We start from the raw sequence: 57,531 nt of genomic DNA, 5'->3' as shown, positions 1-57,531 counted from the left end.
GAGATCTTGCCAGCCCTAAAAGCGAAGATTCTGGCCAGGGACGGCAAACTCGTGATCCGTCCCGACTCCGGGGACCCCGCTACCATTCTGTGCGGTACCGGGTCCGAGAGTGAGTTCGAGGTCGAGGCAAAGGTCCGGACTCCGGAATCGGACCCCGCGTTTTTTGGTGTCGTCCAGCTGCTGTGGAACACCTTCGGCGGCACCATCAATGCCAAGGGCTTCCGAGTCTTGGACCCACACATCGGCACCATTTATGGGGATTCGATCACCCCAGATCGTGCCCTCGACATCTGCCAGCGTCTGGAAGCAGCAGGATTCGCCGCGGAGAACGTGGTCTTCGGCGTGGGTTCGTACACCTACCAATACGTCACCCGAGATACCTTCTCCTCGGCGATCAAAGCCACCTGGGCACTGATTGACGGAGTGGAGCACAACCTGCTCAAGGATCCGATTACCGATTCGGGAATGAAGAAATCAGCCACTGGACGTCTCGCGGTGACACGCGACAATTCCGGGGACCTGGTATTGATTGAACGAGCTACCGCCGAACAGGAAGCCGTATCACTGCTGGAACCGGTATGGGCGGATGGGAAGTTCCTGCGCATCCAGTCCTTCGACGACGTCCGCGGTGTGCTGGGCAACCTCGCCTGAACCGCTTAAAACATCGCAGAAAGGATTTGCACGGTGTTCCGTCAAGAGTCCGAAGGCGTCGTGCGGTCGAGAGCCATCGAGGAGCCGGCGAAGCAACAAGACTTCGGTAATATCGTCCTCATGCCCAACCAGCCTTTGGTGTCGATTGATGCCGTGCCCATGATCATGCATGAGGATTCGTTGCACGTGGTGCTTGGGGTGCGCGAGAATGATCCCTTTGCCGGCCAAGCTTCGCTGCCAGGCGTTCTGCTTAACGCCCACGAGCGGGTCAGCGAAGCGGTGTTGCGGGCGCTGTTATCCAAGGCAGGTGTCCAAGAAAGCCAGATCTTGAGCACCGTGGACGTTGGGGTATTTGACGACTTCGAGCGTGACGAGCGCGGCCCGACCCTATCGATCACCCGCATGGTGATTTTGGATGGCACCTCCGTGCTGGCGGATCCTCGGGTGCGCCTCGTACGACTGAACACCCTGCCGCAGCTGCCTTTTGACCATGCTTCGATCGTGGCTGTTGCGGCGGGTGTGCTGCTTGACGCCCTGTGGGTCAACATGGCGGCAACTCGCGCGCTGCTGGGACCATCCTTTAATACCGCGGCGGTGATCGCCCGCCAGAAGGAACTAGCCTTGGCCGCCGGCCGAGCCGTTCCCGAAAGTGCCAACGTCGGGCGGTCCCTGCAGGCGAACAATCTCCTGCAACGGGTCCCCGGCCCAACTCCAACCGGCGGCCGTGGCCGGCCGCCGGCACTCTGGGAGTGGGTCGGGGAGAAGCGCTTTTAGCTGAAGGTGTTACGGCTGGTGCCCAAAGACTCGATGCTGGTCTCCAGCACGTCCCCGGCCTTGAGCCAAGGGTGTCGTCCCGCCTCATTACGGCGGCCCAGCGCCACTCCGGCAGGGGTGCCGGTGAGAATAACGTCGCCCGGTCGCAGCTCATTAAACGTCGACAGGTATGCCACCAGCGCCGCGGGGGAGAAGACCAAGTCCGAGGTTGAATCCTGCTGAACGACCGCACCGTTGACCCGTGTAGTGATTTTCGCGTCCTGCGTGAAGTCCTCGGCGGTCACCAGCCACGGGCCTAGCGGTGACGCCGCATCCCAGCACTTGCCCTGGGTCCATTCAGGGGTCCTGCCTTGGAAGCCACGCATCGAGACGTCGTTGGATACGGCGTAACCGGCGATGTGCGCAGGGGCGTCTTCCTCGGAAATGCGCCGGCCGGTTTTGCCGATGATGACGGCGAGTTCGCCTTCCCAGTCGATGCGGTGATCTTCGGCCGGAATCTCGATCACATCGTTGGCTCCGGTAAGTGAGGAAGCGAACTTGGTGAAGACCGTAGGGAATTTCGGTTCCTGTTCCCCGACCTCGGCGATGTGATTGCGGTAGTTCAAGCCGATACAGAAGACCTTTGACGGGTTGGAGATCAGCGGGGCATAGTCGGCCAGCGCAAGGGATTGACCAGTGCGTGTGGCAGCGGCGTCCACGGCTGCGGTTTGCTCTGTGTGCTCGGCGTCGAGGAACGCACCAACGTCGGCAAACCCTTCAAGCTCGGTGAAGGTGTCCTCGGTGATCAAGACGGCGACCGTATTTTCTGGCGAGCCATTTCGGCGCAACGTAGCAAGTTTCATAGGCTTATCTCACCATATGCAGGGTTATGCTCTGGCACTTGTGTCAGATTTTGTCGTTCCTGGTGAGCGCCGCTGATCCGTCGTTTTCATGCGTCTGACTTGATGTTTTGGCATCCAAAGGTGGCAGTGAGTTCGCCAGTTAGTGCAGCGGAGCCCTTCATTCTCTACTGTCACTAGGATGAGCGGAGCCAAGGCAGAACGTTCGCACCACCTCATCGCGGGCTTTCTAGGCGGCGACGGGCTCTGTAGGTGATGAGGTGGTAGCTGAGGTGATGAACTTCTGTGCGGGGGTCGACTACTGCATGCGCCGCCCAACGTTCATCGGTCAGCGTCGAGCTGACGCTCAGGAATCCGTCAGAGAGACACAAGGATCTTCGTGGGAATCTTTCGTTTATCTCCGTGCTGACGTTCAAGGATTTTGAAAGTCATTCACAATTTAGCTGACAAATTCGACACGAGGCGAGTCCTCAATTATCTCAATATTGATGCAGATCTGGTGTCAATTGATGAACGGGGTGAGCGCCAAATAAGTGCCCTGAAGTGCCGCGCTGACGAAGTCGTATCGAGTGGCCCTCCCGCAGCCTCAGTAGCCTGGGTGGGTGAAATTACGGAGCCGATTTCACCGGGCAAACGGGCAGTGCCGCGCCGTCATTTGTGCGAGATGGAAGGTGGCGGGGGACTTGCCTCTCGAGGCGCGACGTTCGATCGCATTGGCGATTTCCCCTGAAGCGCCGACGGAGCGGAGCCTGCTAGTAAATATGGCGTGCTTCCGGCGGACGCGTTGACGCTCGAATCCACCTTTCGCAGGGTCCCGTATTCACGCGAATTTTGACATCTCCTAGTCAAAGTCGCTTTGCTGTTTTGGGGGTCGAGACAAAAAAATCGATGTGAGGATGACTACAAATTTCTGACCAAAAAATCTGTTTGTTGGGCAACTGTCCGAGTGTCACCTGAGGGTTCGCGAGCGGTAGTTTCACTCAAAGGTGATCGCATGCGCCCAAGGGCCCAATTTCCCAATGTTTCCGGTGATTTTTCGACATTTCACCAACCTAAAACTTGCCCTATAAATTTTGTTGAAGAATCAACAGTTTGCCCGCGGTTGCACCAATTGCAAACCAATCTCGAGGCGGCCCGATGAGTGCCCTCGGGTGGATATGAACCGCTCATTCCCGTATGTTTACACGGTATCTAAGGCTTTTTGGCCGACGAGAGCAGACTACGTAACCATAGTGAAGTAGGTTTTGATGTGTTTGAATTTGTTGGCGAAAGATTCCGCCAAATATTGTTTGCCTCTTGGCAACATTTCTCCCTCGTTGCGCAGTGTCTAATCCTCGCAACGATCATCGCCGTGGTTCTCGCCACGCTGGTGTACAAGAATAAATCGCTCTCCTCCCTGGCCAACGGCGTCTCTGCCATCGGCCTGACAGTTCCATCATTCGCCGCCATTGGTTTGCTGATCGCGCCCTTCGGATTCGGTGTCACCCCCGCAGTCATCGTGGTCACGTTCTTCGCCGCGTTACCCATCGTGCGTAACGCCATCGTTGGCTTGGCAGGTATTTCGCCCTCCATCGTTGAGTCTGCACGTGGCATCGGCATGAGCCGCTTTCGAACCCTGGTCACCATCGAACTTCCCATGGCATGGCCGGTCATCCTCTCCGGCATTCGGGTCTCGGCCCAGATGGTCATGGGTGTCGCGGCAGTTGCTGCCTACGCGCTGGGCCCCGGACTTGGCGGATTCATCTTCTCCGGCCTCTCCCGTTTGGGTGGAGCCAAGGCCTTTGACTCCGTGCTTGTCGGCGTCATTGGCGTGGTCATTTTGGCCTTCATTCTTGATCTCATTCTGATCGGCATTGGCCGACTAACCACTCCGCGAGGTATCCGTGTCTGAATCTTCCGACGCCATTACTGGCGCATCAATTTTGCTCGACCAGGTCACTAAGCAGTACCCGGGCCAGGCTAAGCCGGCCGTCGGTGGCCTGACGCTCGAGATCCCTGCAGGAAGCATTGTCATGTTCGTTGGCCCATCGGGCTGCGGAAAGACAACCACCCTGAAAATGATCAACCGACTGATCGAACCAAGCAGTGGCAAGATCGTGATTAACGGCGAAGACGTCACCAAGATGGACGGTGACACGCTGCGACGCCGGATCGGCTATGTCATTCAGGCCGGCGGACTCTTCCCCCATATGACGGTTGCCGCCAACATCGCCATCGTTCCGAAGATGCTCGGATGGAACAAGGAAAAGATTTCCGCTCGCGTGGATGAATTGCTTGAGCTGGTTTCCCTGGATCCGGCCATCTACCGCGACAGGTACCCGAAGGAACTTTCCGGTGGGCAGCAACAGCGCGTTGGTGTGGCCAGGGCTCTGGCCGCGGATCCGCCGGTACTGCTGATGGATGAGCCCTTCGGCGCGGTTGACCCCATCACGCGTCAGCGGCTCCAGGATGAACTCCTGAACATCCAGGCTGAGGTCCAGAAAACGATCGTGATGGTCACTCACGACTTCGACGAAGCCGTGAAGCTGGGCAACTGGATTGCCGTCTTTGATGAGGGTGCCCAGCTGGTCCAGTACGACTCACCCGAGCGCATCTTGGCCAACCCGGCCAACGAATTCGTGGAGAACTTCATTGGCTCCGGTGCCGGGCTGAAACAGCTCACCCTCACCCGCGTCAACGAGGTCGACCTGGTGGATGCCATCACGGCGCTGCCCGGTGAACTTGCTAGCGATGTGCTCTCCCGATTGCAGGGAAGTGGTCAACAGCAGGCGGTGGTGCTGGATTCCCGTCGCCGTCCGGTCCGTCGACTCAGCCGACGCCAGCTCTCCAGGTTGCAGATCATCGACGACACCGTAGATGACTCAATGCCACTGGTCAGTGACCAGTCCACGTTGAACGACGCATTGGACACCATGCTGGTCTCCAGTTCCGAGACAGCGGTGGTCACCGGTCGACGTGATGTCTTCCGTGGCTTGATCAACGTGCAAACCATCATGGAAGCCATTTCGCAGGCCAACTCCGCGGCCACGGCAGATAGCGACGCCCCGGTTGGCTTGAACTCCGGTGCCATCCCGGCCCTAGCAGTGGAGAACGCCATAGCGGCGGATTCCTCGGGTGAAGCGAACGGACAGGCCGAGCCGCAAAGCACCGGGGAATCACGATGAGTGTCCTGAGCGCCAATGTGGCGCAGGCCGAAGCTCCTGGAGTTCAGGTGGAGCATCCGTGGCGGGTGCTGGGCCTGCAGCTGCTCGGGATTCTGGCGGCTCTGGCCGTGCTAATGATCTGGGTGCTGAACGCCGATCTCAGCGAGACCGAACGCACCACCCTTGATCCGGCAACGCTGTGGGGCTACACGATCGAACACGTGAGCCTGACGATGATGGCGGCAGTGATCGTCCTGATCATCGCCATTCCGCTGGGAATCTTGCTCACCCGCCCGTCGCTGCGACGCTTGAGCACACCCGTCATGGCCATTGCCAACATTGGCCAGGCCGCGCCAGCCATCGGTCTGGTTGTGATCCTCGCCTTCTGGCTCGGCTTCGGCTATTGGGCAGCAGTCATCGCACTGGTGCTTTATGCCATCCTGCCGGTATTGACCAACACCATGGTGGGCCTGCGCCAAGTCGATGAACGACTGGTGGAAGCCGGGCGAGGGATGGGCATGAGCTCCATGGCCGTCCTGCTCAAGGTCGAACTCCCGTTAGCCGTGCCGGTGATGCTCTCCGGCATCCGCACCGCACTTGTGCTCCTTGTCGGTACGGCAACTTTGGCAACATTCATTAACGGTGGGGGCCTCGGCATCTTGATCAATACCGGGGTGAACCTGAACCTCACCGCCGTATTGGTGGCAGGTTCGCTACTGGTGGCGTTGCTGGCGCTGCTCATCGACTGGCTTGGCCGTGTTGTTGAACAGCTAGCCCGGCCGAAAGGACTCTAATATGAATCCACGAAAATGGATGAAACCAACCGCACTTCTGGCCATTGCCGGCGTTCTCTTGACCGGGTGTGGACTCTCTCCTGCCGCATCGTATCTGCCGCCGGCCGGGCCGGGCAGCATTACCCCGCTTCCGGATTTGCCCGATGATGCAAGAATGACCGTGACCAGCAAGGCGTTCACCGAACAGCTGGTGCTGGGCAAGATTGCAGCATTAGCCGGGCGCGCGGCCGGATTTAAGATGATTGACCTGACCAACGTGCCAGGTAGCCAGCCGGCCCGCGAACTGATTCAGTCCGGTCAGGCGAGCATGATGTGGGAGTACACCGGTACCGCGTGGATGACCTATCTCGGTCATGACGAGGGGATTGCGGACCAGCCTAAGCAGTGGCAGGCAGTGCACGACCAAGAGATAGGAAACGGCATCGTGTGGGGCGACCCAGCACCGATGAATAACACCTATGCCCTGGCCGTGCGCTCCGAAGGTATTAAAGAGCTCGGTGGAATCTCCAAGCTGTCTCAGCTCAAGGATTTGGATACCAAGGAACTGACCTTCTGTGTTGACTCCGAATTCAATTCGCGTTCCGATGGGTTGAATCCCTTGCTGGATCTTTATGGACTCAAGCGCGGCGACCCGTCTTCGGTGCCGGATTCAAACGTCGGGATTTATGACATCGGGGCGATCTACAGCGCCACCGACAAGGGCAACTGCAACTTCGGCGAGGTCTTCACCACCGATGGCCGTATCAAGGCACTGGACCTGACGGTGCTTGAAGACGACTTGGGTTACTTCCCTGCGTACAACGTGGCACCCGTTTTCTTCGGGGAGTTTGCCGACAAGTACCCCGGCATTGAAGAAGTTTTCGCGAAAATTTCTCCCAAGCTGACGGACGAAGCGTTGCGTGAAATGAACCTCGAGGTCGACGTCAATGGACGCGAACCAGCAGATGTTGCATTCGAATGGATGGTCAAGGAAGGCTTTATCTCCGAGCCATAACGGAGCAAAAGCTGCATACCAAAAAGTGCCTCGGGTTGGTTTCACATGAAACCGGCCCGAGGCACTTTTCGTATATCCAGCTCACTTAAAAGATCTGTCATCCGCGGATGCGGTAAACGACAGGTTGCATTGTGGGGGCGGAAGGATACAGCTCCGTCGTCCAACAACTGGACGCACCCTGAAAATCCTGATTAACGGGAGCCACTGGGCCTGTAGACGAGTAAAACTGGGTCCGCACGCCGTCAAGGTGAATGAAATCAACCACGTGTTCAAGCAAGGCTTTGGTCTGTGGCTGATTCACGACCGTGCTAGTTGAGAAGTCCTCGGGGCTCAGTAGTCGATGCGCGTGTCGAGAGCGGCCCAGAGAGCGAAGGGCTCGTTCTTGTTGAATGTGGCATCGGTGATGCGGTCGACCGGCATGAGTGTCTCACGCTCGGTCGCAGAGCCCTCGAAATAGGCGTAGAAGACAGCGTCATCGAATCCTGCAGCTGCCGCTTCGTGTCGGTCGGCGGCAAAAACGACGCGCGATACTCGGGCCCAAAGGGCAGAGGCAAGACACATCGGACATGGTTCGCAGCTGGTGTACAGGACCGCACCACTCAGATCGAACGTTCCAAGTGCGGTGCAGGCAGCGCGGATGGCCGTGACCTCGGCGTGGGCGGTCGGGTCGTTATTGGCCGTGACCCGGTTGACTCCCTCGAAGCGCGAGCCGTCGGCGGTGACAATTAGCGCACCGAAGGGACCACCGGCATTGCGGACGTTATTCGCGGCAATGGCCACGGCTTCGGCGAGATTTTCTGCTTCAACGCTGTGGTCCGTCATGGTGGTGACTTCCTTCTACTCTTCGGGCGAAGCGCGGATCGACGATGCCGGGGGCGTTCCTAGGCGATGCTCCGTAACGCACGAAACGGTCGGTGGAATAACTGTCGGTTCTGCTCTGTGACCCCGCCCCAGCGAGGCCCGCGACGGTAATCAACAACTTAGCAATTCAAACCCTCATACGCCACTACGGGGTCGGGGGTATGGCGCCAAGACTAAGCGCGGTTGTTGGCCCGGAGCATCGTAGAAAGCAATCGGATCAATGCCACCACATGCCACACGACGGCAAGGCAGACCAAGGTAACGAGCAATGCTGCCCCACCACGGGTAATGATGATCCACAGGAACGATTCGGCGCCGATCGGATCCTCCAAGACGGTGCTGGACCCCAGACCGGAGACGGCGGCCGTCACTGCCACAAGCGCCAGGACCAGGACCAGGAAGACGGTACGCAGCTTCTTGCTCGCGGGCGCGGTCTTCTTGTCGAGATGAGCAGAATTCTTCCGCCGTTTGAGGTACCACAAAACCAGAATGACCAGCCCGGCTAGCGTGCTGCCATGTTGCAGCAATCGGTAAACGGCTATCCCGGCAAACGGTTCACTCGCGAGCAATGGCACACGTTCAACGACCCAGCCGTTGGTGTGAGTCACCGAATCCCAAACCAGATGGGTCAGCAGCCCCACCATCAACGAATAGAACGTCCACAGCGCAACACGTGCACTCGTTGGGGGTCGTCCCTTGAACACCGGCTTCTGAGGCACCCATGATTCGGGTAAAGCCCAGCGAAGCGGTTTCACCACGAGCCACAAGATTGCGGCCAGAATCAATGACAGCGGCAGTCCAACGGAGAGGATTTGGGCGAAATCATGCGAGTTGGTTCCGTTGAGCACATTCGCGTACCAAGCAGTGCTCGTGGAAGACACCATGGCGAAGTACGGGAGATCCGGGGCCATGGCTCCGGCCACCAACGCGATTGGTACAAAGGGCTGACGCAGGAAGGGCAGGATGGCAGCCGGATGGGCAAGGGTGAAAGGCAAGTGAATCCTCGAAAAGTTGTTTCGGGTCCCACGGTGCAAACAATTTTGAGTGCGAATGGGCCAGTGTTAAGCCTAATCGTCGAGCAAGATAATCCATACGGAATTTGGTGTTGGCACCAACACGTTCCTTGCCGTCTGATAGAAATTTCCCACTCATAGTCAATCCATAGTCACTTCAAAGTGCACGCTTCGTTGACCCACAGGACCGCCCAAGTCAAAGCATAGAAACCTCCCATAGCTTGAAGTCGAACGCGGTAATAGACCGCACAGTGGAGGGAACACGCATGTTCATACGTTATTTGCGGCGCGAATTGTCGGGGCGGCGAAAGCAAACGGCGATCATCGCCGCGGCCATGGCATTGGCGATTGCCTTGGTTATCATCGTTAACGCATTATCGGCAGGAGTGCGCGACGCACAATCTTCGGCTCTTGAGTCTGTTTATGGCCTAGGCACCGACATCACCGTCACATCTACCCCGACGGCACCCACTGCGGGCAGAGCACCGGGTGGAGCCCGCTTTGAATTTGATGGGGATGCAGGTTCCACCGGGAACGACGGAACACAAGAGGTCAGCCAGTCGCTACTGAGTACCGCGCGTGGTTCGGCGACCTTCGATTCGGATGCGGTGAAAACCATCAGCTCTACCGAGGGCGTCGCGGCAGCCTCGGGTGTTCTGTCGCTGACCAACTCAACCTTCGACGGTGAACTTCCCCAACGAAGCGCCATGGGCGATAACGCCCAAGCGCCGGGGGCCTCCGGCGTCGCCCCGCCGGAAGGCGGTGGCATGGGCGGTGGCGGTCAGTTCGACGTTAATTCGTTCACCGTTATGGGAGTGGATTCCGCTGCAGATGCCATCGGTCCACTGACCACGGCAACACTGCAGGACGGCCGCCTGCTTACCGCCGATGATGCGGGTAAGAACAACGTTGTCCTTGATGCAGCCTATGCAACCACCGAGGAACTCAAACTGGCCGACAAGCTTGATATCGGAGGCACCAAGTTCACCGTCGTCGGTATCGTTGCGGGATCCGGTGCGGATGCCGAGTCGGCGTCGAATACCTATATCCCACTGGATGTGGCACAAAAACTCTCGGATAGTGCGGATAAGATCAGCACCGTCTACGTGCAGGCTGCCTCCGCTTCGGCGATCGCTGCGGTGAAGTCAGATCTACAGACCGCATTACCGGATAACGCCGTGAACACTCAGGAAGATCTGGCCTCGACGGTTTCCGGTTCCCTGTCCACTGCCTCGGGCCTCGTTTCCTCGCTGGGTACCTGGCTGTCCATTGCCGTGTTGGCGGTCGCTTTCCTGTTGGCCATCTTGCTCACGCTCTCCGGTGTGTCTCGTCGAACCCGTGAATTCGGAACATTGAAGGCCATCGGGTGGCGCAATTCAAGCATCGTGCGACAGGTCGCTGGTGAATCAGTGGTCCAGTCGGTACTCGGCGGCATCTTGGGTGTCATTGTTGGCCTCGTCGGAATCGTGATCATCAATGTGTTCTCGCCAACGCTCACCGCAGCCGCGGCCACAACCGGTGCTGGCGGACCGGGCGGTATGGGTGGACCCGGTGGCATGCCGGGTGCTGCAACTGCCGTGACCAGTGCCGCCTCAAACGCTGTCAACGTTGTTTTGAACCTGCCCATTACCCCAACGGTGATCATTCTTGCCGTAGCCATTTCCATCGCAGGTGGCCTACTGGCCGGCGTTCTAGGTGGCTGGCGTGCTGCGCGTCTGCGCCCGGCCGAAGCCCTTCGCTCGGTTGCCTAGGAAAATAAGGAGAAAATGACAATGAGTGAACTGACACAGACCGATACCACCATCACCACGAGCCAGGACATCACGATGATGTTCCGACTTGAAGCGGTAAAAAAGAGCTACCTGCAAAAGGGCAGGACGGTGCATGCGCTCAACGGGGTAGATTTGGAAATACCCGCCGGCCAGCTGGTGGCCATCCAAGGTCCCACCGGTGGCGGTAAATCAACCATGTTGCAGATGCTTGGAGCCCTAGATCGGCCAACCTCCGGAACGGTGAGCGTCGGGGGAAAGGCTATCTCCACGCTGGGGGATGGGGCACTTGCGGATATCAGGGCCCACGATATTGGCTTCGTCTTTCAGCACTACAACCTCATTCCCACTCTCAGCGCCCAGGAGAACGTGGAAATGGGTTTGGCTCCTCTGAAGCTGCCTGCAGAGGAGCGTGCGATGCGCGCCGCGGCAGCGCTGGCATCGGTGGGATTGGTTGAACGGGCCACCCACCTTCCCGGTGAGCTATCCGGCGGCCAGCAACAGCGAGTGGCAATCGCTCGTGCTTTGGCTAAAAACCCGAAGGCGTTGTTGGCTGATGAGCCCACCGGCAACCTTGACGAGGCAACGCGCGATGAGATCATGGAACTTTTTGTGCAGTTGTGGCGTGAAGGGTTAACGATCGTGATGGTCACCCACGATTCTGCCGTTGCTGCTCGCGCTCAGCGTCGGCTCCGAATCAAGGATGGCAAAATCACCGAACAGGTCTAAGTTCTGCGGTCCGTGGTTGGATTTCCACGGGGGAGTACTCCGGCCACGGCCCGTCCTAGATTTGGCGGGACATGCCCTGCTCTCGGCAAGGGGGTTAGTGCAAGCGGGTAATGGTGGCCGCGGCACCGGTGTGGGCGGCGGCGAACAGATCGGCGGTATTGATGATCATTTCTTGCATCGCTGCTGCGGCGCGTGTCAGGGTCACGTCGTGGCGATGCGCAATGCTGATGGAACGGGTCAGCCGGGGTTCGGTAATCCTGACCGATCGAAGCCCCGGTCGATCGACCATGACCATGGCGGGAACCACCGCCACCCCGAGCCCGCGTTCAACACAGCGCAGGACCGCATCCATTTCGGCTCCCTCCAGAACCACGGTGGGGTTGAGTCGCGATGCCGAAAACGCCTGCATGGTGGTTGCCCGCAGGTCGTAGCTTTCGTGGAAGGTGATGAGCGGGAGCTTTGCTATGTCTCCGAGCGTCATGGACTCACGACCCGTGAGTAACTCGCTACGCGCCGAAGAGATGAGGACAAGTTCCTCGGTGAGCAGTGGAGTCCTTTGCAAAATGCTGGACGCGTTCTGTGGATCCTCCGAGGTAGTGATCAGGGCAATGTCCAGTGCACCTTCGGATAACTCTTCGAGCAGGCCATGTGACCCTTGTTCAGTCAGGTGTAGATCGATGCCAGGATAGGCGGCGTGGAATGAGGTCAGGACATCGGCGACCAAGCTGATGCATAGTGTCGGGGTTGCCCCGAGCCGCACCCTGCCTTTCCTCAAGCCAGCAAGTTCCTGCATCTCGTAGCGTACGGATTCCGCGTCGGCAAGCATGCGCCGAGCCAGCGGAAGTAGTGATTCGCCGGCGTCGGTGAGTGTGATGTTGCCCCGGACGCGGTGAAAAAGCTCCGCGCCAAGGTCGGATTCGAGCGTAGAAATCTGCCGACTCAACGAGGGCTGGGCCAGATGCAAAAGTGCGGCGGCTCGCGTGAAATGGCCGATTCGTGCAACTTCCACGAAGCTTCGGAGCTGTTCCAAATTCATATCGATAGCTTATATGCATCGACATGACTCGAAGGATTCATTGGACTAATCGTGGACGCCTTCTTAGCGTTGAAGACATGAGAAACCAACCCAAGAATGAGCAACAGATTTCCACTACGGTCCTGGTCATTGGCACCGGCGGATCGGGCCTTCGGGCGGCCATCGAGCTGGCAGAAATGGGGGTTGACGTTCTCGCTCTGGGCAAGCGTCCGCGCAATGACGCCCACACCTCGCTTGCTGCCGGAGGCATCAATGCGGCGCTGGGCACCATGGACAAGGACGACACCTGGCAGCAACACGCGGCCGACACCATCAAGGAAAGCTACTTCCTGGCCAACCCACACACCGTCGAAATTGTTGCCCGCGGTGCGGCACAGGGGATCGGCGATCTGGAACGCTACGGTATGGGTTTCGCCCGTGAGGACGACGGTCGGATCTCGCAGCGTTTCTTCGGTGCGCACACCTTCCGCCGCACCGCCTTTGCCGGTGACTACACCGGACTGGAAATCCAGCGCAGTCTCGTGAATCGGGCCGAAGAGCTGAAGATCCCGATCCTCGATTCGGTCTACGTCACACGTCTGCTGGTGAAAGACAACCAGATCTTTGGCGCCTATGGCTTCGATATCAACACCGGCAAGCGTTACCTCATCCATGCCGATTCGGTGATTCTTGCAGCCGGCGGCCACACCCGCATCTGGCGCCGCACCTCCTCGCGCAGGGATGAAAACACCGGTGATGCCTTCCGCCTGGCCGTTGACGCCGGAGCTCGTTTGCGGGATCCCGAACTAGTCCAGTTCCACCCCTCGGGCATCATTGAACCGGAGAATGCCGCAGGTACTCTGATCTCCGAAGCCGCCCGCGGAGAGGGCGGCATCCTACGCAACGCACTCGGGGAGCGCTTCATGGAACGCTACGATCCGATCCGTAAGGAACTCTCCACCCGAGACCGTGTGGCGTTGGCCGCCTATACCGAGATCCAGGAAGGTCGCGGCACCAAGAACGGTGGAATCTGGCTTGACGTTTCCCACCTGTCTCGCGAGGTCATCATGGAGCGACTGCCTCGGGTGTACCAAACCATGATGGAAACCCAGATGCTCGATATCACCGCCGAACCGATCGAGATTGCCCCCACCGCGCACTATTCGATGGGTGGGGTCTGGGTGCGTCCAGAGGACCACAGCACCGATGTCCAGGGCCTGTACGCGATCGGTGAGGCTTCAAGCGGATTGCACGGAGCTAACCGGTTGGGTGGAAACTCGCTGATCGAGCTGTTGGTCTTTGGCCGCATCGTGGCACGCGCCGCGGCGAAGTACTCCGCCGGATTGGATTCTCAGCAGCGTTCGGCCGAAGCCATTGCCGGCGCCCGGACAGAGATCGATGACCTACTGGTGGCCGACGGGCAGGAAAACGTCCGGGAGTTGCAGCGGGCCATCCGCAACATGATGACCGAACATGCGGGAGTGGTGCGCGATGAGGACGGACTGAAGGCGGGGCTGGCCAAGCTCACGCAGATTGAAGCGCGGATGGAAAATGTGGGGATCCACCCGGATATTGCCGGATACCAGGACCTCGCCCACGCCTTCGATCTATTGGGTTCCGCACTGGCCGCCCGTGCGACCCTCGAGGCTGCGCTGGAACGCAAGGAAACCCGTGGTTGCCACAACCGCAGTGACTACCCGCAAATGGATCCGGAACTGCAGGTGAACCTGGTGTGGTCCCCATCCGCAGGGATTGTTCGTGAGGTGATCCCGGAGATGTCCGCGGAGGTCGCCGAATTGATCAAGGACGTCTCGAGCGTCGGGAAGCTTGTTGAGTAGTCTTCGATCGCGTAGTTGAGCTGTGGCCCGCCAGATTCCCTGCCGGGCCACAGCTTTGGCTGAAAATTGCCGACGCGGCGGCGCTTCGCCGCTTCGAGTACCGGAAGCGTGCGTACTTCGGCTTTTCTGGACGAAGATAGGTCCGGAATGGGCCTCTAGCCCCGCTCCGCCGGATCTGCCACGGGCTTGACCCGGAATGCGATGACAGCGAATAGCACTGCGGCCAACACCGCGCCGAAGGCGAAAGCCATGAAGTTCGAGTTCACACCAAGCCCGGAGGCCAGCAGCAATCCTCCGACCTGAGGAGCGGCGACGGCACCGATGCGGCCCATACCCATTGCCCAGCCCAGCGCGGTGCCGCGCAAGCGCTCAGGGTAGTGGTTAGCCACGGCGGCAATCAGTAGTGCGGCGGTGCCATGTGTGCCCACACCGGCAAGGATCAGCATCGCGTAGACAACACCGACCGGCGGTGAAGTCATGATCACGGCCAGGCCAATACCTGCCACCAAAGCGGCGGCTGCTGCCGTGGGGGAAGCCCCGAATCGGTCTCCGGCCCAGGCCGTGACGACGGAGCCTGCCACGGCACCCAAATTCAGAGCCAGTGCAAAGGTGAGCGCGGATCCTAGGTCATAGCCGGCTTGTTCCATGAGGTTGGGCAGCCAGGTACCCAGGCCGTACCAGGCGAAAAGGATAGCCAGTGAGGCAACGGCAAAGAGTATCGAGGCGCCGGCGTAGGGGGCGCGTAGCAGCTGGCCGAAGCCCGAGCCGCGGCGTGCGCCGGGTCCGCTGCGGTGCTTGAAGGACAGCGTTTCGGGCAGGTAGCGGAACCCCAAGGGAACTACCACCACCAGAGCAATGATCGCTATGAGGAACATGGCTTCCCAGCCGAAGGCGGGGATAACCCAGATGCCGGTGACGGCGGCGATTGAACCACCAATCGGCACCCCCGACATCATCAAGGTGGCCATGGTTGAGCGCCAGCGGTCCGGCACCAGTTCGGCCACCATCGCGTTGGCGGAGGGAACCAGCCCGCCCAGACCGATGCCGGACAAGAGCCTGAGGGCACCGAAAACCAGGGGGTTGGGGGCGAAGGCGCACAGGACGGTGAGCGTGGAGAAGGTGATCGCACAGGCAAGGATGGTGCGGCGTCGTCCCAACATGTCCGACAAACGGCCGGCTCCGAGCGCACCAATCATCATGCCCACGAAGGCCAGCGAGCCGATGGTGCCCATCGTCGTAGGGGTCAGCCCCCAGTCATCGATCGCCAGCAGGGAAGACTGCACGGTGCCGTACACAATGAGGTCATAGCCATCAAAAACCACCAGCAGCCAACAGGTCACAATGGCCAGCACGGCCTTGCGGTTTGAGATGTTCCTGGGCTGCGACGAATTGCCGATGTTCTGTCCGGGAGAACCCGCAACGGCGTTCGATGTGGAAAAAGTCATAGGTACAAGTGTTGCCGGTCTCAGTGTGACTGAGCATATAATTCTGGTGTGCAGAAAGTTAGGGTTAGCCGGAAGACCCCTCAGTACCCCATTGAAGCGGTCGACAACGCCCTGCAACTGATCGAGCTGTTGCGTGACCACGGATCCGTCAGGCTTAAAGACGCGGCCGCCGAGCTCGGGGTCTCGCCCTCCACGGCCCATCGGCTGCTGGCCATGCTCATCTATCGCGGCTTTGCCGAACGCGCGAGGGGCCGCGGCTATGTTCCCGGTCCCGCGCTCGGGGCCGGACCGGCCGGCCACGGCAGGATCAGCGAGCTGCGTGCCCTGGCGCAGCCGTTGCTGGAGGAATTGGCGGCCACGATGCGAGAAACCGTGAACCTGATGGTACGTGTGGGCGGGGAAGTGCGTTTCCTGACCACCATCGAAGGTTCGAAGCCGGTACGCGTCGGGGACCGCCAAGGTGCGGTGCTACCCGCTCACCGGGCCTCTGCCGGAAAGGCCATGCTGGCCCGGCTGGATCCGATCGAGCTGGAAAGGCTCTACAGCGGGGAAGCGGCCACCGCGCGCAGACTTGACGAGCCGGAATATGCCGCGCTGGTGCGCGAACTCGGATTCGTTCGGGAACGCGGGTTCGCTGCCAACTTCGAAGGGACAGAAGAGGGGGTCAGCGCATTGGGGATGGCCATAACAAACGCCGACGGCGACGTGGTCTGTGGCATCAGTGTGGCCATCCCGCAATCCCGCTTCCGGGAGGTCTTCGACGCGGGCCTGCTCGGAGAGACGGCGCGCACCGCCAAACTGTTGGAAGAGCGGCTGAGCGAGGTGGCCGGCGGCGCCGGGTTGGACCGAGACAAGCAGTAATCGGCGCGGATCGGCCGGTGCTCCGGCACCCCTCCGCGATGGATTCCTACTTCGACCATGCCGGCTCGTGCCTTCTCGGCGCGACGGTTCCAATGGTCATTGCGATCTATCGCGACGGTGCCGGAGCCTGGGATTGACACGGCGGAGACGTCGGTGCGCAACCCCTAGGCGGCCAACCACACGCGGCCCGATACCGTCAGCCGGGACCCAACAGGTACTTTCAGATGGTCACAGCCCGTGCCCAGCCATCGAACAGTCCTGGCATATCGATGTCGTGCATTGTTGGAAGGGAGCCGGCGAAGAATGCCGGACCAACAATTGGTACCGCTCCGGGCGACCACTGAAGGGAACACTCATGGCAGCGAAAAAGATAATGGTGTTGAGTACCTCCGCCGCGGCTCTGGCTCTGGTCACCGGGCTGGGCCTGGCTGGAGTCGCCTCCGCGGCCGATTCGGCGGCTGGCACCACGCAGTCCACACCAACCGAACGCGGTGGGCACGGCGGCCACCGCGGCGGGGGTGGGGAAATGGTCTCCGGCCTGGCCGAGAAGCTGGGCGTCGATGAAAGCAAGCTCAGCGACGCACTGGACACGTTCAGGGAGGCCAACAAGCCGACCGAGCGCACCGAGGGCGCCGAGAACCCCGAACGTTCCGTGCTGGATGGGGCACTTGCCAAGTCCTTGGCGGATTCGTTGGGCATCGAGGAATCTAAGGTCACCACGGCGCTTGAGGAGCTCCGCGCGGCTGGCCAAACCGAACGGGCCGCCGCGCTGAAGTCGAAGCTGGATACGGCGGTCGACGAGGGGACCCTCACCCAAGCCGAGGCCGACGCGGTCACCAAGGCGATCGAGAAGGGAGTGATCGGCGGCCACTAGCCTGAGTTCCTGCCCTGACACAGCTACGATGTGGCCCCCGAACCTGTGGGGGTCACATCGTAGCGACTCGGGTATCCGTAGCTGCCGGGGCCACGGACGTTCCGGGGTTGCCCTCGAGCCCCACGCCGGCGCGGGCCCTCGAGGAACAGCTCCCGGTATCCGGAGTTTAGAGCCCCTTGACGATGATGACGTCCAGCTGACGCGGACCGTGCACACCCTCAACCCGTTCGAGCTCGATGTCGCTCGTGGCGCTCGGTCCGGAGATCCACGTCAGCGGGCAGGTGATGTCCATGCGCGCCATAGCCTCGGGCAGTAAGCGCACAATCGACGACACGGGAACCACACACACGTGGTGGTCGGGAACCAACGAAATCGCTCGACGGCCCTGGTCGCCGCTGCCGTCCAACACAATGGTGCCGGACTCGGCGATGGAAACGGCCGAGGAGGTCAACACGGCATCGGTGCCATCCAGCTCGGTCACGCTGAGCACGGCGCCCGGAGCATCGATACGGCGCCGCGCGTCATCAGCGGGCAGCCACGTTGTATCGATGCCGTGGGGCACCACGTAACTGGTGGCATCCTTCAAACGCTCGGCAATGGTCGCCGGAAGCTGTGGGACGTCCACCACGTCAACGTGGGCCTTGTAGTCCTCGAGCCGATCGACCAGCAGCTCAATGAGCTCGACCTCCGGCATATCCGAGGACATGCGGTACTCGCGGGGAACGGGGCCCGGTGCCGGGGCATCGCGCAGGGCAGAGGTGATGCGGGAGAGGATTTCTTCCTTGGCGCTCATCGTATTTACTTCTCCTGCTTATTGGTGGCGGCAACCGGCGTATGGTCCTTTTTCCACCAGTCGCGGAAGGACTGCGACGGGGGAGCGGGGATATCTCGGGACTGGGTCCACCCGGCGGCGATACCGGGCAGGGCCTTGATCTTCTTATCGCGTCCCGCAGCGAGCTTGCCCAACGGCAATCCCTTTTCCAACAGGCCCAGATGCTTGCCCGAAGAGAAGGCCCAGGACCCACCCTTCATCATCAGATCCATTTGTGAGGGAAGCTTCTTTTCCCCGCGCTTGGAGTCCACGTCTTCACCGCGCAGGTGTACGAGGATCTCGGGGATGTTGATCTTCACCGGGCAGGCGTCGTAGCAGGCGCCACACAGCGAGGAAGCGTAGGGCAGGGTGCTGTTTTCCTCGCTGGTAATGCCGGTGAGTAGCGGGGTGAGGATCGCGCCGATTGGGCCCGGGTAGGTGGACCCGTAGGCGTGGCCGCCGGTGCGCTCGTAGACCGGGCAAACGTTCATGCAGGCCGAACAGCGAATGCAATTCAGTGCCGTGCGCCCGTACTTGTCGGCCAACGCCGCGGTGCGACCGTTGTCCATCAGCACTAGGTGCACATTCTGTGGTCCGTCACCTTCGGTGACTCCCGTCCACAGCGAGGTGTAGGGGTTCATGCGCTCGCCGGTGGAGGAACGTGGCAGTAGCTGCATAAAGACCTCGAGGTCTTCCTTGCCCGGCAGCAGCTTCTCGATGCCCATCACGGTGATCAGGGTTTCAGGCAGCGTCAGGCACATCCGGCCATTGCCCTCGGACTCAACCACTGCCAGCGTGCCGGAATCGGCCAGGGCAAAGTTGGCGCCGGAGATAGCGACCTTGGCCGAGAGGAACTTGCGGCGCAGGTGTTCGCGGGCGGCCATGGCCAGCAGCCGAGGTTCATCGGTGAGGTTCGGGTCCACGTTGGGCATCTCGGCCAGGAAGATATCGCGGACCTCGGTGCGGTTCTTATGGATCGCCGGGACCAAGATGTGGCTGGGCTTATCGTGACCCAACTGGACGATCAGTTCGGCCAGGTCGGTCTCGAAGGCCGAGATGCCTTGTTCCTCGAGGTACTCGTTGAGCCCGATTTCTTGGGTGGCCATGGACTTAACCTTGACGACCTCGGTGGTGTTTTGTTCCTTGATCAGCCCGGCGACGATGCTGTTTGCCTCATGGGCATCGCGGGCCCAGTGGATGATGCCGCCGCGCGCGGTGAAGTTCTTTTCAAACTCCTCCAACAATGCCGGCAGATTGGCCATGACCAGATTCTTGGTGGCAGATCCGGCGTCGCGCAATTCTTCCCAGTCGGGAAGTTCCGCCACTACCTTCAGGCGCTTATCGCGAATGGTGTGGGTGGCATGGCGCAGATTGGCGCGCATTTGCGTATTGCCCAGTTCGCGGTGAGCGGCCGTGGGGAACGTTTCCTCGATGTGGAGGTTGCCGTCGCCGAAGACCGGCAGGGTTGGCATGCCCATGAAGACGTTGCTCATCGCACGCCCGCCTTTCCTACGAGGATGTCGCCGGTCACCGAGACCGGCTCGGTGATGGTGCTGGCTAGGATCTCGGCAAAATGCAGGGTCGTCGTATCGGACTTGGTGCGCGAAAGTCCGCCGCCGATGTGCATCAGGCAGGAGGCGTCACCTCCGGCGCACAAGGAGGCGCCGGTCGATTCGATGTTCCGGGCCTTGTCGTCCAACATGGCGGAGGAAACGTCGGCATTCTTCAGGGAAAAGGTGCCGCCGAATCCGCAGCATTGGTCGGCCTCGGGTAGGTCAGCGAATTCAATGCCACCCACACTCTTGAGCAGGTCTAGCTGTCGGTCACCCAATTTCAGTGAGCGCATCCCGTGGCAGGAGGGGTGGTAGGTCACCTTGTGCGGGAAATGTGATCCCAGCTGTTCGGCGGCATTGGTTATACCCAGGACATCGACCAAAAGCTGGGACAGCTCGTAGGTCTTGGCACCCACGGCTTCGGCCCGGGCCTTGAGCGCGGCATCCCCGCAGCGTTCGGCGAGGACCGGATGTTGGTGCTTGACCGAAGCCACACAGGAACCGGACGGAGCAACCGCAACATCGTAGGCCACGGATTCGAAGGCGTTCACATGGTTGGTGACCACGGGTAGAGCCTCGTCCATGTAACCGGAATTGATGTGCATCTGACCGCAGCAGGCCTGGCCGGAGGGGAAGATGACCTCGTGGCCCAGGCGCTCAAGGATCTTGACCGTGGCACGTGCGGTTTGCGGATACATGGCATCAACAATGCAGGTGGCGAAAAGTGCGATTTTCATTCGATGACCCTTCAGGCGTACTCAGCCGGGGAAATTGTGTGGTCTGACCATACTAGGACGTGATTGGGCCCACGTCCAGCTCGACAGTGAAGGCAAAAATACTTCTGTGACCCCACTCACCAAAACATTCAACTTGCGTTATGCTTTTGTGGTCGGACCATAGTGGTCCGACCACGGGCGTCGATGAGCGTCCACCATGACCTCTTATCCGCGCTCCACTCTCACTTGCGAAGGACGACCCGTGGACACCTTTTCCCCCACCACCGATCCATTGGCCGGAAGCATTGCGCTATCCGCCATCGTTTCCCTGCTTCCGCTGCTAACGTTTTTCGTCATGCTGGCCGTCGTAAAGGCCAAGGCTCACGTCTCGGGCCTAGCCTCATTGCTGGTCGCCATCCTGGTGGCAATCTTCGTTTTCAAGATGCCGGCGGGAATGGCTCTGATGTCGGGGGTGATGGGCGCGGTCTTCGGGGCCTTCCCCGTGGTCTGGATTGTCATCATGGCAATCTGGCTCTATCAGATCACCGTCGTTTCCGGGCGGTTCGAGGACCTGCGTCGCGTCTTTGACGTGATCGGCGGCGGGGACGTGCGCATCCAATCCATCCTGATCGCCTTCTGCTTCGGCGGTCTGCTTGAGGCACTGGCTGGGTTCGGTGCCCCAGTGGCCATCACCGCCACGATGCTGCTGGCCCTGGGCATGGCTCCGTTACGTGCTGCAGCCGCGGTGCTGGTGGCCAACACCGCTCCTGTCGCCTTCGGAGCCGTCGCCATCCCGATCACCACCGCCGCCGGACTGACCGGGCTGGACGCCAACCACATCGGCGCCATCGTCGGGCACCAGGCACCGCTGCTGGCCATCTTTGTCCCGACACTGTTGCTTTTCATCCTTGATGGCAAGCGCGGTGTTAAGGAAGTCTGGCCGGCAGCACTGGTCATCGGTGGAGCCTTCGCCGTCGCCCAGTTCCTCTGCGCTACCTACTTCTCCTATGAACTCACCGACATCGTTGCCTCGCTCGCTGGCCTGGCTGCGGCGGTAATCTTCCTGCGCTTCTGGACCCCGAAGGGCCGCGACGAGGCCCGTGCCCGCGTCCTGGTGGGCGAAGCCGCCGAGGGAGTACATCATGCAGACAAGGGCGGCAAGGCACACGCCGGATCCGGCACCGCCTACCGTGGACACGAGCAGAAGCTGGAAGTTGGCCCCACCTTCCTGGCCCTCTTCCCCTACCTGCTGGTCATCGTCATCTTCGGCATTGCCAAGCTCTGGAAGCTGGGTGTGAACATCCCCGGCGCACTGGCCTCCACCGACGTGAAGATCCAGTGGCCACTGCTCTACGGCCACATCCTCGACGGCGAGGGCAAGCCCGTTTCCTCAACGATCTACAACTTCTCGTGGCTCTCGAACCCCGGGACCCTGTTGCTCTTCACGGGCCTGATTGTCGCCATTGTCTACTCGCTCAACGACGACGGTGGAAAGTACAAGATCAAGGTCTCGAATGCCATCCTGGAAATCGGGCGCACCATCTTCAACATGCGCTGGGCGGCGACCACGATCCTCTCGGTCCTGGCTCTGGCCTATGTCATGAACCTGTCGGGCCAAACCATTAGCATTGGCACCTGGCTGGCCGGAACCGGCGCGTTCTTTGCCTTCTTGTCCCCGATTTTGGGGTGGATCGGCACGGCCGTTACCGGCTCCGACACCTCCGCCAACGCCTTGTTTGCAAAGCTGCAGCAAACCGCCGGCATCAACGCCGGCATCGACCCGAACCTGCTGGTTGCCGCCAACACCTCCGGTGGTGTGGTTGGCAAGCTGATCTCCCCACAGAACTTGGCCATTGCGGCCACCGCCGTGGGCATGGAGGGCAAGGAATCGGTCATCCTGAAGAAGGTTGCCGGCTGGTCCGTGGGCATGCTGTTGGTGCTGTGTGTGCTGGTCTACCTGCAGTCCACGCCGATCCTGAGCTGGATGCTGCCGACCCCGTAAGCAGGCAACGGCAGCAGGTCATCATGAGCAGGCAACGGTTGCGGGACACGGCGAGATATCTCTTTGATGACCCGCTACCGTTGCCTGCTCGGAAACCCACTAAGCTTGAGGGATTCGTTCAGTGGTCAGGTGGACCGCGTACTAACCATGACCTGGGGACAAGAAGCAGTGAGTAACAAAGAAAAGAATCCTGCGCAGCCTGCCCGTGCCTACGAAACCGTCCTGACCAGCATCGAAGCTGACCTTCGTGCCGGAAAGATCAAGATCGGGGATCAGCTGCCGGGGGAGCGATCATTGGCCGAAACTCATGGGATTTCACGGGCCTCGGTGCGTGACGCGATTAGGATTCTTGACGCCATGGGCATGGTGCGCACCTCGAGTGGTTCCGGGCCCAACTCCGGGGCAGTAGTCATTTCCGATCCGGCCATTGGCCTCTCGGCGACCCTGCGGATGCACGTCGCCTCGCGCCAACTCTCGGTCGCCGACATCGTCGAGTCCCGCATCCTGTTGGAAACTTGGGCGGCCCAATCGGCCGATCTGACCCGGGATCCGGCGCGCAGCGCCGAGGTGCTACGCCGAACCAGCGAATTACTTGAGGCCATGGATGAGCCCGGACTCGATCGCGAAGAATTCCACGACCTTGACTCCCAATTTCATGTGCTGCTCTCATCACTGGCTGGCAATGCCGTGATCGAATCCATGATGGAGTCCTTACGCCTGTCCATCAGCGACTACGTCAGCGAATCGGTAGCCAATGATGCCGCTTGGCAGAAGATCGCCACGGTGCTGCGTGCCCAACACCATGGCATCCACCAAGCAGTGTCGGACGCCAACGGAGCGTTGGCGTCCGAACTGCTGCGCGAACATATTCAGTGGTTCTACACCGAATCTGCGCAGCTCTGATCTTTCCGGAGCTTTAGAGCTTGATGACCATCTTGCCGGTGTTTGCACCGCGCATGAGGTCAACGAAACCGTCCACCGCGTTATCCAGACCTTCGACGATGGTTTCGTCGAAGACGATCTTGCCCTGGTTGAGCCATTGCGACATATCGGCCATGAAGGCCGGGTAATGTTCGGTGTAGTTCCCGACGGTGAATCCCTTGAGGTTCAGCCCGCGAGTGACCATGTTGCTCATGTTGCGCGGACCAACAGGTGCCTCGGTCGAGTTATAAACCGAGATGGCTCCACAGAGTGCGCCGCGGCCACCGGGGTTGAAGGCATCCAGGGCTGCTTCGAGGTGTTCTCCACCCACATTGTCGAAGTACACGTCGATGCCCTCCGGAGCCGCCGCGTGCAGCTGCTCGCGAACAGGACCGTCCTTGTAGTTGAAGGCTGCGTCGTACCCGTATTTCTGGGTGAGCAGCTCGACCTTTGCCGCGCTGCCGGCCGATCCGATAACTCGCTTGGCTCCCTTGAGGCGAGCGATCTGACCGACGGTACTGCCCACGGCGCCCGCGGCACCGGAGACGAAGACCGTGTCGCCGCTTTTCATGCCGGCAATTTCGAGCAGGCCGACATAGGCGGTGAAGGCCGTCATACCCAGAATGCCCAGATGGATTGACAGCGGCAGTCCGTTGATCTCCTGCACTACGCGGAAGTTGCTGGCAGCGCCCTGGGTGACATCGCGCCAGCCGAGCTGGTGAAGAACCGGATCTCCAACGTTGAATCCGTCGGCGCGCGATGCAACCACACGGCCAACGGCTCCGCCGGTCATCACCTCGTTCAGGGCGTAGGGCGCCGCGTAGGACTTGGCATCGTTCATGCGTCCGCGCATATATGGGTCAACGGAGAGGAATTCGTTGGCTACCCGGATTTCACCGTCAAGCAGTTCGGGCAGTTCAACGGTGACGGTAGAGAAGTTCGCATCCGTTGGCCACCCGGTGGGACGGCTGGCCAAGTGAATCTGGGTGCTGGTGGAAAATGACATCGGGCAAATGCTCCGTTTCGAGTGGTGAAGGTGAAAGGACTACCGGGTGAAGGTGATGACGCCGAAAATGATGGCCAGTGCCGGGGCCGCTAGCTGGGTTAGTGCCGCTCGTGCCAGCTTGGGCGAGGAGAGCAGTAAGACCAGCCCGGCAGCGACCATGGAGCCGGTGCCGGCAAAGATCAGCGTCGCACCGATGGTGGTGGACGATCCAAGGACAAAGGCCATGCCCGTCAGCGTCAGGATGGCCAGGAAGAGGTTGTAAAACCCTTGGTTGAAAGCCATCGGCTTGGTGGCCGCGGCTTCGGCGTCGCTGTGGATTCCGAAGGCAGCCCGGGTGCTGGCCTGATCCCAGCGCAGGGACTCCAGGATGAAGATGTACACGTGAATCACTGCGGCAAGACCGGCAAAAATCATGGTGGTCAGCAACATCTTGGAAGCTCCTTGGTTGGAATGAATCGATTGATTGTGTAACGGTCATTCCAATATATACTGGAATGACCGTTACACAAAACTAGGGGGTTTCGGGTCTGATGGCCAGAGTCCAAGAATTCGATACATCGAAGGCGCTCAGCGATGCTCGCGGCACCTTCTGGGAGAAGGGGTTTGATGCCACGTCGATCGCGGATCTTGAAGCCGCAACGGGCCTGGGACGCTCCAGCATTTACCACGGCTTTGGCTCGAAACGCGGCCTCTTTGACGCGGTCATCCAGGACTACATGGACCGGGTGCTGCGTCCACGACTCGGGCTTCTGAGCGATCCGGCGCATCGTGCGGATGCCACATCGTGGTACCTGAGCTCGCTCTCTAGCGCGGTGGCCCAGGCCGCTGCCCAAAGCAAAAACCGGGGCTGCTTGCTGCTGAATACCGCGGCGGGACTCGGGGGAAGCGATGAGCCGCTGCGGATCCTGATCGACGGATACCAACTTGAACTCAGGGATGGTGTTGCGGGAGCGCTTCGAGTCGCCAACCCGCTGCTCACCGAGTCGCAGGCGCTGGCCAGGGCCAGAATAATTGCCGGGCTGACGGTGAGTGCCCTGATGATGTCGCGCGTGAACGTGGCTGAGGCCTTGGCGACACTCGATTCGGCGGCCGAGCAGGTTCAACTATGGCAACAAACGGATGACGTGGCTCGGTAGCCTCCGTAGGGCCAACAGCTTTCCGGGACGAAGAACGCCAATGCCCCCGGGCGGATCCGCAATTTCGGAACCACCCGGGGGCATTGGTCGTGATGGGACTATTCGATTCTCTGGATAGTTTGGACTAGTTAGCCTGAGTAGCCAGCTCGTCCTCAACGTCCTGGGGCGCAGAAAGATCCATGTCCAGCAGCGGAACGACGCGCGACTTGGTGACCATCCGGTGCACGAGCCACAATCCCAAGAAGATCGGTAGACCGATATAGGAGGAGAGTACTTCGAGCCCGTGCCCGGCGAGCACCGCTTGATAGTTCTGTCCGGCAATCACCAGGATCAGTACAGCGAAGGCCAGCAGCGGACCGATGGGGAAGAATGAAGCTTTGTAGGGCAGATCGCTGACCTTGTTGCCCTGCGCCAGGAAGCCACGCCTGAAACGGTAGTGCGAAATCGCGATTCCCGCCCAGACAATGAATCCGCAGAGCCCCGAAACATTGAGTAACCACGCATACGCTGCACCTTGGCCAACGATGGCCGACAAGAAGCCAAAGAGGCCCACCGCCGCGGTGGCCAGCAACGCCGGGATCGGCACGCCACGTGAATTGGTGCGGCCAAAGATCTTGGGAGCCTTGCCGTCGTGAGCCATGGAGTACAACATGCGGGTTGAGGCATAGAGCCCGGAGTTTCCGGCCGAGAGGATCGCGGTAAGAATGACCGCGTTCATCAGCGCCGCGGCAAAGGCGATGCCTGCTCGTTCAAAGACCAGAGTGAACGGTGAAGCCGCAACGTCCGCTTCGCCTGAAGCCAGCAGGCTGGGGTCGGTGAACGGGATCAGGCAGCCAATGATGAAGATGGCGCCGATGTAAAAAATCATGATGCGCCAGAAGACATTGCGGATAGCCTTGGGAACTTCGCGCCTCGGATTCTTTGCTTCGCCGGCGGCCACGCCCACCAACTCGGTGCCTTGGAAGGAGAATCCAGCGATCATGAAGACGGAAATGATAGAAACCCAACCACCATGGAAGACATCTTCACGGTTCTGCCAATTGCTCATCCCGGGGGAGTCGTTACCAAGGATGCCGAGGATCATCAGGACGCCAGCGATCAGGAACAGGATCACTGCTGACACCTTGATCATCGAGAGCCAGAACTCGCTTTCCCCAAAGGACCTGGCCGATAGGGCATTAAGCCCGGTCAAGAGCACCAGGAAGACTCCGGCCCAAATCCATCCGGGAACTCCGGGGAACCAGAAGTCCATGATAATTCCGGCCGCGACCAGCTCGGCGGCAACGGTGATGGCCCAGTTGAACCAGTAGTTCCAGCCGATGGCGAACCCGAAGGAAGGAGAAACAAATCGCGTGGCGAAGGTCTGGAAGGATCCTGCCACGGGTATCTTGGCTGCCATCTCGCCCAGCGACTGCATCAGCAGGAACACCATGAGGCCAACTAGTGCGTAAGCCACCAGTGCGCCACCGGGGCCGGCCTGGGAGATGGTGCCGCCCGAGGCGACAAACAGCCCGGTACCGATGGCTCCACCGATGGCAATCATCTGTAGGTGGCGGCTGCTGAGTCCGCGCTTGAGTTCGTTATCTAGCGCTGTCGGTGTGGTTCCCGAACCGGCCGCCGTTGCGGCTCCAGGCCGTACCGGAGATTCGGGTTCAAGTTCTGCGGTTGTTCTGCTCATGGGACTCATGAAACACCACCCAGCGGTGTGAGTGCGACTTGAGTCACAGTCGAGTTAGAGGCTGCGGTCGGCGCCGAGATGCCGGGTCCAACGAGTATGGAAATGCTCGACGCCTGGCGAGGCTGCACCAAAATTTGTGGAGCGTAGCTCAGGCGATCTGTTGGCGCGAATCCAATGTTGCGAGCCACAGCGGTCTGGATGGGTAGCCTTATTCTTGCGTGTCCCGAGACACAGCGTTTCTGTTGCACTAACGGCTCTCCTGCTGATGAACTACGTGGATCGGGGTCGTACTGCCGTCCCGGTTCCGGGGCGGGATCTCACCCCTCGAACGCCGGATCCATCCGCAGATTTTGCTGCTTTTGCTTAGATTCGACGCCGTTTTTGAGGTGCGACATCATTTCATTATGACGCGAATATGTCATAAAGACCGCATCGGCGATGCTGCGCGACGCCCGCCGGGAGGCGTTGATGCTTCGCGAAGTGGGGGTCAGCTGGTTGGGTCGTTATATGTCAGCAGGGGAGGGCCGACCGCGCTGCGGCCTGCGTTTTGGTGCGAGCGGACCGAAACCTCGAGCGGAGCTTGGTTACCGCGAAACTTGGTCAACGCGGTGTTAAATCCTCTGGCCGAAGTGCCTACGCCGTAGGAATTCCGCGGCTTTCTTTCCCGGCCGCCCCACTCTTTGCCGTTGCATGTGCGCATGGTTTGAGCGATTTGAGCGCCTCGGATTCCGCGCCCATGTCGGTCTTTTGATCGCAGCCAAGGTGCGGCAACCCAGCGGGTGAAGTGTCCCCTCGAATCGATAATCGCGCATCCTAGATGCGATCACTTCTCAATAGCGACTCGCGGCGACGCCCGCTCTTCACTGTTGTGAATGATTCTCATTTAAATTACGCTGCTAGGTATGTCACGTGAAAAAACTACCGCCACGACCCGAACCCTTGCCCCGTGGGATACCCGACGCTGGAGCCAAAACGCTTCCGCTCTTGCCCTGATCGCCGCCGGCGCACTGTTGGCTGGATGCGCTTCGGGCTCCACCAATCAGGGAGCGCCGAACCCCGAGGCATCGGCCGCCTCTGCAACAACTCCCAGCGCGGCCGTGGCCGAAGCTGGAGCGGCGACACCTCGCCTAGTTCTCACCTACGACGGAGGACTGCTCGTCGCGGATGCCCGCAATGGCGAAGTCGTCTCCGACCTTGCACTCGCTGGCTTTAATCGGGTGAATCCTGCTGGCGATGGTCGACGTGCACTGGTTTCCACCGCCGGAGGGTTCCAGGTGCTTGACACCGGGGCATGGTCCGAAAAGCACGGCGACCATTCCCACCACTACACCTCCACGCCAGCGCTGACGGACTTGATCTTCCCGGCGCAAAAGCCGGGTCATGCCGTCGCGCATGCGGATCACACGGCGCTCTTTGATGACGGAACAGGCAAGATCAGCATCTTCGAATCAGCCAAATTGGACAATGCCGCACTTCCGAACGCGGAGGTGGTTTCCTCGCCGGAGGCGCACCATGGTGTCGCCGTCCAGCTGTCCGACGGAAAATTGCTGACGACCGAGGGCAACGCCGACTCCCGAAACACCATCAAATTGCTCTCGGCACCGAATGCCAAAGACCAACGGGAAACCGTCGCAAAGAACAACCAGTGCCCCGGAGTGCACGGTGAAGCGACAGCCAAGGATGAAACCGTGGTGGTTGGCTGCGAAGACGGGATCTTAATCATCAAGGATGAGAAAATCTCCAAGGTTGAAGCTCCGGATACCTATGGACGCATCGGCAACCAGGTCGGAAGCGAGGTCTCCTCGGTAGTTTTGGGAGATTACAAGACCGAGAAGGATGCCGAGCTTGAACGTCCGCAAACGTTCTCGCTGACAGATACCGCGAGCAATAAACTAAAGCTCGTGGACATCGACTACAGCTACTCGTTCCGCTCACTGGGCCGCAGCCTGGTGGGAGAAGCGCTGCTGCTGGGCACCGATGGCGCCCTGCATATCTATGACGAAGCTACTGGCAAGGAAACCAATAGCATCCCCGTGGTGGATGCGTGGGAAGAGCCCGTCGACTGGCAGCAGCCGCGCCCAGCCCTCCACGTTTCGGGCAATACTGCCTTCGTCACCGAGCCAGCCACCAGCCAGCTGCACTTCGTGGATCTAGCCACGGGCAAGGTGAGCAATTCCGTGCTCCTGCCCAAGGTGCCCAACGAGATCACCTCCATTAAGGGATAACCCGACGAAGTGATGGTCTGGGTCGGCACCGCTCACCACGAGCGGTGCCGACCCAGCGTTGGTGTGCAGTGATTCTAGTTGGCGGTCACCAGCTCGATGCTCACGGGCGTCGGGTTGGAGATGATGTCCAGTACCGGGCAGTGAGCGTCAACGGCCGACTGTAGTTCTTGGTAGCGCTCGCGAGATTCCGGTCCGTCAATGGTGACGCGCAGGCGCACCTCACCAAAACCGGGGCGAACGCTCTTTTCGATGCCGAAGAGCCCGCGGACGTCCAAATCGGCATCCGCACTAATCTCCAGCGAATCGATGGTGATGCCCAACTGGTGAGCGTATAAACGGTAGACAACGACCTGGCAGGAGATGAGGGCGCCGAGGGCGAACTCAACGGGACTAGCTGCCGCATCGTCTCCGGCCAGCGCCTCGGGTTCGTCAACGATGAAGCGGTGCTTACCTGCCGTGATTTCGCTGGAGACCGAACCGGTAGAGATTCCGCTGGTCTTGAAGGTGAGGGCCGCACTTGCAGTGTTTGCGGCAATGCGCTCGCCCCATGCAGTACCTGCGGCAGTGAGCTTCTCGGCTCGAACCGATTCTAGAGTTGAGTCGATCAACGTTTCGGACATGAGATAGGGATCCTTTCGTGGCTGGCGCATGCCATGCACGACGCCATACTTACGCGATTCCTTTTGGACCGCGTCGAATCGTCACCTGGAGCACCCCGCTATGACGCAGAGGGTTGCTGTCCCGTCGACCAGGGTCGTGCATGACGGGAGCTCGTGATTCTGTTTATGAGTGTTGCTGGTTGTGAGGTGCGCACGCAACGTATGAGCTTAATAATTCTTCACAGCAGATCGGAACGTAACTCAAATAAGTGCCTGCTGAGAAGGGAGAAATCCCCTCTCTGGCGAATGTTGGAATGAATCAACCGTTGTTTGTCGACGAAAAATTCGTTCCAGCGGGATGCGGGAACGTGAGCACTGCCGTGGCGGAAGAAGCGGTGCAGGTGCTCGTTGGTCGGACCAGGGCTACCGCGCGACTGCGTCGTTGTCGTTGAGTTTTGAGAGCAAATCGACAAAGCGTTGGATTTCCGCCGGCTCCCAGGACCCGAGTCGGTTGCGCAGCAGGCGACGTGACTCGGCGCTGGATTCCAAATATCCTGCTCGTGCGATGTCGGTGATGCTGACTAACATCGCCCGCCCGTCGTCGGGATCCGGGACGCGGGTCACCAGCTCTTTGGACTCAAGCCACTTAATCATCCGGCTCATCGTGGCCTTATCGACCTGCAGTTCCTCAGCTAGGACGATCTGTTGCTGGGCGTCTTCGCTGGCAAGGATCGAAAGAACCTTGTAGCCAAGCGGTTGCAGCTCGGGATGGATGGCAGTGGCACGCCGGCGGATGGCTTGGCGCGCCTTGACGACCATGATCGAGAACTGTTTTTCCACATCATTGATCAGCGGTTCGAGTGCCGAAGGTTCGGCTGCCGGGCCTCGGCCGACACGGGAATCGGAGAACGGGGAAGTCATGGAACCATTTTAGATGCGAAGTCACGATTCATAGTCCTCCGAGCCTCTTGGTTTGCCTTGTTCGCGGTGCCATGGAAGTACCAGGGAACGTTTAGGTTCGAATCGACAGCCCTCGAGCAGCCAAAAGGCACTCACCAACAGTTAATAGTTGCAAGTCAGCTAGGTGAGAGAACTTATCGTAAACAGCGAGCTTGAGATCTTCCCGGATCACGAAGTAACGGGCAGAATGACTAGTTGTTGCACGCCGCCAATTCGATAGATGGAGACCATCATGGGCACTATTCTCAACCCATACATCAGCTTCCGCGATACTGCGCGTCCGGCGCTTGAGTTCTACCAGTCGATTTTTGGCGGCGAGTTGGATTTGCGACCCTTTGCTGACTTCGAGTTCGCAAAAACCGATAACGCCGAGGACGACAACAAGATCATGCATGGGCACCTGCGTGCTCCAAATGGCTTGAACCTGATGGCCGCAGACACCCCAGCCTCCATGGAGTGGAAGGGCGGCACCGCCATTTCCGTCACCCTCAGCGGCGACGACAAGGACGAGATGACGGGGTACTGGGAAAAGCTCAGCGAAGGAGCCAAGATCGGCGAGGAGCTAGCGCAGGCCCCATGGGGCGACTGGTTTGGCATGCTCACCGACCAATTCGGGGTTGACTGGATGGTCAACATCGATGGCGCCGGAGCGCCCAGCAACTAACCTGCGACTCCCACCTGCCCCATGAAAGCCAACTCACGTTGGCAAGGAAAAATGCGCGAGATCAAGCCTCAGGTAGGCATGGACCTCGCGCATTTTCATGTCCGCACGAAGGCTCCTGTCTGGGCAGGATGAGGAACCTTGAACCGGCTGCCGAGTGGTGGCCTTGTAGTCCTCAAGTGCCTGCGAGACAGTGAACTATCCTTGTCCACCTCTTTGATCGGTGCCAGCTTTTCTTGACCTCGTACCCCGTGGCAGGACAGACTCGTCGGTGGTCAACAACTTATTTCCACAGATAAAGGATGTCCCCAAGATGGAAGACGAAAACGATCTGGATCTTATCGTCATCGGCTGGGGGAAGGGTGGCAAAACGCTTGCCGGAACTCTGGCCCGCGCGGGACAACGAGTTGCCATCGTAGAAGCATCAAAGGAAATGTACGGTGGCACTTGCATCAACATTGGCTGTGTTCCTACCAAGATCTTGATCCACGACGCGGAGAATCATGCTGGCCACGGCTTTGACCCCGAGTACTTCGATACGGCCGTTGAGCGCCGGGACAAACTCACCGCCATGATGCGAGCCAAGAATTTTTCCATGCTCGACACCTTGGATTCGGTCATGACCATCACCGGTCGGGCCAGCTTCATCGGCCCACGCCGCATCCGCGTTCACGCCGGGGACGAAACGCTCGAGCTGGGGGCCAAGCGGATCATCATCAATACCGGTGCGATTCCCGCCAGCTCTGACCTTGAGGGCGCGAGCATCGGCGGTCGAATTCACGACTCCACCACGCTGCAACATGCACCGTTACCCAAGTCCCTGGTCGTGATCGGCGGCGGACCGGTCGGTTTGGAATTCGCGTCCATGTTCGGGCACTTCGGATCCAAAGTCACGGTGCTTGACCGCGGGCCACGAGCACTGAAGAACGAGGACGAAGACGTTGCGGCAGAGGTGCTTAGTGCGCTGAACGACGTGGACGTTGAAATCAAGGTTCGGGCCAGTGTGCAGCGCATCAGTCAGAATGCGCACACCGCTCGTGTTTACTATGAGCAAGACGGAGCGCCGCAAGACATCGAGGCCGACGCGGTGCTCATCGCCCTCGGGCGCACGCCCGCCACCCATGAGCTGAACCTAGTGGCTGCGGGCATCGAGACCACAGCATCCGGAGCCATCAAAGTCGACGATCACCTCTGCACCACGGCCGAGGGGGTCTACGCCCTGGGAGACGTGAACGGCGGACCGCAATTTACCTACGTGTCCCTTGACGACAACCGGATTGTCGGCGATGCGATCCTGGGCAGCGGTAAGCGCTCAACGGCCGACCGTGTCGCGGTTCCCCACACCACCTTCACCACGCCACCACTGGCCCGGGTAGGACTGAGCGAGCAGGATGCCCGCACCCAAGGTTTGTCGATCAAGGTCGCCGTCAAGAAAGTTGCCGAGATTGCTGCGATGCCCCGGCCCAAGATTGTGGGAGATGCCCGGGGCATCATCAAATTTGTCGTCGATGCCCAGAATGACCTGATCCTTGGTGCTGCACTGATGCATGTGGATTCCCAAGAAGTCATCAACCTGGTGGCTCTGGCCATGCGGCAGGGCGTCACCTCGACCACGCTACGCGACTCAATTTTCACGCATCCCTCCTCGACGGAGGCTCTGAACGAGGTACTCGGGTCATTCGCCCGCTGATAGCTCTTCGATCGCTCGGGGACGTGGATGCTGTGCCGGGAGGATCCAGCCCATAAGATGAAAACGTGCAAGACCTGCTGATCAGCTTAGGGCCCGCACTCAACCTCATAGGGTGGGTGGCGCTCATTGCCGCGGCCGGATTCTATGCCTTCGCCGTGGCCGAACGCCGCCGCGATGCGGAATGGAAGAGCACCGATTATCAGATTGCCGTGCTCGAGGGGCAGGAATGTCTGGTCTTCCATACTGCGGACGGCACGATTCGTAGCGAACTTCTGGTGCTCGAGCACCCACACGTTCCAGAGGGTGCGGCGCTGGTCTACTACCGCGAAGACAAAACCGGCTCTTGGCAGTTAGAAAAGCCGCGCTCACATGTGCGCTTTTTGTATTGGACGGCCGCGTCGCTGCTCGCCGGTTTTATCCTGAGCAAGGTACTTGGCGTCATCGCCCACTGGAACTAGGTCACGGTTCCAGGGCAAAGATCCTAGAAATGGGCTGCCTCGTGGAAAAAACCCACAGTTCGCTGACCATTTTCAGTGCATCATCTCGCCATGGCTGTTGGCCCTTCAGCATGGTTCTGACACCGGGCAGCACTCACAGCCATTCGCCGCGCAGGCATGCCATCTAGTTGCTGTCACCGGCAACGCTCGGGCGCTGGGCGAAGACCTGAGATGTGGGCAACCCATTGACGGGATCGCTGGGCGCCGGGCACAAAAACGGCCCGGGTATTTCGAAGGACACCGCACGATGTGCCGGTGACCCTCAAAACCCTCGGGCCGTTTGATAAATGGTGTTCGATTACTTCGCTGCGGTGAGCGAATCGACCCATTCTTGGTTCTCGGAGATCCACTGGTCAACGATCGGCTCGTAGTCCTGAGTTTCCTCGGCGCCGAACATGGCGTTCTCCAAGGAGAAGAGGTGCTTCTCGTCCATCTCGAAATCGTTCATCCAACCGGTGAGGGCGGGGAAGTCTTCCTTGAACGTCGAGCTACCGAAGGTATTCAGGCTCTCGGCAGCGCCCAATGCGCCCTTGGGATCCTTGAGGTCCTTGATGTTAAACGCGTCGTAGGCCCAGTGCGGACGCCACAGGGTCACCAGGATGTTGTCCCCGGCGGTGTCTGCCTTCTTCAACTCGGTCAGCATGGCCGGGGTGGACGAGGTCACGAAGTCCATTTTCTCCAACCCGTATTGTGGGATGGCACGTTCGTTCATGGCCGTGGTCAGGCCCGCACCCGGGTCGATACCCACAATGCGGTTCCCGAACATGTCTGCCTTCTCGGCAAGCTCGTCCAAAGAATCGATGTCGGCGTCCTTATTAACAGCGACGGTCAGCTTGGCGTTCTCGTTCCACGTTCCCAGCTTGACGATCTTGTCACCGTAGGTTTTCATCGGCTTGGCGTGGGTGTCCGGAAGCCAGACATCCATGGCCATGTCGAAATCTCCGGTGGAGAGCCCAGAGAAGACCGGTGCGACGTCTGCGCTGGTGAGCGTCACGTCGTAGCCCTTCTTTTCCAAAATGCGCTCCCACAGGTGGGACACGGCAAGGCCCTCGTCCCAGCCGGCGAAGACGCCGATGGTGACATCCTGCTTATCACCGTTGTCCGGACCGGCGGCAGCGCCGCCGCCGGAACCGCACGCGGTCAGTGCCAGCGTCGAGGCTGCTGCCACGGCGATTAGAGATGCGAGTTTTTTCCTCATGGTTCGTGCCTTTCTCGACGGCCCCATGTTGCAGGGCCGCTAATGGGGGAATGGTTACGCTGCGGAGTGCTGCTTGACCTTGCTCAGCGAAGCGGTGACGCGATCAAGGAAGATCGCCAGGATGACGACGGAGAGACCTGATTCCACGCCCAGCGGGGTGTTCAGGCCAGTCAGAGCCGCGTAGACGGCACCGCCAAGGCCCCCGCCGCCGACCATGCCGGCGATAACAACCATGGAGAGTGAAAGCATGATGATCTGGTTGATGCCGGCCATGATGGTGGGCATGGCCAGAGGGATCTGAATCTGACGCAGGATGCGCATCGGCGAGGCACCGAATGCTTGCCCTGCCTCTACCACTTCGCTATCCACGGAGCGGATGCCCAGCTCGGTGAAGCGGGCGCCCGGGGCCAGAGCAAAGATGATCGTGGCCACGATGCCCGGGACCGGGCCAACACCCAGCAGCAACAATGCCGGAATCAGGTAGACGAACGCCGGCATGGTCTGCAGGAAGTCCATGACTGGTTTGACGACCCTGGAGACGGCACTGGATTTAGCTGCGGCAATACCCAAAGGTACGGAGATGATGACAGCGACCATGGATGCTACGAGCACCAAGGCCAAGGTGTGCATGGCGTTTTCCCACTGGTTCATGCCGTAAATCACCAGGAACCCGATGGTGCTGCCCAGCGCTAGCTTCCAGCCCTTGAGCCAGAAAGCCAGAGCGGCCAGGACGACGATGACGGCCCAGAATGGAGGGGTCGTCAGGACCCAGTCGAGTCCTGCGTAGAACTGGGAAAAGAAGGCTTTAACACCGTCGAAGAAGGCACCGAGGTTTTCGATGACCCAGTCCAGGCCGCTTTCGGCCCACTTACCGACGGGAATCCTAAATAAGTCGTTAGCCATTAGAGAAGGCCTCCCTTTTCACCCGATGGGTCTGGGGCGAAAATTGCCGGTTGTTGGCTGCCGTCGTTGTTTCCCGCACTCTGTCCGGGTTCTACGATCTGGATGGCGTCGGTCGTTGAGGGGACATTGCCCAGGGCTGCCAGCAGGGTTGCGCGTGCAACCGCGCCGACCAGTCGGCCCTTCTCATCGACGACGGGCAGGGGAGTATTGCTTTCCACGGACCGGCCAAAGAGGTCGTTCAGCGCAGTTTCTGAGGAAACCGCGTCGTCGGCGCGTGTCAGAATTTCCGTCAGGTCCGAGTCGCCCCGGTCAATCAGTGCCATGACCTCACGGTCGGTGACGATTCCGCGGAAGTTGCGATTGCGGTCGATGACGAAGGAGCCGGAGGTCTGCTGTTCGCGCATGGTCAACAGGGCCGCGCGTGCGCCGCCATTAATGCTGACCACGGCACGCGGGTTCTCCATGACGCTTCCGGCCGTCAGTACGCGAGTGCGGTCCACATCGCGAACGAAGGATGCCACATACTCATTGGCAGGGTTCGTGAGGATTTCATCGGGCGTCCCGATTTGAACGATTTCACCGTCGCGCATCACCGCGATGCGGTCCCCAAGGAACATTGCCTCGTTCAAATCGTGCGTGATGAAAATGATCGTCTTGCCCAGATCCGCTTGCAGGGAGGCGAGCTGCTCCTGCATGTCGCGGCGGATCAATGGGTCAAGCGCGGAGAAAGCCTCGTCCATCAGCAGGATGTCGGTTTCCGAGCACAATGCCCGGGCCAACCCGACGCGCTGCTGCATACCGCCGGAGAGCTGTCCGGGGTACTTGTCGCCCCAACCGGTCAGTCCGACGGTTTCAAGCATTTTGGTGGCCTGCGCGGTGCGCTTCTTTTTGTCTACGCCCTGGATCTCGAGTGCGTAGGCAGCATTCTCCAGCACCGTGCGGTGCGGTAGGAGGGCGAAGTGCTGGAAGACCATCGAAACGCTCTTTTGCCGCACCTGACGCAGGCGCTTGCCGGAGATCTTGCTGATGTCGGTGTCGCCAACGTGAACCGAGCCACTGGTCATGGGCAGTAAACCGTTGAGCATACGGATCAAAGTCGATTTGCCTGAACCGGACAATCCCATAACAACGAAGATCTCGCCCGGCTTGACCTCAAAGGAGGCATCAATGACGGCCGCGGTGCCCAGCGCGGCGACATCTTTGCGTGATTTACCGTCCTTTAATGCCTTCAATGCTTCCTGTGGTTTGCGCCCAAATATCTTAAAGGCATTGGTGACACGTAGGGCCGATGAAGGCGGTCCTATTGTTGAATTCATGCGTCATTCCATCCACGTATTGCACGGGGTATCCGACAATACGATTTATTCATTCTTTTCACTTGACCGTTGCATTTGGCTGGCAGGCCTCGCGCAAACAGAAGAGAGCTGAGCCCTCCACGCTAACATCCCGTCGCGTGAACACGCCAATTTTTGGACGTTCGCCCGCTCTTACTCGACACTGTCTTGGCTCATTGAGTCCCGCCAATTTGCATCAAAATAGCAGTTGAAGCTTCACGAAATTCGCGTCAGGTAGAAATTCAATATTGGGTCGATTTTTGAGTGATCTACGGCTCAATCGGGGTGGTTGAATGCTGCGATTTGTAAATAGTATTCGCTCGCTAATTGATCATCTTTATAGCCTCGGCCGCGTTCCATTTGCGGATGGTCCGTGGATCGGGCAGGTCTTTGGCGGTTTGCTGGTTGGGTCCGGAGTCGAAAGCGCGCGATGATAGAAACACACGATTCTCATCTTTCAGCTCCAATGCCCATGGCGTTGTGGCGGTGAAACCCCCAGGAGGCACCCTCATGAGCGAGGCAATCAACATCGGTTCCGTCGACAGCATCGACGAAGGCGAAGCCATCGTCATTCCGTCCGAGGAGAACGGGACGAAGGAAGACATTGCGGTATTCCACGCGGAAGACGGCAATTTCTATGCCATCAATGACGAGTGCACCCACGAGACTGCGTCACTGGCGGATGGCTGGATCGAAGGTACAGAGGTTGAATGCCCGGTTCACGCCGCCAAGTTCTGCCTGAAGTCCGGCGAGGTGCTCTGCCTGCCGGCCACATTGGCTGCGCGCACCCACAAGATTGAGGTCAAGGACGGGGAGCTGCTGCTCTACCCTGAAACCCCTGTCGTCTAGGAGCGTCTGCGCTCCGCGGCGCAATGATGCCGCCGTCCCACACCCCAGATAGAGGGGTGTGGGACGGCGGCATCTTTTTTTAACCCGGTGGATTTGGCTCGACCTCGGAACGAGTCGGTATGTATGCCGGTGGGTGTGGCGTCACGACAGGGACTTCATTGAACGGTGTTCAATGAATGGGTGTACGGTGATTCCAGAAACTATTGAACAGTGTTCAGTTCCTCGTTGTGGGGTGCCGGGCACCGTGCCACACCGGAAGGCCATCGATCTCCATGACCACGAGCAAGGCAAACACGAACACCATTGACCGCGACCAGGAATCCGATCGAATTGGCGGGCAGGGAGTGCTCGATGCCACCGAACTCGCAGCACGGGTGTCCGCTGGGCACCGTCTCACCGCCACCGAGGCCCTCGCGGTCCTTGGCACTCCGGACGAAGCAACCTTTGCACTGATCGCTGCGGCCGGAACGCTGCGCCGCAAGCACTTCGGCAACTCCGTCAAGGTCAACTATCTGGTTAACCTGAAATCGGGTCTCTGCCCCGAGGACTGCACGTACTGCTCCCAGCGACTGGGATCCAAGGCCGAGATCCTGAAATATACCTGGCTGAAACCAGAGGAAGCTGTGCGTCAAGCGGGGCTGGGAGTCGCCGGCGGAGCATCGCGCGTCTGCATGGTCGCTTCCGGCAAGGGGCCCACAGATCGGGACGTGGACCGGGTGGCGACAATGGTCGAGCAGCTCAAGGACGAGAACCCGCAGATTGAAGTTTGCGCCTGCTTAGGGATACTCAAAGACGGACAGGCCGACCGGCTCAAGGCCGCCGGAGTCGATGCCTACAACCACAACCTGAACACCGCCGAGTCGCTCTACCCGGAGATCTGCTCGACCCACACCTTCGCCGAGCGCGTGGACACCGTCGGGCAGGCCAAGGATGCCGGGCTTTCCCCGTGCTCGGGACTCATTGTGGGAATGGGCGAAAGCCTCGAACAGCTCGTGGAGGCGGTCTTCGCACTCCGTGACCTGGACGCCGACTCGATCCCCGTGAACTTCCTGATGCCCTTCGACGGGACCCCGCTGGCCGGAACATGGAACCTGACCCCGATGGCGTGCCTGCGCATCCTTGCCTTAGTTCGCCTGGCATGCCCGGCCACCGAACTGCGTATGGCCGCCGGACGGGAAATACACCTGAGATCCCTGCAGTCCACGGCACTGGCTGTGGCCAATTCGCTGTTCCTTGGCGATTACCTCACTAGTGAGGGCCAAGACGCGCGGCGGGACCTGGAAATGATTTCGGATGCCGGCTACGTGGTGCTGGGCCGGGAGGACATCGACCCCGCCCAGCTGGCGGCGCGGCTGCGGCACCGGGCCGATGAGGCCCCGGCACAGCCCGAGGCCCCGGGGTGCGGCAGCGGCTGCGGCAGTGCGTGCGGCAGCGCCACCCAGGGCTGCGGCCCGGCCGGCGGACACGGCGAACCGGTGCTGCGCCGCCGCGGCGCCGGCACCCCTGAAAGCCCCAACGCGTGAGTTCCCCACCCCTCAGCCTGCTCACCCGGGACTCCGGGCTGCTCTGGCACCCCTACGCAACCCTGGATGCCGGGGCGCACTATGCGGTGGCAGCGGCCCGGGGTGTCAGGCTCTCGCTGACCGATGAAGCGGGCACCCACGAGGTCATCGACGGAATGTCCTCCTGGTGGTCAATGGTGCACGGGTACCGCCACCCGGTACTGGATGCCGCAGCACACGAGCAGATCGACACGTTTAGCCACGTCATGTTCGGCGGGCTGACGCATTCCCCGGCGGTGGAACTGGCAGAACGTCTCGTGGCCATGGCGCCCGGGGACCTGCAACACGTGTTCCTGGCCGACTCCGGTTCGATCTCCGTGGAGGTGGCGCTCAAGCTCGCTCTGCAGTACCAGCACGCCCGCGGGCACGGCACTCGGCAGCGCTTTTTGGCCCTGCGCGGCGGCTACCACGGGGACACCTTTGCGGCGATGGGCGTGTGCGATCCGGTAGACGGCATGCACGCCGCCTTTGCGCCGCTGGGCCGCGAACAGGTTTTCCTGCCACGCCCTCCGGCAGCCCGGCTCACCGCCGAGGGACAGTGGGAGTCCGACGCGACGGAGCTGGCCGCGTGGGAAGCGGCGGCCAGAAACATGGCCGCCACCCACGCGCCGGAACTGGCGGGCATCATCTGCGAACCCATCCTGCAGGGTGCCGGAGGCATGTACGTCTACGCGCCACGCGCGCTGCGCATCCTGCGCGAGATCGCCGACGAACACGACCTGCTGCTGATCGTTGACGAGATCGCCACCGGGTTCGGGCGCACGGGCACGCTCTTTGCCACCGAATGGGCGCAGGTTCAACCCGACATTATGTGCGTGGGCAAGGCGTTGACCGGCGGCTACCTTTCCCTGGCGGCCATGCTGTGCACCGCCGAGGTGGCCGGAGCGCTGGGAGATGCAGGCGAGGCATTGCTGCACGGGCCCACCTTTATGGGCAATCCGCTGGCCTGCGCCGTGGCCAATGCATCGTTGGAGCTGCTCACCGGTGGCGGTGACCCTCGCTCTTCCTCCGCTCCCTGGCGCGTCCAGGTTTCGGCGCTAGAATCCGGGCTGCGCGAAGCGCTGGCCCCGGCCCGTGCTCTGTCGTGCGTGAAGGAGGTTCGCGTACTCGGTGGCGTCGGCGTCATCCAGCTGTCCGAACCCGTGCGCGTGGCCGAGCTGAGCCAAGCCGCGGTACGCCGCGGGGCCTGGGTGCGGCCCTTCCGCGACCTGGTCTATGTCATGCCGCCCTACATCGCCAGCGCCGGGGACCTGTCGGTCCTGGGGGCCGCCCTGGTTGCGGCGGTGGGTCAAGTCCATGGAGACTAACCAGAGTTTTGCCGCGGAAACGGCACCGGCAGCACCGACGTCGCCGTGGGACCGGTGGCTGGGGGACCGGGCCCGGGTGCGGGCCGCCCGTGGGCTGCACCGCGTGGAGAGCTCCCGCGACCTGCTCATGGACCTGGCCTCAAACGACTACCTCGGGCTCAGCGGCCACCCGGGGGTGCGTGCCGCAGCCGCTGACGCCCTGCACCGCTACGGGGCAGGGGCCGCGGCCAGCCGCGTGGCCACCGGAACCCTGTCGGTGCATCGCGAGCTCGAGGCCGCTCTGTGCCGCTACACCGGCAGGCCCGCGGCGCTGGTCTATTCGAGCGGGTACACCGCGAACCTGGGTCTGCTGCAGGCACTCGGCGGACCGGGCAGCCTCTTTATCCTCGACGCCCACGCGCACGCCAGCCTGATCGACGGCGCCCGACTTTCCGGCGCCAGGGTGGCCACGGCCGTGCACAACGACCTCGCGGATCTTGAACGCCTGCTGGAGGAAAACCGTGACTCCGCCACCGGCGCCCCGCGCGTGGCAGTGGTCCTCGAATCGGTCTATTCGGTCCTGGGGGATGCCGCCCCGCTGGCCGCCGCAGCCGAACTTTGCGCCAGACACCAGGCATTGCTGGTCATCGACGAGGCCCACTCGCTGGCTGCAACGGCACAAGGCTCGGCGGTGCGCGCTGCAGGGCTCACCGATTGCTCCCATGTGTTGGCCACCGCCACGCTCTCTAAGGCCCTGGGTGCCCAGGGCGGTGCCGTGTTGCTGGGCGGCGGGCAGGCTCGCGCGCTGCGCGAGCACCTGGTCAACACCTCACGCACCTTCCTCTTCGACACCGCGTTGGCCCCGGCCGCCGCGGGAGCCGCGATCGCGGCGCTGGAACTGGCCGACGCCGAGCGCCTGTCCAGACTCGGGCGCAACGCGAGACTGGTCCACGACACACTGGCCGCCGATCCGCGGCTGCGCCCGCGCATCGAACAAGGGGCGGGCGCGGTGCATTCGGTCATGATGCCGGACGCAGCCTCGGCAGTACGGGCAGCCGCATCCCTGCGTGCCCGCGGCGTTGCCGTTGCCTGTTTCCGGCCGCCGAGCGTGCCCGACGGGGTGTCGCGGTTGCGGATCACCGCGCACGCCGACCACGAACCCGGGGCCCTGCTGGCCGCCCTGCACACCATTGCCCGGATAATCCTGGAGGAAGAATCATGAGTTGTCCTGTTGCCGCCACGCGCTCGCGGCTCGCCGAGCTGGCGCCGCTGGCCGGAACGCTGCCCGATGCCTACCCTGAACAGATCAACCGCCGCTACCGCAGCATTGAGGATCCCAGCTTGGTGCGCCGGATCCTGCTGCGCCCCGAGGACTTCACCCCGGCCAACGCCCTGGACACCGCCATCGATCTGGAACCTGCTGCCCTGCGCATCCTGGCCGCCCAAAGATTCTCCCTTCCGCCGGTGCTTGCAAGCGCCAGTGGATCCGAGCACCTGGCGGTGCGCCGGGTGGTGGCCAGGTTCTTCAGCCCCGCGAAGGTGGCAGCGCAGGCCAGGGTCATCAAGGAGCGGGTGGAAGGGATCTGCGCAGAGCTTGCGGAGCAATACCGCAGCGGCGAACACCTCGATCTGGCACACCATCTGGCAGCAGTGATCCCGCCGGAGGTCATGCAGCGGCTCACCGGGGTCCCGATTCCGCCCGCCGAAGAGCTGAAGCGTTGGAGCCAGGACTCGCTGGAACTCTTCTGGGGTTGGCCCGGCGCACAACGCCAGGTAGAACTTGCTGCAAGCGCCGCGCAATTCCATGCCTGGCTCGACACCTCAGTGGCCGAGGCCGTGGCCCGCGACGATTCGAACCTCTATGCCGCGTTGCACCACTGCGGGGTCGACTCGGCGAGGATCCGCTCGCTGGGCTACTTCCTGACCATTGCCGGGCAGGAAACCACCGCCATGCTCATCGCGACCGCGCTGCGAACCGCCCTGCACGAGGGCCGCTGGGCCCAGTGCACCGAAGCAGAATCCGCGGCGGATCTGGTGGGACAGGTGCTGGCGCAGGCCTCCTCGGTACCGACCTGGCGCCGCGAGGTCGCCGCTGACATCGAGCTGGACGGGGAACACTTTGCCAAAGGGGAGCAATTGGTGCTCATGCTCTCCGGCGGGGTCCTGGGGGAGGCGGGGGACGACTCGCTGGCCTTCGGTTTCGGGATTCACCGCTGCCTGGGCGCGGGGCTGGCACGGATGGAAACCGAGGTGGTGCTGCGTGCCGCGGCGCGGGCATTGCCGGGCCTCGAGCCGGCCGGTGAGGAACCCGACTGGATGCATCTCTTGTCATTCCAGGCACCCCGGACGGTGTGGACTTCCCTGGCCGTGGCGGGGGCAGCGGCATGATCATCGTGGTCACCGGGACCGACACCGACGTCGGTAAGACGGTTGTCACTGCAGCCCTGGCGGCTTGTGCCTTGGATACCGGGGCGCGGGTTGCCATCTACAAACCGACCCAAACCGGTGTGGAACCAGGGCACGGAGGGGATGTGCACTCGATCGGTCACTGGCTCGGCAACCCGCCGGCACTGAGTCTGGAGGAAGGCGCACGGCTGGCCGATCCCATGGCGCCGGTGGACGCCGCCCTGCATGCAGGTGGTTTTGCCGCAGCCGAGTCATTGCCCACCATGGCGGACCACGTGCGGCGCGTGCGGGAACTTGCTCTGGAGCACGGGGTCGTCATCGTCGAGGGTGCTGGCGGCCTGTTGGTGTCGCTGACGCTTGCGGGGGAAACCATTGCCGAGATGGCCAGCGCGCTTGGTGCGCGTTTGGTGGTGGTCACCCGTCCGGATCTGGGCACGTTGAACCACACGGCGCTGACCCTGGAAGCAGCGGTCTCACGTGGCTTTGCCGACGGCGTATTGGTGCTCGGAGGCTTCCCGGCCGAGCCCACCGCCCTTCACAAGCGGAACCGGGCCAACCTGCGCGAGCTGGCGGAGCGGAACCGGTGGACCTGGGTGCCCGGACCTCCGGCGGCAGCCGTCGCGGCGGCGGAGCAGGAAACGACACAGCGGATCCTGCACGCGGCAGGCCGGAAACTGGCCCCGGTGTTCGATGACCGGCCGACCCTTGCCCATGCTGCCACCAGCCCAGGCGCAGCGGGGTAGGTTCCGCACGCAGGGCAGGCAATGCGGGGTACAAGCAGGCACGGTCCGTGCATCCGCTTGACCGGGTGCAGGGACCGTGCCTGTCGTTGTTGTTTGTTTGCGCGGCGAAACTACAATGCCAGGGCCGAGTCCTGCGGCTTGGCCCGAGAATGGTCGGTTGCGCTACCCATGGAGTCGAGGATGGCCGCCAGCGTGGCAGGACCGTGCTGGTGTAGGCAGGCCCCGGCCACGAAGCGGTCCGGGCGCAGGAAGATCATCTGTGTGGGGCGCTCGTTGAACCACTTCTTGAACGCGCCGGTGTGATCTCCAAGGACCAAAACATCCTTGTCCATGTGTTCCGTGGCCCAGGCTCGCTGGGTTTCCGGAACAATGGCCACCAGCTTGGCGCCGAGTGCCTCCAGTGCCTTGATGGAGTGTGCGGGCAATACATCCTTGGGGTCATTGCCCCAGACCAGCACCGTCCACCAGTTACCAATGACATCATCAAGTCGCTGATTTTCGCCGTGAACCGAGTTCACTCGCGGCTGGGGGAACTGCACACCAACGGGGGAGACCTTGTTGTTGGCAGTGAGTACCGGAATCAACTTGCTGGTGAGCTTGGCCGCGGCGCTGCCCGAGGTCTGTGTGGTGGGATCGGCCAGAACACCGGAGGTGTAGCGCGGCATCGGCTTGAAGCGCATATCGGAGAAGTAGCTCTTGGCCGAGGGGAAGAGGTTGAGTACCGAGGAGGCGGCATCCCGGGCCGCTACTGCAAACGGGTTGGTGAGCTTGATGACCGATCCCAGGGTCATGGACAAATCGACCATCGCCTTGGCGTGGTCCTTGCGCTCGGAGGTGAAGGTATCAAGGATTTCCTCATCGGCGGTGCCGGTCAGCACGCTGGTGAGCTTCCAGCCCAGGTTGGTGGCGTCGCGCATTCCCGAGTTCCAGCCCTGGCCCATCCATACCGGCATCAGGTGCGCGGCATCCCCGGCAATCAGCTGGCGGCCCTTGCGGAAGGAACCTGCCACGCGACCGTGGTGGGTGAAGACGCGGCGGCGGATGTAGGAGAGATTATGTGGGTCAGGAACGTGGTCCTTGAGCATCTCGGCGACCCAAGCCTCCGAGGTGACTACCGATTCGTCCTCACCGTCGTGCAGCATGAACTCCCAGCGGCGGACCGCGTGGGGCAGGCCGATGGAGACATAGGGGCGCTTGGGGTCGGCGCCCAGAAAGACGTTCGGGGTGCCCAACGGGTCGTTATCAACATCAACGACCAGCCAGCGGGTGGAGGGGGAGTCACCCTCAAAGCTCACGCCCATGCGCTTGCGGGTCGGGGACTTGCCGCCCTCGCAGCCCACCAGATATTGCGCCGAAAAACGAGCCTCGGATTCGGTGCCGTCGGCGTTGGTGATGCGGGCGATGGCGGTGACGCCGGAGGCGTCCTCGATGACGTCTTCCACCAGGTGGCCGAAGTGCACGTTGATGCTTGAGTACTGGGCCAGACCTTCATACAGCGCCTTGTCGACCTCTGGCTGGATGAAGGCGTGCTTGCGGTCCCAGCCGAATTCCTGGGTCTGCGGGTTGTTGATCATGATGGTCTTGCCCGAGCCGTTAACCAGGCGCATGATGTGCTGCGGGGCGGTGTGTGGCAGGACGGTATCAACCAAACCAACGGTCTGGATGGTGCGCAGCGACTCGTCATCAAGGCCCACGCCGCGCGGGTAATCGATGAGCTCGTCGCGAGCTTCGAGCACCGTGACACTGCGGCCATACATGCCCAGGATGTTTGCGAGCATCAGTCCGGCGGGGCCGGCTCCGATGATGAGGACTTCACTGTCCGTATTGCTGTTCATAGCCACATTCACCTTATCTGTGCAAATAGTGCACAAATACTGCGTTATGTGCACAAGTCTTTGACCTAGTTCACCAGCTATTGTGACCCAGGTCAAAGCTCGTGTGCCATTGTTTGGCACACGAGGGTGAATTACCTCAGCGCCGACTCCAGCTCCCGGGCAGCACGCTGCAGGACATCAATCGCCGAGGTGGCCTGTTCGCTGCGAACGGTAATCAAGTTCAGGCAGGCGGAGACCTGGCAGATGTCGCGATTTAACGGGACGGCCAGGCCGTGCATGTCAGGTTCCACCTCGCCAAAGGTCTGCGCGTAACCGTTGGTGCGGGCCGAGCTGACCCGCGGATCCTCACCGGGGTGTGCCGGTTCGCTGGCCAGTACCGCATGCCCAGCGGCACCCAACCCCAACGGGTGCCGGGACGCCTCGGTAAAGGAGACGTGGTAAACGCCAGAGGTTGGCGCCATGACTCGCAAGGCGATGGCTTCGTTGCCCTCGCGCACGATCAACGCGAGCGTTGCGCCCAACTCATCGGCGTAGCGCCGCAACAACGGCTCGGCCGCGGCCAGCAGCGAATGGTAGGCGGAGGCCGAAAGGGAAAGCAGACCCGCGGCGCCGCGATAGCGGCCATCTGCCCCGCGGTGCAGCAGCTGCGCATCGCAGAGTGTGTTCAGTAACCGGTAGGCTCCGGTGCGATGGATGCCCGCGTGCTCGGCGACCTCGTTGATACCCACCCCGGCGGGGGTGCTCGCCACCAGACGCAATACCTCAAGGCCGCGGGCCAGGGTTTGGGATCCGGAGGTGCGTGAGGCTACTGGGGTCGACGCGATTGTTGGCTCGTTCACGTTCTTGATCATGGCACAGAGACGCGCTCAGGCGACGGTAATGACGATTTTGCCGTTCGTTTCGCCGGCCATCAAGGCAGCGAAGCCCTCATGGATAACATGCGCAGCATCGCGACCATTTCGTGGCGGGTGGATCCGGTGGACCCCAAGACGTGCAGCTGCTGGTAGAAAATGCGGCCCATGTCCTCCTCCGGGCCGGTGCCGGGGGTGGTTCCGGCGATCACGATGGTTCCGCCCGGTCGCAGGCAGCGAAGCAAATGCGCCCAAGTTGCCTCACCCACTGTCTCTATCACCAGATTCACTCCAGGCAGGCCAGCGGGTCGTTGGGGTTTTGGGCGTGGGCGACGGCTGCAAGCCTGGTGAGTGTTTTTCCGATGGATCTGGATGCATGTGGAGCGACCACGTTTCGAATTGTGACGGCCGAATATTCGGCCGCGGCGTGGCCCAGGAGGTGAGTCTGTGAGAGGACTCTGTCCTATGCGTGCCACAGCGAAGAGTGTGTGTGCGGGGGTCTGGCGCGGGCGGTAGGGGGTGAGGCCGGAGGTGATGCGACAACCCGCAGCCGAGGGACCGGTCCCGCTGCCTTGATAGTGGCTTCTTCGCTGTGTGAACGGTTCGCTGAGCGGGGATTGGCCAGCTGCGCCGCGATGTTAATGGGCGCGATCGGTGCACCGGCCGGCGTCTCGACGAGGCCATCGTGGAGAGCTTAGTTCGGATGAAGGTGCTTGCACTGGCCGGTTCGCTACGGCGCGGAAAGAGGACTTGGTCCAACAGCGAGTTTCACATATACACAGGTCAATGAAACATTATCGAAATATTCGATACCTACGCTGAGGTCATCGTCGCAGAGTTTACCGGCCGCTGGTTAGTTCAACCACCGGCTCGTCACCTCGACCGACGTCTGCGACGCCGAACTGTCCCTGTGCCACCACGACCACCGACAGAAGGACTGCTATGGAAATACGTGCTCCAGAGAATCAGCCCGCCACGTCGACCCGCCGAATTCCGTTTCCTTCCCGATTAAACCTGAGACGCGACGTCCCCGCCTCGATCGTCGTCTTCCTCGTGGCGCTTCCCCTTTCCCTAGGTATCGCCGTTGCCTCAGGAGCCCCGGTCCTGGCCGGACTCATCGCCGCTGCTGTGGGTGGCATCGTCGCCGGCAGCCTCGGCGGATCGCCGCTTCAAGTCAGTGGCCCCGCCGCGGGCCTGACGGTCATCGTTGCCGGGCTGATAGATCAGTTCGGCTGGCAAGCCACCTGTGCGATCACCGCGGCCGCAGGTCTGCTCCAAATCTTGCTGGGCATCGGCCGGGTCGGCCGTGCAGCACTTGCCATCTCTCCGGTCGTTGTCCATGCCATGCTCGCGGGCATCGGTATCACCATCGTGCTGCAGCAGCTCCACGTGGTCCTGGGCTCCGCGCCCGGAGCCAATGCGTTCGGCAACATCGTCTCCATCCCCGCGAGCCTCGCCGCGCTGAATCTGCAGGCACTGATTTTGGGCCTGAGCGTCATCGCCGTCCTGCTCGTGTGGAAAAAGCTCCCGCAGCGTATACAGCAGATCCCCGGCCAGCTCGCCGCCGTTGTCCTGGCGACCCTCCTTTCCCTGGCCTTTGGTGACTCGGTGGAACGCATCGCGCTAGACGGCTCACTGCTAGAGGCCGTGAGCGCGCCGGTCCTACCTGAGGGCGGCTGGGGCGCGGTGGGGATCGGCGTTGTGACGGTGGCCCTGATAGCCAGCGTCGAATCGCTGCTCTCCGCGGTGGCCGTTGACAAGATGCAGTCCGGCCCGCGCACCAACTTCAACCGTGAACTCATCGGTCAGGGCACCGCCAATGTCGCCTCCGGCATGCTGGGCGGCCTACCCGTCACCGGCGTGATCGTCCGCAGCGCCACGAACGTGGAGGCTGGCGCACGCACCCGCTCCTCGACCATCCTGCACGGCGTATGGATCCTGCTCTTCTCCGTTTTCCTGGCCCCGGTGATCATGATGATCCCGCAGTCAGTACTCGCAGGCTTGCTGGTCATCATCGGGGTGCAATTGGTGAAGTTCGCGCACATCAAGACCGCGCTGCGCACCGGCGACTTCCTGATCTACACCGTGACGCTCACGCTGGTGGTCTTTGCGAACCTCTTGGAGGGAGTGCTCGTCGGACTGGGGCTGGCCATGGCGCTGGTCTTATTCCGAGTGGTGCGCAGCTCCATCCATGCCGAGCGGAGTCCGGACCGGGACGGTCGTCCGGCATGGCGGGTTGGCATCGAGGGCTCCTGCAGCTTCCTGACCCTTCCGCGGCTGAATCGCACCCTGTATTCAATTCCCTCCGGTGCCCACGCCACCATCAACATCGAGGCTGACTTCATTGACCTGTCGGTCTTCGAATCCATTGACGCCTGGCGCGCGCAGCACGAGGCCACCGGCGGCACCGTCAGCGTCGAGGACCACGGGACGATCCGGCTGGGCGACGCCACGGATGGCGCCCCCAAACGTGGGATCGCCCGCTCGGCACTGAGCAGCGGACTCGCTCCGTGGAGGCGGTGGCAGCATGCCGCGGTAGCCAGCGAGGGCTCGACTCCCGAGACCCTGCCGGTTCTACGCGGTGTGCGAAACTACCACCAGCGCAACGCGGCATTGATGCGCCACGATACGAACCTGTTGGCCCAGGGGCAGGATCCCACCACCTTGTTCCTGACCTGTGTTGATTCCCGAGTTGTCCCCAACGTCATCACCTCCAGCGGCCCCGGGGACCTGCTCACCGTACGCAATGTGGGCAACTCGGTGGACCGCTCCGGAAACGATCTGTCCTTCGAGGCCGCTCTGGAATTCGCCGTCGAGAAGCTCAACGTCAGCACCATCACCGTCTGTGGACACTCGAATTGCGGGGCCATGGTTGAACTGCTGGCCAGCGATCCTGCCGCGGAGCGGACCGACGGACGCCCCGTCAACCAGTGGCTTGATGGGATGCGCGAGAGCCGGTTGGCGCTGGCAACCGATCACCCGGTGCTTCTGGACGCCGCCGCGGCCGGCTATTGCGAGGTCGACCAGCTGGCGCTGGTTAACGTGGCGGTGCAGCTCGAGATTCTCGCCGGACACCCGCGCCTGAAGCAGCGCATCACCGACGGTTCGCTGAGCCTGGTCGGGCTGTTCTACGACCTGTCCACGGCCAATGTCATTCGTCTTTCGGCGGCCGGGATCGCGCACCTGGACCCCGTGAGCTAACCCCAAGACACTGAATGAGCCCGAGCTCGTGGAGGAAGGATAAAACACCGGAGAACATCCGGGCAATAAAACAGCTCCGCCCCGCGCGATGCCACCAGTGATGGCAATGCGCGGGGCGGAGCTGTGTGTCGGGTGCGTTTAGCGGGCTGCGGCCAGCTGCACGGCGACGTCCACGATCATGTCTTCCTGGCCGCCAACGTATCCGGCCTTACCGATTTCCTCGAGGATCCGGTAGGCAGGTACACCGTAGCGCTCTGCCGCGCGTTCGGCGTGGATCAGGAAGGAGGAATAGACCCCGGCGTAGCCCTGCATGATGGAGGCACGGTCCATGACCGGCATGCGGGTGATGAACGGCTTCACCACGTCCTCGGCCGCGGCCATGACGCCCTGAATGTCAACGCCGGTCTTGATATCCAGGCGGTCGAACGCAGCGGCGAGGACCTCGGTGGGGGAGTTGCCCGCACCGGCGCCCAGCGCCATCAGGGTGCCGTCGATCTGCTTGGCACCGGCACGCACGGCGAACACCGAGTTGGCCACGCCGAAGCTCATGTTCTGGTGGCCGTGGAAGCCCACCTGCGCGTCGTCACCGAGCTCGGCGACCAGAGCCGAGACCCGATCCGAGACATCGTCAAGGATCAGGGCGCCGGCGGAGTCGACTACGTAGACGCACTGGCATCCGGCGTCGGCCATGATGCGTGCCTGGACGGCCAGTTCCGCCGGGGAGACCCGGTGGGAGAGCATTAGGAAGCCAACGGTTTCCATGCCCAGCTTGCGGGCGTGCTGGAAGTGCTGGATGGAGACATCGGCCTCGGTGCAGTGGGTGGCGATGCGGGCCACGGATGCTCCGGCATCATAGGCCTGGTTCAAATCGTGGATGGTGCCTAAGCCCGGGAGCATCAGCACGGCGATCTTCGCGGCCTTGGCCTCGTCAACGGCTGCCTTGATCAAATCCAGTTCCGGGACTTTGGAGAAGCCGTAGTTGAAGGAGGAGCCGCCTAGGCCATCACCGTGGGTGACCTCGATGACCTCAACGCGGGAGTCATCCAGCGCGCGGACGACGGAGCGGACATGTTCTTCGGTGAACTTGTGGCTCATGGCGTGCGAGCCGTCGCGCAGGGTGGTGTCGGTCAGACGGATGTCAAAGGTGGTGTTCATGGGTGCAGTCATGGTGTGCTTCCCCGTTCTTACTAGTTGGCCAGCGCGGTGGTGCGCGCGGCGTCGATTTTGTCGGAGAGCAGATCCGCGGTGCGGGTGGCCGCTGCGGTGATGATGTCCAGGTTGCCTGCATATTCGGGCAGGTAGTCGGCGGCACCGGCCACCTGCACCCAGATGCCGACGCGGCCGAAGCCGCCCCAGTCTTCGCGGGCTTGATCAAACTGTGGCTCCAGGCGCAGTGCGTACCCCGGGACGTAGTCGCGGATGGAGGCGGCTGCTGCATCGATGGCCGTGCGGATCTTGTCCTGGGTGGCGCCCGGTGCTGCGGCCTCGGCCGGGATCATGCAGTAAATCGTATTGCGCATCATCATCGGTGGTTCCACCGGGTTGATGATGATGATGGCCTTGCCACGCTTGGCGCCTCCCACGACCTCAAGGGCCTTGGCGGTGGTTTCGGTGAACTCGTCCACGTTGGCGCGGGTGCCCGGGCCTGCTGACTTCGAGGCGATGGACGCGACGATTTCGGCGTATTCGACCTCGACGACGGAGGAGACAGCCGCAACGATCGGGGTGGTGGCCTGGCCGGCGCAGGTAATCATGTTCACGTTCATGGTGTCGGTGAGCGTTTCCAGGTTCACGACCGGTGCCAGGTACGGACCCACGGCGGCGGGGGTCAGGTCGATGGCGTGGATGCCGGCGGCCTTGTACTTCGGGGCGTTGGCCTCGTGGGCCTTGGCACTGGTGCATTCAAAGACGAAGTCGGGGAGTTCATCCTGGGCCAGCAGCCAATCCACGCCCTCGGCGGAGGTGGTGATTCCGAGGCGTGCGGCGCGGGCCAGTCCGTCAGACTTGGGGTCCACGCCGATCATGTACTTGACCTCGACGTTGGTGGAACGGCGCATGATCTTGAACATCAAGTCGGTGCCGATGTTGCCGGAGCCGACAATTGCGGCTGTTTTCTTTGCCATGGCTGGTTACTTCCTTAGTGACAGGTAACGAAGAAAAATGGGGGAGGGGGGGATTAGATGAAGTTGATGCTCAGCGAGCCCAGGGACCCGAAGTCCGCGGTGGCGGACTGTCCGGCGATCACCGGCAGCGCACCGGTGAAGGAGCCAGGCAAAATGAGTTGGCCGGCCTCGAGGGACACACCCTGCTCGCCCAGCACGTTGGCTAGCCACGCAAGGGGAGCCACGGGATCACCCATGACGTCGGTGCCGATACCCGTGGATTGCTTTTCGCCATCAATGAGCAGCGAGCATTCAACCGAGCCGAGATCCGCAACCTTGACATCCAGCGGCGTGGTTCCCACGGCGATCGCGCCGCATGAGGCGTTGTCCGCCACGGTATCCACCAGGCGGATGTCCCAGTTGGCGATGCGCGAGTCGATGATCTCGATGGCCGCGTAGACCTCGCCGATGGCTGCCGCAGCCTGTTCGCGGGTCACACCCGGGCCGGACAACGTTTCCTTGAGGACAAAACCGAATTCGGGTTCAACCTTGGGGGAGATGAACGAGGAAGCGGCGATCTGCGCGTCCTCGTGGTGCACCATGTCGCTGAAGAAGAAACCAAAGTCGGGGGAATCCACACCGAGCTGCTTCTGCATGGCGAGTGAGGTCAGCCCGACCTTGCGTCCGGCCAGTACACGTCCGGCGGTTACATGGGCGCGCAATTGCGTGTCCTGGATGCGGTAGGCGTCGGAAACGTCCATGGCTTCGACGCGGTCGCGCAGCGGGGCGATCGGCTTCAGGGTCTCGGTGGCCGTGAGTAGGTCCGCGGCCAGGGAATCAAGGAGTTGTGTGCGTTGGGTGCTCATGATGGTTTCGCTCATTTCTTCAGTACCGCGGTGGTGACGCCAAAGCCGGCAATGTATTCCTTGATCGGTTTGTAGAACTCGTAGTTGACTTCGTATTCGCCGCAGGCGCGCAGCGCCGAGTAGGCGGCGACCCAGGTGCGGACCTCGTGCGAGGAGTGACCTGCCACGGCATCCATCTCGTCCGCTGTGTAGGCATCAAATGCGCTAACGTCTCCGGCCTTGCAAACCTCGAGGAAGGCGCGGTCCCATTCGGGGTTCAGGTCCATGATGTCCGCCTCACCGGCTGCGAACTTGATGGCCGTGTTGATGGTGTTGGCTTGGCGGGCCGCCCGGGCCTCCGGGGTGGGGTTGCGGCCGTTGGTCAGCAGGGCTCGCTGGGCTTCGGTGGCGGTGGCGATCTGCGGGACCGGCGGGTCATGTGACAGGCCGCCGGAACCGATGAAGAGGACCTTCTTGTCCGAATCCTTGAAGTATTCGCCCACGGCTTGGCCGAACTTGCGCACCCGGGAGACCTTGGAGAAGGGGCGGGCCACGGAGTTCACGAAGATCGGGATGACCGGGACGGTGTCCAGCCCGCCGAAGATGATTTCCATGGGCTGCACTGCACCGTGGTCAACTTCCATCTTGCGGGAGATCGCGGTGTCGATGTCCTGGTCGATGATGTACTGGGCCAGTTTTTCGGCCTCATTGGTTGGGACATTGATCGGTCCTGACCAGGAGTCGTAGTCGCCGGTGCCTAGGGCCTCGTAGCCGACGCAGAATGGGGGCATCAGGTCGTAGAAGAAACCGTTGTAGTGGTCAGGGCCAAAGTTGATGACCAGATCCGGGTTGAATTCCTTGGCGAAGGCGCGGACGTGGTCAAAGGCGGCTTCGACGGCCGCCTTGACGTCCTCGGGCGGATTGGTGTGCTCCAGCAGGGGAGAGTGCGACATGGCGATCAGTGCTTGTTGCATTCCTGGCGCTCCATTCGATTGACGGCTAGAAGATTGTGCTTGTCTATATTCCATCTCACACAAGGTACGAAGGCACGTAGCTGTTCCATTGGGCGGCACGATTCATACACGGGTTTTTGCTAATGCCCCGTGGTTCCGCAGAGAAACGCCAGATGAATCATGGAAGAAAATCGTGCACTAGTGCATAATTCAGGAATGGATGAGAAAAATTCGGGAGTCCGGGAAGCCCGGCGGAACCGCCACTGGAGGCAGATTCACGAGTCGGCGGTACTGCTGGTCCTCGAAAATGGCCTACCGGCAACCACCATTGATGCCATCGCCGCCGCCGCCGGTGTCTCGCGGCGCAGCTTCTTCAACTACTTTCCCACCAAGGAGGACGCGGTGCTGGGCACCCGCGACCCCTGGCTTCCAGAAGTCGAGTGGGCAGAATTCCTCTCCTCAAAACTGCCAGTGCTGCCGCGTACCGCCAAACTTCTGGCGGCCGTGCTGAACACCAGCACTCAGGCCGGGGAGGGGTTTAGACGACGCCGCGAAATGGTGCGGGCCTTCCCCGAACTGCGCCGGCGCACCCACGTTCATGTGCAGGCGGCCGAGCAACTGGTGGCTACCGCACTGATCGAACGACTGAAGCCACACCAGGCTGCGCTTCTGGCCGATGAATTGCCCAATGATCCCGACGCGCAACACGCTTTGGTGCTGCTGGCCGGAACCATCACCCGCTTTGCGTTCACCGAAGACCCCGAGGAATTCGCACGCGATGGCCAAGCAGCCGTCCTGCGGGCCAGCGAGGTGTTCGCAGCACTTTTGAATCCGCCGTCACGCTGAGCAAGATCAGCGGTGGGATGTGTCCGCTGACTTAACCAGGTCGGTACCCGGTTGCGAGAACCGGGTACCGACGGCAAACGAAGGCGCAGCGACTACACGCGCTTTCGAGTTTCCTTGGAAAGGAACACGCAGACCGCGGCAATCGCGATCAGGAAAATGAAGTAGCACGCGATGTTGTTGGTGCCACCGCCGTTGTCCAGCGCGATCAGCCACTGGGCCATCAGTGGTGCGGTACCCGCACCCAGGACCGAACCGACCTGGTAGGTCAGCGAGACTCCGGTATAGCGGGCGTTGGTGTCGAATTTCTCGGCTAGGAATGCGCCGACCGGACCGTACATGGAAGCCTGGATGATCGGGTTGCCGACCATGAAGCCCAGCGCGATCAGCCAGAAGCTGCCCGAATTGAACAGGGAAAACATCGGGAATACCAGTGTCACCGAGATTACTGCCCCGGCCAGCATCACCGGGCGGCGGCCGAAGCGGTCCGAGAGCCAGGCGAAGAATGGAATGGTGAAGATGTGCAGGAAGTTCGAGGCCGTCAGCATCATCAGAGCCTGCTGCTGAGTCATGGCACCGGTGGAGACCACATGCGGAACCATGAAGATTCCCATCAGGGCCTGCATGAAGAGCGGGCCCGCGATGCCCAGGATACCCAGGACGGTTTCTTTCGGGTATTCGCGCAGCACACGCAGGATCGGGGCTCCGGTGGGCGCCGAGTTCTCGGCTTGGGCCTTGAGGAATTCGGGAGACTCGGTCACTCGGTAGCGCATGTACAGCCCGATAATCACCAGCACGGCGGAGAGCAGGAAGGGCACGCGCCAGCCCCAAATCAGGAACTCATCGCGCGGCAACCCGGCAAAGAGGCCGAGAATCAGCGTGGCCAGCACCGCGCCGGCCGGTCCACCGGAGACGGCAACGGATGCCGCTATCCCGCGGTTCTTCTCCCCGACGTGTTCGGCAGCCATCAATGTGGCGCCGGCCCATTCTCCACCCACGGCCAGTCCCTGGATGACGCGCAACAGGACCAGGAGAATGGGCGCGGCCATCCCGATGGTGTCGAAGGTGGGCATCAGACCAATGGTCACAGAGACCAATCCCATCATCATCAGCGTGATGAACAGGATGTTTTTGCGACCGAAACGATCACCAAAATGACCAAAGAGCACACCGCCCACCGGCCGGGCCACGTAGCCCGCCAACAGAATCACGAAGGACAATGCGGTGCCCACCGCGGGGTCCATGGTTTCGGGGAAGAAAAGATACGGGAAGACCAGCCCGGCGGCCGAACCGTAAAGCAAAAAATCGTAGTACTCAACCGTGGACCCCAGAAAACTGGAGACCAAGGCGCGACGGGATTCCTTGCCTGAGCTGCTGGTGCCTGCCGGCGCGTGAACGGGATGCGTGGACTGGGTCAACTGTGTCTCCGAAAAAAGATGAATTACTGCAGGGATGACACAACCATGACCGATGTGATTGGGCACACCAAAACTTTGTTCCGTCAGGCGGAACGTTATGCGCAACACATATTCAAGTCGCCGATCCCTCAGGCCGGAGTGGCCGATTCGGCGGGCCGCACTCCTCCTGAGCGTCGGGAGCACCGTTTGCTGCTCGGTTCCGAGTTCTCCGTGCCGAGAAGAGGGGAGTGACTATGCTGTTTGCGCGTTGCGCAGCTGCTGGCGCTGCCGTGCACTGACCGCCGCAACGGCACGCGAGGCGGCGTAACAGACCTTGCGTAGGACCTCGGATTGCGAGTCCGGGATGAATTTCCCGGTGGGCCCGGAAATCGACAACGCGGCCACGGGTTTGCCGGCCGGCCCCATGACCGGAGCGGCAATGCAGTTCAAGCCCGTGAGGATTTCCTCCCGGTCGTAGCCCACATGCTCCTTGCGAATGACGGACAATTCCCGTCGCAGTACCTCGGGGTCGGTGATGGTGTGCGGAGTCCAGGCGGGCAGTTCTCCGCGTAACACTTCCTCGGCGCTTGTGGGGTCGAAGGCCAACAGCACCTTGCCCACCGCGGTGCAATAGGCCGGCGCTTTCCCTCCGATGCGCGAAGGGCTGCGCACCTGCAGGTGTCCGTAGAGCTTGTTGAGGTAGATGACGTCGGTGCCCTGTAAAACGGCAAGATGGACGGTTTGCTTGGTCAGTTCATACAGGTCGGCCAGATAAGGGGTGAGCACATCACGCATCCTTCCATGGGCGGTCGATTCCTGGGTGTCGCCAAGCTCAAGGATCATCTTGCCCAGCCGGTAGGCGTTGCCCGCCCGTTCCACGGCGCCATTGCGCTGCAGCATACCCAAGAGCCGAAATGCGGTTGACTTGGACAAATCAGAGCGTCTGGCCAGCTCGCTAACGCCGACGCCGCCAACCGAGTCCGCCCCGAAAGCGCTGAGCAGCGACATTGCTTTATCCACGGCGGTACGTGCGTCGTGTTGCGGGGTGGTGCTCGGGGACATGGTCTACCTACCTCTGGGGTGCAGCCGGGGCGGCATTGCGAGTTCCCGGGATTATTCCAGTGTCACGTGGAAAGAACTGTCGGTCAAACGCTGCCATCTTGAGGGA

General features: G+C 61.3%; 51 protein-coding genes and 1 riboswitch (1 of these 52 cut by a window edge). Of the genes, 26 read left to right on the top strand and 25 right to left on the bottom strand.

Going from position 1 to position 57,531, the window contains the following annotated elements:
- On the top strand, window positions 1–651 hold the 3' portion of the coding sequence (locus HED64_RS02635; RefSeq protein ID WP_168150537.1) for a nicotinate phosphoribosyltransferase. The gene continues 870 nt to the left of window position 1, outside the view; 651 of the gene's 1,521 nt are visible here — the last part of the coding sequence; its start codon lies off the left edge, out of view; its stop codon occupies window positions 649–651.
- A 33-nt stretch (window positions 652–684) separates the two neighbouring features.
- The gene (locus HED64_RS02630) at window positions 685–1,425 is read left to right on the top strand and encodes an NUDIX hydrolase (protein WP_168150536.1); all 741 of its coding nucleotides are present in this window, start codon (window positions 685–687) and stop codon (window positions 1,423–1,425) included.
- Here the strand turns inward: HED64_RS02630 and HED64_RS02625 are convergent.
- Window positions 1,422–2,267, bottom strand: a complete 846-nt coding sequence (locus HED64_RS02625; protein WP_168150535.1) for a fumarylacetoacetate hydrolase family protein — start codon at window positions 2,265–2,267, stop codon at window positions 1,422–1,424. The genes HED64_RS02630 and HED64_RS02625 overlap by 4 nt on opposite strands.
- Before the next feature lie 1,246 nt (window positions 2,268–3,513).
- On the opposite strand from HED64_RS02625, the gene HED64_RS02620 reads away from it, so the two are divergent.
- The 4 genes from HED64_RS02620 to HED64_RS02605 are packed head-to-tail and all read left to right on the top strand — an operon-like array spanning window position 3,514 to window position 7,195.
- Window positions 3,514–4,155: an ABC transporter permease gene (locus tag HED64_RS02620; protein WP_168150534.1), complete on the top strand. Its 642-nt coding sequence runs from the start codon at window positions 3,514–3,516 to the stop codon at window positions 4,153–4,155.
- The gene (locus HED64_RS02615) at window positions 4,148–5,428 is read left to right on the top strand and encodes a betaine/proline/choline family ABC transporter ATP-binding protein (RefSeq protein ID WP_168150533.1); all 1,281 of its coding nucleotides are present in this window, start codon (window positions 4,148–4,150) and stop codon (window positions 5,426–5,428) included. The genes HED64_RS02620 and HED64_RS02615 overlap by 8 nt, the downstream gene beginning before the upstream one ends.
- Window positions 5,425–6,201 (top strand): ABC transporter permease, encoded by a 777-nt coding sequence (locus HED64_RS02610; protein WP_168150532.1) that lies wholly within the window; start codon window positions 5,425–5,427, stop codon window positions 6,199–6,201. Before HED64_RS02615 ends, HED64_RS02610 begins: the two co-directional genes overlap by 4 nt.
- 19 nt (window positions 6,202–6,220) lie before the next feature.
- Window positions 6,221–7,195, top strand: coding sequence for a glycine betaine ABC transporter substrate-binding protein (locus HED64_RS02605; RefSeq protein WP_245325606.1), 975 nt, complete (start codon window positions 6,221–6,223; stop codon window positions 7,193–7,195).
- 330 nt (window positions 7,196–7,525) lie between these two features.
- Here the strand turns inward: HED64_RS02605 and HED64_RS02600 are convergent, their stop codons facing one another.
- Both HED64_RS02600 and HED64_RS02595 read right to left on the bottom strand, forming a co-directional pair.
- On the bottom strand, window positions 7,526–8,017 hold the full coding sequence (locus HED64_RS02600) for a nucleoside deaminase (RefSeq protein ID WP_168150530.1): 492 nt from the start codon (window positions 8,015–8,017) through the stop codon (window positions 7,526–7,528).
- Window positions 8,018–8,229: 212 nt separating this feature from the next.
- Window positions 8,230–9,051 carry a DUF4184 family protein gene (locus HED64_RS02595; RefSeq protein ID WP_168150529.1) on the bottom strand — a complete coding sequence of 274 codons (822 nt, stop codon included), beginning with the start codon at window positions 9,049–9,051 and terminating at the stop codon, window positions 8,230–8,232.
- Window positions 9,052–9,335: 284 nt separating this feature from the next.
- Here HED64_RS02595 and HED64_RS02590 point away from each other — a divergent pair, with 284 nt between their 5' ends.
- The gene (locus tag HED64_RS02590; RefSeq protein WP_168150528.1) at window positions 9,336–10,820 is read left to right on the top strand and encodes an ABC transporter permease; all 1,485 of its coding nucleotides are present in this window, start codon (window positions 9,336–9,338) and stop codon (window positions 10,818–10,820) included.
- Window positions 10,821–10,898: 78 nt separating this feature from the next.
- Window positions 10,899–11,567 carry an ABC transporter ATP-binding protein gene (locus HED64_RS02585; protein WP_168151105.1) on the top strand — a complete coding sequence of 223 codons (669 nt, stop codon included), beginning with the start codon at window positions 10,899–10,901 and terminating at the stop codon, window positions 11,565–11,567.
- A 94-nt stretch (window positions 11,568–11,661) separates the two neighbouring features.
- On the opposite strand, the gene HED64_RS02580 is transcribed toward HED64_RS02585, so the two are convergent.
- Window positions 11,662–12,603, bottom strand: a complete 942-nt coding sequence (locus tag HED64_RS02580) for a LysR family transcriptional regulator (protein ID WP_168150527.1) — start codon at window positions 12,601–12,603, stop codon at window positions 11,662–11,664.
- Window positions 12,604–12,680: 77 nt separating this feature from the next.
- Here HED64_RS02580 and HED64_RS02575 point away from each other — a divergent pair, with 77 nt between their 5' ends.
- The gene (locus HED64_RS02575) at window positions 12,681–14,420 is read left to right on the top strand and encodes an L-aspartate oxidase (RefSeq protein WP_168150526.1); all 1,740 of its coding nucleotides are present in this window, start codon (window positions 12,681–12,683) and stop codon (window positions 14,418–14,420) included.
- Window positions 14,421–14,575: 155 nt separating this feature from the next.
- Here the strand turns inward: HED64_RS02575 and HED64_RS02570 are convergent, their stop codons facing one another.
- Entirely contained in the window at window positions 14,576–16,006 is a 1,431-nt protein-coding gene (locus HED64_RS02570; RefSeq protein ID WP_425351768.1) for an MFS transporter, read from the bottom strand.
- Here HED64_RS02570 and HED64_RS02565 point away from each other — a divergent pair.
- Both HED64_RS02565 and HED64_RS02560 read left to right on the top strand, forming a co-directional pair.
- The gene (locus HED64_RS02565; RefSeq protein ID WP_168150524.1) at window positions 15,914–16,726 is read left to right on the top strand and encodes an IclR family transcriptional regulator; all 813 of its coding nucleotides are present in this window, start codon (window positions 15,914–15,916) and stop codon (window positions 16,724–16,726) included. The genes HED64_RS02570 and HED64_RS02565 overlap by 93 nt on opposite strands.
- 355 nt (window positions 16,727–17,081) lie before the next feature.
- The gene (locus HED64_RS02560) at window positions 17,082–17,600 is read left to right on the top strand and encodes a hypothetical protein (RefSeq protein ID WP_168150523.1); all 519 of its coding nucleotides are present in this window, start codon (window positions 17,082–17,084) and stop codon (window positions 17,598–17,600) included.
- A gap of 166 nt (window positions 17,601–17,766) precedes the next feature.
- Here HED64_RS02560 and HED64_RS02555 read toward each other — a convergent pair whose 3' ends face one another.
- Genes HED64_RS02555 through HED64_RS02545 form a run of 3 tightly spaced genes read right to left on the bottom strand, consistent with a single transcriptional unit; the run spans window position 17,767 to window position 20,701 of the window.
- The gene (locus tag HED64_RS02555; protein WP_168150522.1) at window positions 17,767–18,393 is read right to left on the bottom strand and encodes a LutC/YkgG family protein; all 627 of its coding nucleotides are present in this window, start codon (window positions 18,391–18,393) and stop codon (window positions 17,767–17,769) included.
- A 5-nt stretch (window positions 18,394–18,398) separates the two neighbouring features.
- Window positions 18,399–19,904, bottom strand: a complete 1,506-nt coding sequence (locus HED64_RS02550) for a LutB/LldF family L-lactate oxidation iron-sulfur protein (RefSeq protein WP_168150521.1) — start codon at window positions 19,902–19,904, stop codon at window positions 18,399–18,401.
- Complete coding sequence (locus HED64_RS02545) at window positions 19,901–20,701, bottom strand: (Fe-S)-binding protein (protein ID WP_168150520.1); 801 nt, start codon at window positions 20,699–20,701, stop codon at window positions 19,901–19,903. The genes HED64_RS02550 and HED64_RS02545 overlap by 4 nt, the downstream gene beginning before the upstream one ends.
- Window positions 20,702–20,942: 241 nt before the next feature.
- On the opposite strand from HED64_RS02545, the gene HED64_RS02540 reads away from it, so the two are divergent.
- Window positions 20,943–22,682, top strand: coding sequence for an L-lactate permease (locus tag HED64_RS02540; RefSeq protein WP_168150519.1), 1,740 nt, complete (start codon window positions 20,943–20,945; stop codon window positions 22,680–22,682).
- A 168-nt stretch (window positions 22,683–22,850) separates the two neighbouring features.
- Complete coding sequence (locus HED64_RS02535; RefSeq protein WP_342590632.1) at window positions 22,851–23,585, top strand: FadR/GntR family transcriptional regulator; 735 nt, start codon at window positions 22,851–22,853, stop codon at window positions 23,583–23,585.
- Between the two features lie 13 nt (window positions 23,586–23,598).
- Here HED64_RS02535 and HED64_RS02530 read toward each other — a convergent pair whose 3' ends face one another.
- Entirely contained in the window at window positions 23,599–24,609 is a 1,011-nt protein-coding gene (locus tag HED64_RS02530) for an NADP-dependent oxidoreductase (protein WP_168150517.1), read from the bottom strand.
- Window positions 24,610–24,648: 39 nt separating this feature from the next.
- Complete coding sequence (locus HED64_RS02525; RefSeq protein ID WP_168150516.1) at window positions 24,649–25,038, bottom strand: DUF1304 domain-containing protein; 390 nt, start codon at window positions 25,036–25,038, stop codon at window positions 24,649–24,651.
- 101 nt (window positions 25,039–25,139) lie between these two features.
- On the opposite strand from HED64_RS02525, the gene HED64_RS02520 reads away from it, so the two are divergent.
- A complete protein-coding gene (locus HED64_RS02520; protein ID WP_168150515.1) occupies window positions 25,140–25,745 on the top strand; it encodes a TetR/AcrR family transcriptional regulator in 606 nt (201 codons plus the stop codon).
- Between the two features lie 124 nt (window positions 25,746–25,869).
- Here HED64_RS02520 and HED64_RS02515 read toward each other — a convergent pair whose 3' ends face one another.
- Entirely contained in the window at window positions 25,870–27,423 is a 1,554-nt protein-coding gene (locus tag HED64_RS02515; protein ID WP_425351767.1) for an amino acid permease, read from the bottom strand.
- A 902-nt stretch (window positions 27,424–28,325) separates the two neighbouring features.
- On the opposite strand from HED64_RS02515, the gene aztD reads away from it, so the two are divergent.
- Window positions 28,326–29,648 (top strand): zinc metallochaperone AztD, encoded by a 1,323-nt coding sequence (aztD, locus tag HED64_RS02510; protein WP_245325605.1) that lies wholly within the window; start codon window positions 28,326–28,328, stop codon window positions 29,646–29,648.
- Between the two features lie 74 nt (window positions 29,649–29,722).
- On the opposite strand, the gene HED64_RS02505 is transcribed toward aztD, so the two are convergent.
- The gene (locus HED64_RS02505; protein WP_132359664.1) at window positions 29,723–30,268 is read right to left on the bottom strand and encodes an OsmC family protein; all 546 of its coding nucleotides are present in this window, start codon (window positions 30,266–30,268) and stop codon (window positions 29,723–29,725) included.
- A 40-nt stretch (window positions 30,269–30,308) separates the two neighbouring features.
- Window positions 30,309–30,427, bottom strand: a riboswitch (SAM riboswitch).
- A gap of 243 nt (window positions 30,428–30,670) precedes the next feature.
- Entirely contained in the window at window positions 30,671–31,168 is a 498-nt protein-coding gene (locus HED64_RS02500) for a MarR family winged helix-turn-helix transcriptional regulator (RefSeq protein ID WP_168150513.1), read from the bottom strand.
- 271 nt (window positions 31,169–31,439) lie between these two features.
- Between HED64_RS02500 and HED64_RS02495 the strand changes: the two genes are divergently transcribed.
- From HED64_RS02495 to HED64_RS02485, 3 genes are all read left to right on the top strand, one after another.
- Window positions 31,440–31,871, top strand: a complete 432-nt coding sequence (locus tag HED64_RS02495; protein ID WP_168150512.1) for a VOC family protein — start codon at window positions 31,440–31,442, stop codon at window positions 31,869–31,871.
- A 310-nt stretch (window positions 31,872–32,181) separates the two neighbouring features.
- Complete coding sequence (locus HED64_RS02490) at window positions 32,182–33,558, top strand: FAD-dependent oxidoreductase (protein ID WP_168150511.1); 1,377 nt, start codon at window positions 32,182–32,184, stop codon at window positions 33,556–33,558.
- A gap of 65 nt (window positions 33,559–33,623) precedes the next feature.
- Window positions 33,624–34,016, top strand: a complete 393-nt coding sequence (locus HED64_RS02485; protein WP_168150510.1) for a hypothetical protein — start codon at window positions 33,624–33,626, stop codon at window positions 34,014–34,016.
- A 337-nt stretch (window positions 34,017–34,353) separates the two neighbouring features.
- Here the strand turns inward: HED64_RS02485 and HED64_RS02480 are convergent, their stop codons facing one another.
- Genes HED64_RS02480 through HED64_RS02470 form a run of 3 tightly spaced genes read right to left on the bottom strand, consistent with a single transcriptional unit; the run spans window position 34,354 to window position 37,472 of the window.
- The gene (locus HED64_RS02480; protein ID WP_168150509.1) at window positions 34,354–35,253 is read right to left on the bottom strand and encodes a glycine betaine ABC transporter substrate-binding protein; all 900 of its coding nucleotides are present in this window, start codon (window positions 35,251–35,253) and stop codon (window positions 34,354–34,356) included.
- 54 nt (window positions 35,254–35,307) lie between these two features.
- Window positions 35,308–36,156 carry an ABC transporter permease gene (locus tag HED64_RS02475; RefSeq protein ID WP_168150508.1) on the bottom strand — a complete coding sequence of 283 codons (849 nt, stop codon included), beginning with the start codon at window positions 36,154–36,156 and terminating at the stop codon, window positions 35,308–35,310.
- Complete coding sequence (locus HED64_RS02470; protein WP_168150507.1) at window positions 36,156–37,472, bottom strand: quaternary amine ABC transporter ATP-binding protein; 1,317 nt, start codon at window positions 37,470–37,472, stop codon at window positions 36,156–36,158. The genes HED64_RS02475 and HED64_RS02470 overlap by 1 nt, the downstream gene beginning before the upstream one ends.
- A gap of 528 nt (window positions 37,473–38,000) precedes the next feature.
- Between HED64_RS02470 and HED64_RS02465 the strand changes: the two genes are divergently transcribed.
- The 6 genes from HED64_RS02465 (at window position 38,001) to bioD (ending at window position 44,336) form a co-directional block, all read left to right on the top strand.
- Window positions 38,001–38,339, top strand: a complete 339-nt coding sequence (locus HED64_RS02465) for a non-heme iron oxygenase ferredoxin subunit (RefSeq protein ID WP_168150506.1) — start codon at window positions 38,001–38,003, stop codon at window positions 38,337–38,339.
- A gap of 272 nt (window positions 38,340–38,611) precedes the next feature.
- Window positions 38,612–39,862, top strand: coding sequence for a biotin synthase BioB (bioB, locus tag HED64_RS02460; RefSeq protein WP_168150505.1), 1,251 nt, complete (start codon window positions 38,612–38,614; stop codon window positions 39,860–39,862).
- Window positions 39,859–41,208 carry an adenosylmethionine--8-amino-7-oxononanoate transaminase gene (bioA, locus tag HED64_RS02455; protein WP_168150504.1) on the top strand — a complete coding sequence of 450 codons (1,350 nt, stop codon included), beginning with the start codon at window positions 39,859–39,861 and terminating at the stop codon, window positions 41,206–41,208. Before bioB ends, bioA begins: the two co-directional genes overlap by 4 nt.
- Window positions 41,198–42,409: an aminotransferase class I/II-fold pyridoxal phosphate-dependent enzyme gene (locus HED64_RS02450; protein WP_168150503.1), complete on the top strand. Its 1,212-nt coding sequence runs from the start codon at window positions 41,198–41,200 to the stop codon at window positions 42,407–42,409. The genes bioA and HED64_RS02450 overlap by 11 nt, the downstream gene beginning before the upstream one ends.
- The gene (locus HED64_RS02445) at window positions 42,406–43,575 is read left to right on the top strand and encodes a cytochrome P450 (RefSeq protein WP_168150502.1); all 1,170 of its coding nucleotides are present in this window, start codon (window positions 42,406–42,408) and stop codon (window positions 43,573–43,575) included. The genes HED64_RS02450 and HED64_RS02445 overlap by 4 nt, the downstream gene beginning before the upstream one ends.
- Entirely contained in the window at window positions 43,572–44,336 is a 765-nt protein-coding gene (gene bioD / locus HED64_RS02440; RefSeq protein WP_168150501.1) for a dethiobiotin synthase, read from the top strand. The genes HED64_RS02445 and bioD overlap by 4 nt, the downstream gene beginning before the upstream one ends.
- 110 nt (window positions 44,337–44,446) lie before the next feature.
- Here bioD and mhpA read toward each other — a convergent pair whose 3' ends face one another.
- From mhpA to HED64_RS02425, 3 genes are all read right to left on the bottom strand, one after another.
- Window positions 44,447–46,171: a bifunctional 3-(3-hydroxy-phenyl)propionate/3-hydroxycinnamic acid hydroxylase MhpA gene (gene mhpA / locus HED64_RS02435; protein WP_168150500.1), complete on the bottom strand. Its 1,725-nt coding sequence runs from the start codon at window positions 46,169–46,171 to the stop codon at window positions 44,447–44,449.
- Between the two features lie 131 nt (window positions 46,172–46,302).
- Window positions 46,303–47,010, bottom strand: coding sequence for an IclR family transcriptional regulator (locus tag HED64_RS02430; protein WP_342590631.1), 708 nt, complete (start codon window positions 47,008–47,010; stop codon window positions 46,303–46,305).
- 71 nt (window positions 47,011–47,081) lie between these two features.
- On the bottom strand, window positions 47,082–47,291 hold the full coding sequence (locus HED64_RS02425; RefSeq protein WP_210149164.1) for a zinc-binding dehydrogenase: 210 nt from the start codon (window positions 47,289–47,291) through the stop codon (window positions 47,082–47,084).
- A gap of 673 nt (window positions 47,292–47,964) precedes the next feature.
- Between HED64_RS02425 and HED64_RS02420 the strand changes: the two genes are divergently transcribed.
- Window positions 47,965–50,223: a SulP family inorganic anion transporter gene (locus HED64_RS02420; protein ID WP_168150498.1), complete on the top strand. Its 2,259-nt coding sequence runs from the start codon at window positions 47,965–47,967 to the stop codon at window positions 50,221–50,223.
- A 138-nt stretch (window positions 50,224–50,361) separates the two neighbouring features.
- Here HED64_RS02420 and dmpG read toward each other — a convergent pair whose 3' ends face one another.
- The 4 genes from dmpG to HED64_RS02400 are packed head-to-tail and all read right to left on the bottom strand — an operon-like array spanning window position 50,362 to window position 54,144.
- Window positions 50,362–51,378, bottom strand: coding sequence for a 4-hydroxy-2-oxovalerate aldolase (gene dmpG, locus HED64_RS02415; protein WP_245325604.1), 1,017 nt, complete (start codon window positions 51,376–51,378; stop codon window positions 50,362–50,364).
- Window positions 51,379–51,410: 32 nt separating this feature from the next.
- Entirely contained in the window at window positions 51,411–52,346 is a 936-nt protein-coding gene (locus HED64_RS02410) for an acetaldehyde dehydrogenase (acetylating) (protein WP_168150496.1), read from the bottom strand.
- Window positions 52,347–52,399: 53 nt separating this feature from the next.
- Window positions 52,400–53,191, bottom strand: coding sequence for a 2-keto-4-pentenoate hydratase (locus tag HED64_RS02405; protein WP_168150495.1), 792 nt, complete (start codon window positions 53,189–53,191; stop codon window positions 52,400–52,402).
- Window positions 53,192–53,202: 11 nt separating this feature from the next.
- On the bottom strand, window positions 53,203–54,144 hold the full coding sequence (locus tag HED64_RS02400; protein WP_168150494.1) for a 3-carboxyethylcatechol 2,3-dioxygenase: 942 nt from the start codon (window positions 54,142–54,144) through the stop codon (window positions 53,203–53,205).
- A 195-nt stretch (window positions 54,145–54,339) separates the two neighbouring features.
- On the opposite strand from HED64_RS02400, the gene HED64_RS02395 reads away from it, so the two are divergent.
- Window positions 54,340–54,969: a TetR/AcrR family transcriptional regulator gene (locus HED64_RS02395; RefSeq protein ID WP_168150493.1), complete on the top strand. Its 630-nt coding sequence runs from the start codon at window positions 54,340–54,342 to the stop codon at window positions 54,967–54,969.
- A 92-nt stretch (window positions 54,970–55,061) separates the two neighbouring features.
- On the opposite strand, the gene HED64_RS02390 is transcribed toward HED64_RS02395, so the two are convergent.
- Both HED64_RS02390 and HED64_RS02385 read right to left on the bottom strand, forming a co-directional pair.
- Window positions 55,062–56,384, bottom strand: coding sequence for an MFS transporter (locus tag HED64_RS02390; protein ID WP_168150492.1), 1,323 nt, complete (start codon window positions 56,382–56,384; stop codon window positions 55,062–55,064).
- A gap of 231 nt (window positions 56,385–56,615) precedes the next feature.
- Window positions 56,616–57,425 (bottom strand): IclR family transcriptional regulator, encoded by an 810-nt coding sequence (locus HED64_RS02385; protein WP_168150491.1) that lies wholly within the window; start codon window positions 57,423–57,425, stop codon window positions 56,616–56,618.
- Between the last annotated feature and the right edge of the window lie 106 nt (window positions 57,426–57,531).

Source organism: Paeniglutamicibacter terrestris (genome assembly GCF_012271785.1).
Classification (GTDB): Bacteria; Actinomycetota; Actinomycetes; order Actinomycetales; family Micrococcaceae; genus Paeniglutamicibacter; species Paeniglutamicibacter terrestris.
The sequence above is the reverse complement of the archived record's forward strand: the minus strand, read 5'-3'. Positions and strand labels throughout refer to the sequence as shown.

Excerpts from the sequence above, each read along its gene's own strand:
- HED64_RS02545 (WP_168150520.1), bottom strand. The coding sequence starts at position 20,701 with ATGAAAATCGCACTTTTCGCCACCTGCATTGTTGATGCCATGTATCCG.
- HED64_RS02530 (WP_168150517.1), bottom strand. The coding sequence starts at position 24,609 with ATGTCATTTTCCACCAGCACCCAGATTCACTTGGCCAGCCGTCCCACC.
- HED64_RS02385 (WP_168150491.1), bottom strand. The coding sequence starts at position 57,425 with ATGTCCCCGAGCACCACCCCGCAACACGACGCACGTACCGCCGTGGAT.
- aztD (WP_245325605.1), top strand. The coding sequence starts at position 28,326 with ATGTCACGTGAAAAAACTACCGCCACGACCCGAACCCTTGCCCCGTGG.
- bioB (WP_168150505.1), top strand. The coding sequence starts at position 38,612 with ATGACCACGAGCAAGGCAAACACGAACACCATTGACCGCGACCAGGAA.
- HED64_RS02585 (WP_168151105.1), top strand. The coding sequence starts at position 10,899 with ATGTTCCGACTTGAAGCGGTAAAAAAGAGCTACCTGCAAAAGGGCAGG.
- HED64_RS02450 (WP_168150503.1), top strand. The coding sequence starts at position 41,198 with ATGGAGACTAACCAGAGTTTTGCCGCGGAAACGGCACCGGCAGCACCG.
- HED64_RS02405 (WP_168150495.1), bottom strand. The coding sequence starts at position 53,191 with ATGAGCACCCAACGCACACAACTCCTTGATTCCCTGGCCGCGGACCTA.
- HED64_RS02505 (WP_132359664.1), bottom strand. The coding sequence starts at position 30,268 with ATGTCCGAAACGTTGATCGACTCAACTCTAGAATCGGTTCGAGCCGAG.
- HED64_RS02580 (WP_168150527.1), bottom strand. The coding sequence starts at position 12,603 with ATGAATTTGGAACAGCTCCGAAGCTTCGTGGAAGTTGCACGAATCGGC.
- HED64_RS02625 (WP_168150535.1), bottom strand. The coding sequence starts at position 2,267 with ATGAAACTTGCTACGTTGCGCCGAAATGGCTCGCCAGAAAATACGGTC.
- HED64_RS02575 (WP_168150526.1), top strand. The coding sequence starts at position 12,681 with ATGAGAAACCAACCCAAGAATGAGCAACAGATTTCCACTACGGTCCTG.
- HED64_RS02465 (WP_168150506.1), top strand. The coding sequence starts at position 38,001 with ATGAGCGAGGCAATCAACATCGGTTCCGTCGACAGCATCGACGAAGGC.
- HED64_RS02480 (WP_168150509.1), bottom strand. The coding sequence starts at position 35,253 with ATGAGGAAAAAACTCGCATCTCTAATCGCCGTGGCAGCAGCCTCGACG.
- HED64_RS02590 (WP_168150528.1), top strand. The coding sequence starts at position 9,336 with ATGTTCATACGTTATTTGCGGCGCGAATTGTCGGGGCGGCGAAAGCAA.
- HED64_RS02605 (WP_245325606.1), top strand. The coding sequence starts at position 6,221 with ATGAAACCAACCGCACTTCTGGCCATTGCCGGCGTTCTCTTGACCGGG.
- HED64_RS02475 (WP_168150508.1), bottom strand. The coding sequence starts at position 36,156 with ATGGCTAACGACTTATTTAGGATTCCCGTCGGTAAGTGGGCCGAAAGC.
- dmpG (WP_245325604.1), bottom strand. The coding sequence starts at position 51,378 with ATGAACACCACCTTTGACATCCGTCTGACCGACACCACCCTGCGCGAC.
- HED64_RS02610 (WP_168150532.1), top strand. The coding sequence starts at position 5,425 with ATGAGTGTCCTGAGCGCCAATGTGGCGCAGGCCGAAGCTCCTGGAGTT.
- HED64_RS02555 (WP_168150522.1), bottom strand. The coding sequence starts at position 18,393 with ATGAGCGCCAAGGAAGAAATCCTCTCCCGCATCACCTCTGCCCTGCGC.
- HED64_RS02400 (WP_168150494.1), bottom strand. The coding sequence starts at position 54,144 with ATGCAACAAGCACTGATCGCCATGTCGCACTCTCCCCTGCTGGAGCAC.
- HED64_RS02490 (WP_168150511.1), top strand. The coding sequence starts at position 32,182 with ATGGAAGACGAAAACGATCTGGATCTTATCGTCATCGGCTGGGGGAAG.
- bioD (WP_168150501.1), top strand. The coding sequence starts at position 43,572 with ATGATCATCGTGGTCACCGGGACCGACACCGACGTCGGTAAGACGGTT.
- HED64_RS02520 (WP_168150515.1), top strand. The coding sequence starts at position 25,140 with ATGGCCAGAGTCCAAGAATTCGATACATCGAAGGCGCTCAGCGATGCT.
- HED64_RS02420 (WP_168150498.1), top strand. The coding sequence starts at position 47,965 with ATGGAAATACGTGCTCCAGAGAATCAGCCCGCCACGTCGACCCGCCGA.
- HED64_RS02410 (WP_168150496.1), bottom strand. The coding sequence starts at position 52,346 with ATGGCAAAGAAAACAGCCGCAATTGTCGGCTCCGGCAACATCGGCACC.
- HED64_RS02600 (WP_168150530.1), bottom strand. The coding sequence starts at position 8,017 with ATGACGGACCACAGCGTTGAAGCAGAAAATCTCGCCGAAGCCGTGGCC.
- HED64_RS02495 (WP_168150512.1), top strand. The coding sequence starts at position 31,440 with ATGGGCACTATTCTCAACCCATACATCAGCTTCCGCGATACTGCGCGT.
- HED64_RS02550 (WP_168150521.1), bottom strand. The coding sequence starts at position 19,904 with ATGAGCAACGTCTTCATGGGCATGCCAACCCTGCCGGTCTTCGGCGAC.
- HED64_RS02395 (WP_168150493.1), top strand. The coding sequence starts at position 54,340 with ATGGATGAGAAAAATTCGGGAGTCCGGGAAGCCCGGCGGAACCGCCAC.
- HED64_RS02515 (WP_425351767.1), bottom strand. The coding sequence starts at position 27,423 with ATGAGCAGAACAACCGCAGAACTTGAACCCGAATCTCCGGTACGGCCT.
- HED64_RS02445 (WP_168150502.1), top strand. The coding sequence starts at position 42,406 with ATGAGTTGTCCTGTTGCCGCCACGCGCTCGCGGCTCGCCGAGCTGGCG.
- mhpA (WP_168150500.1), bottom strand. The coding sequence starts at position 46,171 with ATGAACAGCAATACGGACAGTGAAGTCCTCATCATCGGAGCCGGCCCC.
- HED64_RS02560 (WP_168150523.1), top strand. The coding sequence starts at position 17,082 with ATGGCAGCGAAAAAGATAATGGTGTTGAGTACCTCCGCCGCGGCTCTG.
- HED64_RS02470 (WP_168150507.1), bottom strand. The coding sequence starts at position 37,472 with ATGAATTCAACAATAGGACCGCCTTCATCGGCCCTACGTGTCACCAAT.
- HED64_RS02525 (WP_168150516.1), bottom strand. The coding sequence starts at position 25,038 with ATGTTGCTGACCACCATGATTTTTGCCGGTCTTGCCGCAGTGATTCAC.
- HED64_RS02500 (WP_168150513.1), bottom strand. The coding sequence starts at position 31,168 with ATGACTTCCCCGTTCTCCGATTCCCGTGTCGGCCGAGGCCCGGCAGCC.